Origin of the sequence: Nocardia sp. NPDC046473 (assembly GCF_040645995.1) — a bacterium.
GTDB lineage: Bacteria > Actinomycetota > Actinomycetes > Mycobacteriales > Mycobacteriaceae > Nocardia.
In genome coordinates this window covers 196,967-254,462 of sequence record NZ_JBEYZJ010000015.1, presented here as the reverse complement: position 1 = coordinate 254,462, position 57,496 = coordinate 196,967, and the positions used below count along the sequence as shown (strand labels likewise).

The window sequence follows — 57,496 nt, the reverse complement described above, 5'->3', positions numbered from 1 at the left end:
ATCTCGTTGAGCTGTGGGTCCAGGATCAACTGCTCGGCGGAGGCGTCCATGACGATCTCGTCCAGCAGCGGGTGCCAGCGTTCCGGCAAGCAGTTGCGCACCGCCTGGAAACCGGTCGGGTTCAGTACCAGCCGGTAGCCCTGGAATCGGGCGACGATACCCGGGTCACGCTCGAACACCTCGGCCTCGATCCCGGCGCCACGCAGACCCTGCGCGAGAGCCAGACCTCCCAGACCGGCTCCGACTACGGAAACCCGCATCACATACCTCCACAACATTGATACGAACTTTGATCACATCGAGCTATATGGCCGACATGCCTGCGGAGAAGTTCCCGCTGACTCGACCCCAATCAGTGTTGCATGATTAATATTAACTATGCAAGACATGCTCCCATCGCGGATGGCGAGCTCGAGTCTCGATAGTCACAGCCTTCGTTCCAGTGATCATTTGCGCTTCCCCGTGGCGCCGAAGCCGTTGCGGCTCCAGCTGTTTCGCTGAGCATCCGGGCGGAAACCTGCATCCGTCACCTCTGCGACATCAAACGAACTAAGTTCGTATCGCGTCAAGTTATAGTGACCGGCATGTCAGCCGATCCCCGTCGATGTCGCGTAGCTCGCCACGCCCCTACCTGCGGCGGGAGCGCCTTGTCGCGCCGGGCGCTGCGGCGAGCTGATGATTCCGATATGGCCGTGGTCGGACTTGCTCAACCATGACGACTTCCGGTCGCCCTGAGCACGGCTCAGCTTAATGCAGCTAAACTTGCAAATCTAGTCTAACCTTCGAATATGACCCAGTCGCAGACCGGTCAGGCTCGTCCTGGGGGACGCACCGCGAAGACCCGCCACCTCGGATGGCGACTTCACCGGCCCGTATGTCTACGCGTGATCGACAGGGTTGGCCTGTCGATCGAAACCCGAAAGGTGTTGCGACCGTGACCCATGACAACGAGCAACTGCCGCCGACCGCGGTGATGGCGCAAATGTTGGATGGATTCCTGCCGTGGGCAGCATGCACCTGCACTATCGGGCGGTCGGCGAAGTCGCACACACCCTGCGGACGGGGGAGTCCGCCGCGCGAAAGTATTTCGGCACACCGTATTTCGACTACGTCGCCACCAATCCGGAGCTCGCCGAGCTTTTCGGGCGGGCGATGACGGCCTTCGCCAACACGATGCGGGCCGGCATGTTCGACGGCTACCGGCTGCTGGGTGGCGATGTGATCGCCGACCTCGGCGGTGGCGACGGCACAGTGCTCGTGGAGTTGCTTCGCCAGAACGGTCACCGCGATCGGCGAGGAGTCGTCTTCGACCTGCCGGGCGTCGTCGATGCCGCCCACGTAACGCTGTCCACCGCCGGAATGGCCGAGCGTGTCGAGGTGGTCGCCGGAAACTTCTTCGATGACGTACCGCACGCGGACATCTACCTGCTGAGCTGGATTCTCCACGATTGGAACGACGCCGACGCCGCGAAAATCCTACAGACTATCGCCGCATCGGCCTCGGCGGGTGCGTGACTGCTCGTTGCCGAGCTGGTCGTGCCCGCCACCGACGCTCCGCATCAGTCGAAGGATATGGACCTCGTGATGCTGAGCCTGCTCGGCGGCAAGGGACGCACCGCGCACGAGTACCGAATACTGTTGAACAACAACGGCTTCGACCTCGACCGAGTCGTTCCCACCTCGAGTCCATCGTGATCCTGGAAGCGACCAGGCGATGACAGCAGATAAGTCCGCGTTGATCATCGGCGCATCCCGCCCGACATCACACGAGCACCCACACATCCAGATGATGCAATAAGCGACGCCCGACCGATCGGTTCCACGTACCCCGCACCACCTCGCATCGGCTATTACCGAGCAGTCTCGGGTGACCTTGTCCTCCGATAGTGTCAACCTTCTGACCAGCCAGATCATGCGAAGAGGTTGACGCAGGACACAGGAGGGCGGCTCGCGCCTCGTCGGCGCCGCACCCTCGTGACCGAGTCCTGGTCGACCCCTGACCGGGAGGATCCGCCGCCGGCGGGCAACGTCGTCGACGGGCTCAGTGTCGTCCCAGGTTACGTCCATGTGATTAACATAATCGCGATGTAATCCCTTGTGACACAACCTTTCTCCCGGATTACGTCGCAAGACAAGCACGCACCCTTTTGTTAGCCTCCGAGGGGCCCGACCGGACGGTCGCGGCCCGGACAGCAAGGACGAATCGTCGTCCTGGATCGGGAGATCAGATGCATCTGCGCACCCTTCGCCGCGGCATTGCCGCTGCGGGAATCGCCGGAGCGGCAGCCCTCGCGCTGGCAGCCCCCGCCGTGGCCACCGCCCAGCCGGTATCCCCTATATCGACCGTCGCGCAATCCCTGCACCCCGGTATCGCCCTGATGGACTACCCGCGCGGCAGCGTCGGTAATTCGGGCGACGAGGGCAGCCCGCGCGGCAGCGTCGGTAATTCGGGCGACGAGGGCAGCCCGCGCGGCAGCGTCGGTAATCCGGGCGGCGGGGGCAACCCGGGCGGCGGCGGCCCGGGCGCGGGCCACTAGATTCTGTCTCGAAGTGAGTGGCGGGGTGCACCGCACCAGCGGTGCACCCCACCAGCATGTTCGGCCGAAGTTGTTGTTCTCGTTGGTATGGCCAACTGGTGTGGCTGATCAACACTCTTCAGAGGAGTTCACGCGTGGACATTCGCCCTTTCAGCATCACCGAGTGGCGCACGTTCCTGCGTGACTACGGTTCGAAGTTCCTGGACAATTCGAGTTTGTTGCGTGCGCTCGAGGAAAACGGGGCCGGAGCTTTCGTCAGGAGTCACGTCGAACGTGAGGGATGGATCGGCTACGAGCCGGCCAACGCGGACGCCGTCAAGGCTGCCGAAGAGCGGCTCGGCACTCGACTACCGCCGACGTACCGGAACTTTCTGATGGCCAGCAACGGCTTTGGCTATGTCGACCATGTCGATCTGCTCAACGTAGACGAGATCGGATGGCTTCCCGAACGCGACCCCGAGCTCGTGGAGGCTTGGAGCTCCGCAATCGACGACACTAGTCGCTCGATCCTCGAGCGGAGCTTGTTGATCGCACAAGACGATGGCGGGCCCGGCGTGTGCTGGCTGCTGCACCCCAACGGCGCGGCGGAGGATGGCGAGTGGGCCGCGTACGAGTGGTTTACCGGCGACGGCAGCAGTCCTGACGATGATCGTTACGAGAACTTTGGTGCGCTGCTGTGGGATGCGGCTCGGCGATTGGACACCGATTGACATGAGCCGATCGGAACAGGGTGTCGCGCCCGCGCAGCGACCGGTAACCGGTCGGCCCAGGCGCGGCCAGCTCGGCATCGATATCGACCTCGATCGCACCGAAGAAGTTGCGGATCGTGCCCTCGTGGGTGAGCAGTAGGTCCGGCCGCAGCGCGTGCACGGACTCGCTCTTGTTCGGCTGGCGGCAATTCCCAGCGAGCTCGTTTTTCGGTCTTCGGAACCACCTGGACTCGGGGCGAATCCAGCCGGGTTACCCGGAAGGCAACGTCCTTGGGCGGCAACACTAGGCCGTAGTGCGGCGGGGGGTGGAAGTTCCGCTGCTAAGGCCCGATCTCCAGCGATGTTCTCTGGTGAAGTAGGTGTGCGTAGTGGTTGTGTCCCCCTCCGGACACAGTTTGAGCCGCAATCCCTTGCAGCGCAAGGGATTGCGGCTTTTCTTGTATCGATAGGCGATTTGAACCCCCACGAGACGGATGGTCACCAGGTGATGTCGTCTGAAGGCCCTAATGTGGATAAACGGGCTCAGGGGCGCGAGTGTGCCGTCGATCTCAACTGGCATCCAACTCGAAGGATTAAGCCAGTGGCCGACAAACCTATCGAGGAACAGGCCGATGGGCTCGACGATCTCGATGAACCCGTCGTCGAGGGGCTCGCACCCAAGTCGGCCACAGACTTCGTCGGAGACTCCAAGCCTGCTCCAGGCGTCGGTGTGCGGACCAGGGCGCGCACGACGGGAGAGTTCTCCTCCTGCAACAACCGGCCGACGATTTATGGGCGGTATCTGGGAACCGCCCAGCGGCAAGGTCGATCCGGGCGAGGCTCTTGACGAGACCCTGATTCGTGAGGTGAAAGAAGAGACTGGACTCGATGTCGCGGGCATCCGAAAGTACCTGGGCGAGTTCGACTACCGATCCGGCAGCGACAAGAAGTGCCGGCAGTTCAACTTCACTGTCGATGTCGTCTGCGATTCCCCTCGTACCGTGGAGGTCTGACCATAATGGAAAGGCCAGATGGCGGAGAAGAGACGCAAGTTCGATCGAGAGTTCCGGGAGGGAGCGGTCCGGATCGTTCGTGAGACCGGGCGCCCGGGCGCCCAAGTTGCCCGTGAGCTGGGCGTAAACGAGGGAACACTGACGACGTGGGTGGCCCGTGACCGGCGGCAACGCGCCGGCGGCGGTGATGGCAGGTTGAGCGAGTCCGAGTGTGAGGAACTGCTGCGGCTGCGGCGCGAGAACGCCGAGCTGGCGATGGAGCGTGATGTCCTCAGGCGATCAGTTGTCCTGTGGGTGAAGGAGGCGACCAAATGAGCGTGGCCCGGTTCATCGCCTCCCAGAGGACCGAGCACGGCGTCCCGCATACCCTGACCTGCCGCGCCCTCGAAGTCAGCGAGTCCTGGTTCTACAAGTGGTACGACCGCGACCCGCTGCCACGGCAGCGGCGACGAGAGCGGCTGACCGAAGCGATCGGCAAGGAGTTCGACTATTCCGGCCGCACCTACGACAGTCCACGCATCGGTCTGGAACTGGGGGAGAAGGGCTGGCAGGTGTCCGACAACACCATCGCCGCCACTATGGCCGAAAAAGGTTGGGTAGCAAGGAAAGTGAAGCGGCCATGCTCGACGGCCCGGCAGGGGAAACGAGCGGCGGCACCTGATCTGGTGCGCCGGAAGTTCACCGCCGTCGCCCAGGGCGTGTTAGGGGTCGGCGATGTGACCGAAATCCCGACCCTGGAGGGGAAACTGTAGTTGGCGACGGTGGAAGACCGATTCTCCGGGCGCCTGCTCGGCTACGCCACCAGCGCCCACCATGACGCCGAATTAGATTGTGCGGCACTGAAAATCGCGGCAGCCATCCGGGGCGGGTTCGACGCGATCGACGGGGTGAGCTTCCACTCCGATCGCGGCAGCGAAGTTGCGAGCCCGCGTCCGAATGGTGAATGGTGTTGCCGTCCAACGGATTCCCCTCGCGTGCCCGGACTGCGGCGGCTTGCCGGATCGCCGATTCGACGAACGTGGCCTCCTTGCTGGTCGCACACTCGCAGCCCAAGATCTGCCCGGCATAGGCATCGATCGCGAACGCCGTGTAGACGAAGATTCCGGTAATGCAATGTGGCCCCGCCTGTTCACAGCAAGCAGGGGCCGCGGAAAGCAGATATCCCGCTCCGCGTTTCAGGCTAGTAGGTGACTACTACGGCGCTCACGGTGTCCGCTGCGGAGGGCGCATGATCTCCAGCACCGCGGTCGACCAGGCGAATCCGCCACCGGCGCCGATCAAGACGCAAATGCTGCCCGTGGTGAGGACGCCGGTGTTCACCAGATGTGCCAGTCCGGCGATCTGATCGCCGGCTCCGAGATGGCCGGTCCGCCGCCCGCGTTCCCAGGTCGTCCGCTCTGGGGATATGCCCAGGGGCCGGAAGAACTGCTGGTCCATCTTCGGGCGCCCCAGATTCGGCACGACGAACCACGCCACATCGCCCAGACGGACGCAAGCCTGAGACAACGCGTCATCGAAGGCTTTGCGCTGGCCGGTTTGGAGTCGTTGCAGCAAAGCGCCTAGCCCGTATTCCTGAATCAGCCCGGCACGATGCGCTTGCAGACTGATAGGCCGGCGGGCGGCGAGCGCGGCCCGCGCGAAGGGGTCCTCACCGCGGCCCATGGCTTCCAGTTCTGGGTCAGAAATGGTGACTAGCGCGAGCAGGCGCGCAAAACCGTCGTAGGCGGACAACACGAGTCCGGTTCCCCCATCACCACAAACCGTGCCCGGGTCGGTGTTCCAGCGGTCGAAGCCCGGCGCGCAGAAACGATCTCCCGTGGTCACCAGCGCGGAGTGCCGCCGAGGGTCGGCATGCAGATAGCTGGTCGCCAGCTCCAGCGCCGCCATCCCCCCGTTGGACAGCTGCCCGACGTCCACCGAAAGCCCCGCCTGCCCGACCGACACCCGCCGCACGAACGACGCAGGCGCCCACAGATCGTGTCCCTGAAAGTAGGTACTCGCATGCAGGACCAGATCGATTTGCTCGGGCCGGGTCCCCGCGTGCGCCATCGCGTCGATCGCGGCCGCAGCGGCCATCTCCGGGCCCGACACCTGCGACACGCACACCGCGTCGATACCCATCCGCCGGACAGTCTTGGCGTCGGTGACCCCATCACCGATCGCGGCGGCGGCATCGACCTCGATGCCTAACCGCGCTCCGACTCCTGCGATGTAGAGGGGTGCGGGATCGAACACTTCAGCCTCCATCGTCGGCTCGACCGGACCGGGTAAGCATGTTGGCCGGGGATCGACAGCGGTTGGAGCGCTGATCAAGTCCGCCGTTCGAGCCGCACTCCTATGAGCCTCTAACCGCTGGCCGTATCACTGAGGGCACAGCAGAAAGGGGATCTCCGATGTCGCTGTCGCCGCAGTATCCATGCCGATTCGCTCTCCTGTTCCCCGGTCAAGGAGCACAGCACGCGCGCATGGCAGCCGGTCTCTATGGCCATGACCAGGTATTCACCGACGTGATGGATCGCGCGTTTACGCTGTTGGGCACGGAAGGTCGTGCGGTGCGGTCGGAATGGCTGCGTCCGGTGGCCTCACGATTGTTCGACGACGTCACGGTGGCGCAACCGCTGCTGTACGCGGTCAATGTCGCATTGGGCAGTGTCGTGCTGGGCTGGGGTGGCGCGCCGGTAGCGCTGCTGGGCCACTCGGTCGGCGAATTCGCCGCGGCGACGCTGGGTGGTGTCGTCGATTTCGACGCCGGTATCCGGCTGATGCGCGAGCGGATGACGCACTTCGCCGTCACTCCTGCGGGAGGAATGCTGGCCGTGGCCGCCACGGTGGAGGACATCGAACCGCTTCTGCACGAGGGGGTGTTCCTGGCGGCGGTGAATTCGCCACGCCAGCTGCTGCTGGCTGGGGAACGAAAACCGTTGTCCGACATCGCCACAACCCTTGACCGTCACGGCATCATCAACCGTGCTGTGTCCGCGCGCCAAGCCTTCCACAGTCCGGTCGTCGCCGGAGCGGTCACCGCGTCGCTGCCGGGCTGGCAGAACGTCACCTTGCGCCCGTCGGCGATCACCCTCTACTCCGCCTACACCCAGTCGGTGCTCAGCGACGAGCGTGCCGTCGACCCCGGTTTCTGGGCGGGGCAAGCAGCCTCGACGGTCTACTTCGGCCCCACCTTGAACCGGATGCTGCACGATCACGACTGCGTCGTGGTGGAGGCCGGGCCTGGACGCAGCCTCACCGCGCTCGCCCGCCGCCATGCCGCAGTGCGCAGCGGACGCAGCCGAGCCATCGCGCTGCTGCCCTCGCGTCATGCATCAGACGAGGCCGATCGTGATTCGGTCGCTTCTGCGAAAACCTTGCTGACCAATTTTGGACTCGGATCGGGACGCGACACCGCCCTGGCGCGGTAGCCCACCCGACACCCACAAGCACATCTCGGAGGAACAAGTGTCGGCGCTGCGTGAGGACGAACTGGTCGCGCCATTGACCGCGGCCGGTGATCCGGTGGTCATCGTCGGTATGGCGTGCCGATTTCCCGGCGCCGTGGACCTCGCCGGCTTCTGGAGGCTTCTGCTCGCCGGAGAGAGCGCCATCGAGCACGCACCATCCACAGGGCGCCGTCCTGGCGGCTACCTGAGTGGAGTCGAGCACTTCGATGCCGAGGTCTTCGGAATGTCGGCACGCGAAGCCGCGGTCACCGACCCACAACAACGACTGCTGCTGGAACTGACCTGGCATGCGCTCGAAGATGCCCGGATCGACCCGATGTCGTTGCGCGACAGCTCGACCGCGGTCTTCGTCGGCGCTTGTTCAGATGATTACAGCTCCCTCCTACGAGCCGCCGGCCTCGAGGCGACGGTCCACACCCTGACCGGGGTGGGACGTACCTTCCTCGCCAATCGGATCTCCTACGTATTCGGCTGGCACGGACCCAGCCTCGTCATCGACACCGGCCAGTCCTCCTCATTGGCGGCACTGCATCAGGCGCAGATGGCGATGCTCCACGGTGACTGTTCGATCGCCATCGTCGCCGGTGTCCAGCTGAACCTGTCGACCGAGACCGACACCATGATCGAGGCATTGGGTGTGTTGTCGCCGCAAGGCCGTTGCCATGTCTTCGACGATCGCGCCGACGGTTTCGTCCGCGGCGAAGGCGCCGGGGTCGTGGTGCTGAAGAAACTGAGTCAGGCACTCGATGACGGCGATCGGGCCTATTGCACGATCCTGGCGAGCGCCATGACCAACGACGGGCACGGAGCAGGAATCACCGTGCCGAGTGCGCACGCGCAGCAGAAGGCCTTGACGCTCGCGTGCGCGCGAGCGCACGTGCGCCCCCACGACGTGGATTACGTCGAACTGCACGGCACCGGCACCCGCGTCGGAGATCCCATCGAAGCCACCGCCTTGGGCGGCGTGTACGGGCGCGACAGACCCAGGCACACACCCCTGCTGGTGGGATCGGTCAAAACCAACATCGGCCATCTCGAAGCCGCCGCCGGCGTGGCCGGACTGATCAAGACCGCGTTGAGCGTCTACCACCGCGACCTGCCCGCGAGCCTGAACTACCAATACCCCAACCCCGCCATCGACCTGGAAACACTGCGCTTGCAGGTATGCAGCCGGCGCCAGACCTGGCCGCGCCCTGGCAACCGGGTGATCGCCGGGGTGTCGTCGTTCGGGCTGGGCGGCACAAACTGTCATGTGCTGGTCGCCGCCGCCCCACCATCGCGGCCATCGCGGCTGGCCTTGACAGCCCCGTCGACACCGGCGGCGATCGTACTGTCCGGCACCGACGCCGCGAGCCTGGGCCGGCAGGCGCTGCAGTTGGCCCAGACCCTGGATGAGCACCCGACCATCGACGTCGCCGACCTGGCCGTCTCGCTGGCCACCACCCGCGCTGCCCAGCCCTACCGGGGCGCGATTGTCGCCACCGGCACCGAGGGGGTGCGCCGACAACTGCGCGAGTTGTCCGGCCAGGCGTTGTCCGACGCTGTCGTCGCGGGGGCGACCAGGCCGGGCCGGACGGTGTTCCTGCTGCCAGGGCAAGGCGCGCTGCGTCGCGACCGCAGTGCTCTCGGGCGTGCACTCTACGAGCGCTTCGACGGGTTCGCCCGACCCTTCGACCGGGCCTGCGAGGCGATCATCAACGCAGGCGGGGCCGACCCGAAACAGGTTCTGTGGCATCACCCGACGCTGGTGGAACGAATCGATCATGCCCAGTCGGCGTTGTTCGCGGTGGAAGTCGCAGTCTGCGAGCTGCTGTGCTCGGTGGGCATGGTGCCGGATCTGCTGATCGGGCATTCGCAGGGCGAGATCGCCGCCGCCTACCTCGCTGGTGTCTTGTCACTCGATCACGCCGCAGCGTTGGTCGTGCGCCGCGGGCAGCTGCTGCACAGCCTGCCCGACGGTGTCATGGTCGCGGTCCAGGCGGCCGAGCACGAGATCCACGACCTGGTTGGGCACGAATCCGACACGGTCGGCCTCGCCGCAGTGAACAGCCCCACGTCGTTGGTGGTGTCCGGAGAAGAACAACCGGTCACTGAGCTGGCGCGACACTACGCGGCCAAGGGCCGCAGAACTGTGCGGCTGCGCAGCCCCCGCGCCTGCCACAGCCCGATGACAGCAGCGATCCAGCAGCACTTGCACGAGGTCGCGCAGGGACTGACCCGGCATGGGCCGAGTGGACCCGACATCGTGTCCACCGTGACCGGGCGCCTGGCCGACCCCGCTATCTTTGCGACGCCGCAGTACTGGGCGACGCATCTGCGCACGACGGTCCGGTTCGCCGACGCCGTGACCCAGGCCTACCGTCGCGGTGGGCGGTTGTTCGTCGAGCTCGGACCCGGTGCCGGGCTGTCCACCATGGTCCAGGAATGCCTGGCAGGCAGCGCCTTCACCAGCGTGGCGCCCATGGCCGATGAGGCGGAGACCGCCGGGATGATGCGCGTGTTCGCGCAGGCTTTCGTGTCGGGTTGCTCGCTGAACTGGCCGAGCATCTACCCCGCGGCGAGAACCATCGACCTGCCGCACTATTCGTTCCGGCCGGACTCGTACTGGTTCGACCATGACCTGGGCGATGACCAGACCCGCCGACACCGTGATACCGATGCTCTCACCGCGACACTCGAACCCAGAAATGGTGTCGCCGTTGATTTTCGGGCGTCGGTGATCGACTGCACGCTGCGCGCTCTGGGCCGCACAGCAGGCGACGGCCTGAATCTCGATCTGTCTTTCAACGACATGGGCATCGATTCGCGAATGGCCGTGGAATTCCAAAGCACCCTCTCACAAGCGATCGGGCAACCACTGCCGGCGACGCTGCTCTTCGAATACGCCACCCCGGCCGCGTTGATCGACGCGCTGGACTCAGGCACAGCGCTATAGCCCTGGCTCGACCGCACCGGAAAGGCCCCACTGATGAGCTCTGATCCCGCAGCACCTACGCCCGCCATCGCCATCGTCTCCATGGGCTGCCGATACCCCGGAGGCGCGAGCTCGCCGGAGGAACTGTGGCGTCTGGTTGCCGGCGCACAGGACGCGACCTCGCCCTTCCCCGCCAATCGCGGCTGGAACATCGACCAGCTCTACGCCGAACTGGCGGTCCACGATGAGGTCGACTACCCGCGCAGAGGCGGATTCCTGCCCGACGCCGACCGGTTCGACGCCCGCTTCTTCGGCATTTCCCCGCGCGAGGCCACCGGGATGGACCCCCAACAGCGGATATTGCTCGAGGTCGCCTGGGAAACCTTCGAACGCGCAGGAATCACCCGGGAAGCCCTGGCCGACAGCAACACTGGCGTTTTCGTCGGTGTGATGGCGCAAGAGTACGGTCCACGCCTGCACGAGCCAAGCGCAGCGGCCGGACACGGGCACCGGCTCACCGGAGGCTCGATCAGCGTCGCCTCCGGTCGCATCGCCTACACCTTCGGGTTGCACGGTCCGGCCGTGACCGTCGACACCGCGTGCTCCTCCTCGCTCGTGGCCGTACACCTGGCGAGTTCGGCATTACAGCGCGGTGAATGCGACCTGGTGCTGGCCGGGGGAGTAACGATCATGGCCACACCCGGGATGTTCGTCGACTTCAGCTGGCAGAAAGGGCTCTCCCCCGAGGGCCGGTGCAAAGCCTTCGCCGAAGACGCCGACGGCACCGCATGGGCCGAAGGCGCAGGACTGGTGCTGCTCGAACGCTTGGACGACGCGATCGACCGAGGCCATCACATCCACGCGATCCTGCGCGGCAGCGCGATCAATCAGGACGGTGCCAGCAACGGTCTGACCGCACCGAACCGCCACGCCCAAGAGCAGGTCATCCGAGCCGCCCTCACCCGATCCGGGCTGTCGGCCGCCGAAGTCGATGTCGTGGAGGCACACGGCACCGGCACACCGCTCGGCGATGCCATCGAAGCCCGCGCACTCGCCGCCACATACGGCGCCGGCAGAACCCCCCACAGACCCCTGTGGCTGGGATCGCTGAAATCCAACATCGGCCACGCCCAGGCCGCCGCCGGCATCGGCGGCGTCATCAAAATGGTGCAAGCCATGAAAGCCGGCCAGCTCCCGGCAACATTGCACGCCACCCGGCCCAATGCACACATCGACTGGGAACACAGCGGGCTGGCTCTGCTCACCGAGGCACGCCCATGGCCCTCGACCAGCCGACGACCCCGACGCGCGGGCATCTCATCCTTCGGGATCAGCGGCACCAACGCCCATGTGGTCGTGGAAGGCGTTGCCGCAGCCACCACCACCACGAATCGGCGATCCGGACCGTTTGCCTGGCCGGTTTCAGCGCCCGACGCCGAGTCGCTACACCGGCAGGCCAGATCGCTGGTCGACTACGTGACCGGCCACACCGGCCTGCGTGCCGACGACATCGGTCGCAGCCTGGCCGAACGCACCCAGTTCGCTCACCGCGGTGTCGTCCTCGCCGACAACCGCGACGATCTGATCGCCGGGATGAAACACCTCGCCGCCACGACAGCGATTGCGTCGGTGGCCGGCAGCTACCTCTCACCGACCACGCTGATGGCCCGTGCCGCCAAAGACGCCCTGCCCGTGTTCGTGTTTCCCGGTCAAGGCTCGCAATGGCGAGGCATGGGGCTGGAGCTCCTGGCCACCTCCGACGTGTTCGCCGACAGTATGCAGCGCTGCGCGGCGGCGCTGGCACCGACCTGGGGCCGAGACCTGTTCGATGTTCTCGACCATGACGCGCTGACCCGCGTCGATCTAGTGCAGCCAGCCTTGTTCGCGGTACTCGTCTCGCTTGCGGAGCTGTGGAAACACGCCGGTGTCACACCGGCAGCGGTGATCGGGCATTCGCAAGGAGAGATCGCTGCCGCGCACGTGGCCGGCGCGCTCGACCTCCGCGATGCTTGCGCGGTAGTGACCCTGCGCAGCAAGGCCTTACAGGCCTTGGCCGGCACAGGCGGGATGGTCGCGGTCCCCCTCGGCGTCGACGTCGTGAAAGCCCTGTGCGGCCAGCTCGACGGCCGGGTCGATATCGCGGCGATCAACGGTCCGCGCTCCACGGTGGTCGCCGGAGGCGCAACTGCCCTGCACGAGTTCCGGGTGCTGTGCGAGCGGCAGGGCATCGACGCCAAGACCATCGATGTGGATTACGCCTCCCACACCGCAGCCGTCGAAGACCTGCGGGAAACGATCACTACCAGCCTCGCGGGGATACGCCCGCGCACGTCGGTGATTCCGGTGTACTCCACGCTGAGGGGCTCGGTCATCGACACCACTGCCATGGATTCGACCTACTGGTATGACAATCTGCGCAACACGGTGCTGTTCGCGCCCACCATCCACAAGCTGGTAAGCGAGGGGTTCCAGACCTTCATCGAGATAAGTCCGCACCCCGTGCTGATCCACGGCGTGCAGGAGGTCCTGGACGCGGAGGCTATCGACGGCACCGTCATCGGCACCCTGCGCCGGGACAACGCTGGCACGGCACAATTCGCCTGTTCGCTGGCGACCCTGCACGGTGCAGGAGTGCCAGTCGACTGGTCCGCGCTGATGCCGGACGCCGAGCGGGTGGATCTTGCGAGCTACGCCTTTGCAGACACCCGCTACTGGCTGGCTGGCGACGGGCCCCAGCCGGCGCTGCACGCCGGTTTCCTCGACCACGTCACCGACCTTCCGTCCGGCCAGGTCGTCGCCAGCGGGCGCATCTTCCCCGACCGACACCACTGGGTCACCGATCATGCCGTGCGGGGACGATGCCTGCTGCCCGCGACGGCGTTCCTCGAGGCCGTCGCCGCGCTGGGCGCCGCGATCGGCATGACCACAATCAGCGAGCTCACCCTGACCGAGCCGCTGTATCTGCCGACGGGAACGACGGTCGAGCTTCGTCTGATCGCCGATATCGCCGACCGCGATGGGCTGCGTCCGATCACGGTATATGCACGGACACAAGCGAATTCGCCGTGGATAGGCCACGCGGCCGGCACCCTCACAGCCGACCCGCCGGCGCGCGACTACGCCGCCCTCACCTGGTCCGGCGCTACCGGCGACCAGACCGACATCAACGATGTCTACGCCGAACTGACCTCGCGCGGCTACCACTACGGCCCGGCGTTTCGCGGATTGCGCAGCATGACATCGCGCGAGGACCGTGTGCTCGCCAGGGTGATCCTGCCCGACGCCGCCCACGACGGGATTCGGTACACCACAGTGCATCCCGCGCTGCTCGACGCTGCACTGCATGCGGCGCTGCGGACGATGGGCACCGATCTGATGATCCCGTGGTCGTGGCAAGGCGTGAGCTTTCGGTGCGCCGCCTCGTCCCAGACTCTCGAGATCCGTGCCCGCGTGGCGGCGGGCCGGCTGTCGTTGACAGCCGTTGATGACAACGGCGAGGTCGTGATCCACGTTCGCGAGTTGATCCTGCGGCCCGTGGCCACGGCCGAGGACACTGATGGCGGTGCTTTGCTGGCGCCGCAATGGAGCCCGGCGGTCGGCGCCGGACCCCTCGACTCCACTCGATGGTGGACCCCAGCCCCGGACACCACCTGCCACACGCCGGCACAGCTGCTGGACAAGGTACCCGTGCCGGTACCCGCCGTCGTCGCCATCGTCGCCGGCAACCGCGGCACCGACCTGCCTGGCGACGCTATCGGGGGGGCCGAGAACGTTCTGCAGCTTCTGCAGCGGTGGCTGGCCGAGCAGCGCTTCGAGGACTCGGTACTGGCCGTGATCACCCACCGCACCCAAGCGGTCACCGGTCCCGAACCTGTGACCGGCTTGGCCGGCGCCACCGTGACCGGGTTGGTGCGCTGCGCGCAGGCCGAGAATCCCGGCCGGTTTCGACTCATCGACACCGACGACAGCGCGGCCTCGCAACAGGCGCTGGCGGTGGCTCTCAACATCACAGACCCCGAGGTCGCGATTCGGGCGGGCACGCTGTTCACTCCGCGTCTGGCCGCCCCACCCGCGCCAGCACTCGACCTGCCCGCCACACCGGGGGCCTGGCGCCTGGATGTCACGGCCCGCGGCAGTCTCGACAACCTCGCCCTCATACCGCATCCGCAAGCCGAGACGGCATTGCGTGCCGGGGAGATCCGGATCGCGGTGCGCGCGGCAGGGCTCAACTTCCGTGACATCGCTGTGGCGCTCGATCTGGTCGCCAGCGAGACGACCATGGGCGCCGAAGGATCCGGGGTGATCGTCGAACTCGGCCCCCAGGTCACCGACTTCACCGTCGGTGATCCCGTGTTCGGTGTTTTCGAGCGGGCACTGGGCACACTCGCCGTCGCTGATCAGCGCATGGTGCGAGCACTGCCGCCGCGTTGGATACACGCGCAGGCCGCGGGTGTTCCCATCGTCTACATCACCGCCTACCAGTGTCTGGTCGAGTTGGCCGATCTGCAGCCCGGCGAGACGGTCCTGATCCACGCCGCCACCGGCGGGGTCGGATTGGCGGCGATACAGATTGCGCGTCACCGGGGGGCGGAGGTCTTCGCGACCGCCAGCAGGGAAAAACACGATGTACTGCGCGCGCTGGGCATCCCCGACGACCACATCGCCTCATCACGATCACTGGACTTCGCGGCCGAGTTCCTGGCCGTGACCGGCGGTCGGGGCGTCGATATCGTGCTCAATTCGCTGGCCGGGCACGCGATCGACCACTCCCTGGCTCTGCTCGCCCCCGGCGGGCGATTCATCGAGATGGGCAAGACCGACCTCCGCGACGCCGCACTCACCCAGGCTCAGCATCCGGGCATCACCTACCACACCTATAACCTTCTCGCCGTCAGCCCAGACCGGATCGGCGCTGTGCTCGACGACCTGATCCAGCTGTTCGCGCGGGGCACTCTCACCCATCTACCGCTGACCACCTGGAACATCCGACACGGTGGAGACGCGCTGCAACGGCTGCGACGAGCACGGCACCGAGGAAAATTGGTCCTGACCCTGCCCAGGGCATTCGACCCCGACCGGCCGGTACTGATCACCGGCGGCACGGGCGGGCTGGGTGCCGTGCTGGCCAACCACCTGGTGAGCGACCACGGCGCGCGACGGATTGTGCTGGTCAGCCGTCGAGGAGACCGAGCACCCGGCGCCACCGAACTGACCGCTGCGCTGGCCCGCCAGGGCGGCGAGGTCACGGTCATCGCATGCGATGCCGCCGATCGTGACGGGCTCGCGCGCGTTATCGCCGCCTGCCCACCCGGCAGTGTCTTCCATGCCGCCGGACTCCTCGACGACGGCGTGCTCACCCGGATGACACCCGATCAACTGCGGGTTGTGCTGCGCGCCAAGGTCGATGTCGCCTGGCACCTGCATGAACTGACCCAGGCGTTGGACCTGTCCGCCTTCGTCCTGTTCTCCTCGATCGTGGGCATTCTCGGTGAGCCCGGCCAAGGCAATTACGCCGCCGCGAACACCTTCCTCGACGCTTTGGCGCACTACCGTCGCAGCCGCGGTCTGGAAGCGACGTCGATTGCGTGGGGCTTGTGGGAGCAGCCCACGGGTATGACGCGGCATTTGACTGATCGAGATCGGTTGGCGCTGCGCCGTTCTGGGCTGCTCCCGATGGAAACCGGACCAGCGCTGCGCCTGTTCGATGAGGCTCTACATACCGGCGCCGCCGCATTGGTCGCCGCCCGGCTGACCACCCAGATCGCCGATCGCTCGGCGTGGCCGGTGGATCACCGCCTAGACGGTCGACCACCAGCTGCGACGCCGGCCTCGCAAGCAGGCGCCGACCAATCGGATGCGGTGCTGGCCGCTCGCGCAGCCACGGCGCGAGTCGACGACAGATCGATGGATCTCATGGAGTTGGTGTGCAGCCACGCTGCGGCCGTTCTCGGATACAGCGATGCACACGCCATCCAGCCCTCCGACTCGTTTCAGGAGCTGGGGTTCGACTCCTTGCTCAGCATCGATCTCCGTAACCGGCTGAACGCTGTCACCGGGCTCCGGCTGCCTGCCGAGGTGGTCATCGATCACCCCACACCACACAACCTTGTCGTTTTCATGAAGGCCCGGACGCGCCAAGGAATCAGTTAGCAACCCCGACAACAACATGCACCAGTAGAAGTATCAAACGGACGAGGTGGCAAATAATGAGCAGTCTTACGATCGATACGCTCAGAGGGCTCATGCGCAAGGCGCTGGGCGAAGATGACACAGTGGATCTCAGTGGCGACATCCTGGACGCCGAGATGGGTGAGCTCGGGTTCGATTCCCTGGCCATCATCGACGTCGTGCAGCGACTCGAGCGCGACTACAAGATCGCTATTCCCGAGAGCCTCGCGACCGAGGAAACGACACCGCGGCAGCTGCTCGAGGTCGTCAACACCACGGTGACCGAGCACGCGTAGCCATCTCTGGCGAGAACACCACGCGGCCGACCTCGGTGCAGCCACGGTCGTCGACCGCGGCACCGAGGTTCGGCTGCGGTGCGAACTACTCCGCACGCGTCTCCCGATACCTGCCGGGCGGTGGCCGCTCCCGGGTCCGGGCGCGTACAGGGCTCATGCCCGGTTCAGCGAGGCCTGCGCGGGGTCCCTCCGACCGGTATGCCCAACAGAAATGCGCGGCAACGGTTTTCGGGTAGATCGGTGGCTGGCGCCGTGATCTACCCGAAAACCGTTGCCGCATCGCGTCTCACAGCGTCAGTAGGCATTGAGGGTGCTGGGAGTTAGGAGGGCTTGGTGAGGAGTACCGCCGATGCGAAGCCGCCATGTCCGCGAGCCAGGACCAACGCATTGGTGACACGCTGATGGCGTGGCGCGCCGATCACTAGTTCCAGCGATGAGTCGAGTTGGTCCTCGTCGATGTTGACAGCGGGCGGAATTATGTCGTCGCGCATGGACAACAACGCCCACGCGACATCCAAGGCCGCACCACCGGCCAGCAGGCGTCCGGTCATGGTCTTGGGGACGCTCACGGCCACGCGGCGTTCTCCGAACAGTTTGGTGATTACCGCCGCTTCGGCCTGATCCAACGCGGGGACCCCAGCACCGTCGGCGAACACGACATCCACCTCATCGGGTGCGACGCCGGCATCTGCCAGGGCCTGCTGGGCGGCCCGGAACAACCCGTCGCCGGTCGCGGCCGGCGCGGGATCGAACGCTGAGCCGTAGCCGGCGACGGTGCCGTAGATCGCCGTGCTCCGGACCGTGGCATCGGATCGGGACTCCACGACGAAGATCGCGCCGCCCTCACCGGGGATGAACCCGGGACTGGTGGCGCTGAACGGCTGGAAGGCCGCCGCACAGTCGCCGCTGGTGCTGACTCCGTGCGCGGCGGAGACGACCGACATTCCGTACGGGCAAACGAGCCCGTCGACGCCGCCGACCGTCATCAACGCTGTGCCCTTGCGGATCCGGCGCCGGGAGAAGGCCAGAGTGTCCAGTCCGGCGGCCTGTTCGGAAACCACGACACCGCACGGGCCCCGCATCCCGTTCTTGATCGAGATCTGACCGGTGTTCACCGCGTAGTACCAGGCGAAGGACATGTACGGGCTGACTGCATCCCAGCTGGTACCCCACAGCTTCTGCAGTTCTCGCTGACCGAACTCGAGGCCGCCGGTGGAGGTCGACACGGCCACCCCCATCGAATACGGCGGGCGCGCAGCAGGATCGACGTCGGCGTCTTCCAGCGCTGAAGTCGAGGCCAGCAGCGCCAGTCGCGTCATTCGGTCCGTTTGCGGGAGAAGCCGTTTGCGGATTCCGGCTTCTGCCTCGAACGGCGGGACCGTGCCGGCCAGCGTGACGGGGTATCGGTCGGTGTCGAAGGATTCGACGGGTCGAATACCGCAGACTCCCGCGAGGCTGGCCTGCCAGAATTCCTCCAGACGGGTCCCGATGGGGGAGACAACTCCGATGCCGGTCACTACCATGTCGCGGTTCATGCCAGTTCACCGTTCGTCAACGCTGTCAGCACCATCGCGCTCTGGAATCCGCCGAATCCGCTGCCGACGGTCAGCACAGCGTCGAGCCGCTTCTCCCGAGCATGCAATGGCACGTAGTCGAGGTCGCATCGTGGATCGGGCTCATGCAAGTTCGCCGTCGGCGGGACGACGTTGTGCTGCATGGCGAGCAAGCAGGCGGCGATCTCGATGGATCCGATGGCGCCGAGTGAATGACCGACCATGGATTTGATGCTGCTCATCGGCGTCAGATAGGCGTGCTGGCCGAGACTGCGTTTCACCGCCGCGGTCTCATGCTGATCGTTTTGGACCGTGCCCGAGCCGTGGGCGTTCACATAGTCGATGGCGTCGGGGGCCAGCCTCGCTTCCAGCAGGGCCAGGTCGATGGCCTCCGACATTTCTTTGCCTTCCGCGCTGAGCCCGGTCATGTGATAAGCGTTGGCGCGCGAGGCGTAGCCGGCAACTTCGGCGTAGACGTGCGCGCCGCGCCGGCGGGCATGGTCGTAGTCTTCCAAGACCAGCACCGCGGAACCCTCCCCGAGAACCAGCCCCGTTCGTGAACGATCGAAGGGTCGGCAGGCGGTGCCCGGATCATCGTTGCGGGCGGAGGTGGCGCGGATGACGTCGAAACACGTCAGGGTGATCGGCGAGATCGGGGCGTCCGCCGCGCCGGTGATCATGACATCCACCTCACCGTCGCGGACAAGCTCGGCGGCGTAGCCGACCGCGTCGATACCCGAGGTGCAGCCGGTCGAGATCACCGTGGAATGTCCTCGCGCGCCGGTGATCAATGAGACCTCGGCGGCGATCGAGCTCGGCAGAAAGTACTCGTAGAGGTGCGGGCTGACGAAACCGGGGTCGAGGACCCAGTGCCGGCCGCCGTCCGACAGCACCGAGTACTCCCGATCGGTACTGGTGGTGCCGCCCACGGCACTGCCGAGAGCAACCCCGGTCCGTTCGGCCAGCAGTCCGTCGATCTCGATGCCGCTGTCGCGGACGGCTTCCAGTGCGGTCGCCATGGCGAACTGGGCTGCACGGTCGGCTCGGCGGACCTGCTGGGGTGTCAGCCCGAGCTTGGCCGGGTCGAAGTCGCACTCGGCGGCGATCTGGCTGCGATGCTGGCTCGCGTCGAAATGGGTGATGGTCCGGGTCGCGGTCGTGCCGCTGGCGATCAGATCCCAGAAACGGTCTGTACCGATCCCGCCAGGTGCGGTGACGCCGATCCCGGTAATAACTACCCGGCGATCCATAAATGCTCCTCAAAGTCTCGAATCCGAATGCTCGGTACCAAGTCACCAGCGTGCCGGGCACAGCCGCTGTTCCTAGGCGATGACCTCGGACCTCGGCCAGTGTCATCGGACGGAACTCGCTGTACCGCAATCGATGTCGAGCATTCGGACTGACACCTGTGGTCGTGAGAGTGAACTGCCCGGGCTGGTGGATGTCGACTGCGGGTTCATGCGATCGCCCTCAGTCGAGGAAAGAGTCGATGCGGTCGATAGGGAATCAGCCTATGGCGTGTCGCCACTCAGGCCAGATCGTCGCGGGTGACCACTCGGCTTCTCACCTGTAGCTCCCCGTTGAGACGAACCAGCCGGTCATGGCATACGCAGATCCGGTAGAAACGGGATTCGCCTCCGTGTTTCGTCGCGATCACCATGGCGTAGCAGTGCACGACGATCGTGCCGTCCGCATCGCACTCGACATTGATCATTCCGTGCCAATGGCGGTGCTTTTCACCGGCAGCGGCCAACTCGGCCGCCGTGCGCCGCAGGCCGGCAGCCAACTCCGTCCGGCCCCGGACCGGTGCCGCCAGGGTCGGTGCGGAGAATGTGGCATCTTCGGTGAAAGTCTCCGCCCACTCCTGTGCTTCGGCCATATCGAGAAGCTGCAGGTGCTTCGCGTAGAACTGCTGAACCTCCGCATAGAGCCGTTCGAAGGTGATCTCGCTGGTCGTTGCTTGCATGAACGCCCCAATCCGAATTGGACCTCGTGATGGACCATGTCCGCGCCCATCGTGCATCGAGCCCTTCGTGGCGGGTTAGAGGTCGACCGAAGGGTGGCGTTCTCGAATCACCCTCCAACCGGCTTCGAAACCCCGCCGCGATGTTAGGTGCGACAGCTTCGCCGCGACGTCCAGCACAGGGGGATAACAGGATGCAAACTTCCTTCATCGAGGAGCACGTGGTGGTCGCCGCGCCCGAGCAGGTGCTCTACGACCTGGTACTCGATGTCGTCGGTTGGACACAGTTCCATCCGCCGGCCATCCATGCCGAAGTACGTGACCCGGGCGAGAAGGGCGACCTGGTCGAACAGTGGGCACTGCTCAGCGACCAGAGCGTGCGCAGATGGCGGGCACGGCGAACCTTCGACCAGGCCGAGCACCGGATCGCCTTCGTGAACGACTCGGTATCGCCGTGTACGGTGAGCGGCTCCTGGACCTTCCAGCCCATCGCGGAGAACTCCACCCGGGTGACCATGAGCCACCAACTCGAGTTCACCGAATCCGTCGCCGGCGACCTCGTTCGCCGGCTTAGTGCGGCATCCCAGCGAAACACCCTGGCGTATCTGGCCACACTGAAAGACACCGCCGAACGTGAGGAACAACTCCAACGACTCGTCGTGTCTTTCGAGGATGCGCTGTTCGTCGGCGGATCGATCGAGCACGTCTACGACTATCTCTACCGCGCCGATAGGTGGCCCGAGCGGATCCCGCACGTTCGAGCGCTGACCTTGAACGAGGACACGCCGAACATCCAATTCTTCGACATGCAGACCGCCGGCCCGGACGGGTCGACGCACAACACCCGCTCGGTGCGGGTCTGCCTGCCACCGGACCGGATCGTCTACAAACAACTGCAGCTGCCTCCGCTGCTGGATGCCCACACCGGGCACTGGAAATTCACCGAAACCACTGAAGGTGTGCACGCGGCCGTACGGCACACGGTGACCATCAAACCCACAGCCCTACACCTGCTCGGCGACGGCACGACAATCATCGATGCGCGGAAGTACCTGCGCCGAGAGCTGGCGGCCAACAGCATGACCAACCTGCGGCTGGCCAAGTCGTTCGCTGAGGAGCTGGCCGGTGTCTGAGAACGTGCAGGGCCGCGAACCCCTCGACTACCCCGCGATACCGATCGACGGACTGCTACAACTCAGCGCGCGCCGGGACCCGCACCGCACGGCGATCCGCACCGACGCCGTGCAGCTGAGCTTCGCTGAGCTGGAGGCGATCGTGAGCAGCGTCGCCGGCTCGCTGGCCAACCTCGCGGGCGGCCCAGGGGTGGCGATCGCGGTCGCCACCACACTCGATCCAGCCTTCGCGGTCGCGTTCAACGCGGTCTCCCGCAGCGGCAACGTGATCGTGACGATCAACCCGCTGCTCAGAGACGCCGCGCTCGAGCACATCCTCAACGCCGCGGAGGTCCAGGCCGCGTTCGTGCCGACCGAGCTGTACCGGCGACTGGCTCCCCTGCGCGACCGCTTACCGAAACTCGCCACGCTGATCCTGCTTGATAACGGCGATGAATCCACCACGGGCACAACGCTTCTGGCTGACCTCGCGCGAAACGGGGCCGCTGCCCCGCCCGCCCGGTCGACCGATCTCGGTGCCCTGGCCTGCATCCAGTTCACCAGCGGCACCACCGGCATGCCCAAAGCGGTGATGCTGTCGCACCGGAACCTGGTCGCAAACGCGGTGCAGGTGGCCACCGCGCACGGATTGAGCTCGGCCGCAATCACATTGAACCACCTGCCGGCCTATCACTTGATGCACCTGAACTCGGCCATCTACGCCGGCGCCAGCCAGGTATTGTGCCTGGACCCCGACCCCGTGGCTTCGATCGCCGCGGCGGTCGAGCACCAGGCCACGCACTACTACGGTCTGCCCGTCCGGTTGTCCAGACTCGCGGAGGATCCTCGACTGCCCGATCTGCGGGCGGGCATGGTCCGGGCGATGTATTCCGGCGGGTCGGCGCTCGCCCCCGCGGTCACCACGATCTTGGCCCGCCAGTTCGGAATTCCGGTTGTGCAGGGCTACGGCCTGGCCGAAGCCTCACCACTGACCCACTGCGACCTCCCCGACGCGCCCCGGCTGGGGTCGGTGGGGCCGACGGTACGCGACACCGAATGCCGGATCGTGCACGTCGACACCCGCACCCCTCTGCCCGCCGGCATCAATGGTGAGGTCCTGGTCCGAGGTCCGCAGGTGATGATCGGCTACCTGCACAGCCCCGACTCGACCGCCATCGACGCCGACGGCTGGTGCTCGACCGGCGATATCGGCTACCAAGACGATGACGGGTGGCTTTTCCTGGTCGATCGCCTCAAAGATGTCTTCAAGTGCGACAACGAACTCGTGTCACCGGCCGAGATCGAGTACGAGCTGAACCAGCATCCCGCCGTCCGCGAATGCGTGGTCGTCGACTATCCCGACAAATTCAGCGGCGCCGTCGCCTACGCATTCGTTGTCCTGCATGACCCGTCGGACCCGGTCGACCTCGCCAGAATCATGCAATTCGTCAACGAAAAAATGTCTTACTACCAAAAAATCCATCACTTGGAATGCGTGGACTCGATTCCGCGATCGCCGATCGGGAAGATCCAACGGCGAGTCATCAGAGAACAATTGCACGCACAGCTGCAACAAGCCAATAATTCGTGAGGGAGGCTCGTCATGGTGACCATGGTGAACAAGCTGACGGTAACCGGGAAAATCGCCGACTTCGAACGCGTCGCCGACGGCCTGACGGAATACATGCGGGAACAGCCCGGATATATCCGTTACAGCCTGCTGCGTTCCGTGCGCCGGGACAACGTCTTCGTCGAAATCGCAGAATGGAAAGACGCCGACGCTCATCGGCGGGCGATCCAGAGCGAAGGATTCCGCCGCCGCGTCGAACCGTTAGCCGCGGTCGCGACCGTCGACCCCGACCTCTACGAGGTCGTGCGCGAAGGTGAGGCGAAGGGGTAAGCCAGCCCGCCCCGATTGCAGCGCGATCTCGGCGTCTGCACCACCCATCCCGTCGACAAACAGGGGGGCACGTGAGTATCACTCCGATCGAATCACCCGAAACGCACCCGATCCTCGTCGTGGGCGCCGGCCCGGTCGGGCTCGTTCTGGCACACGAGCTTGTACGACACGGGTTACCCGTGCGATTGATCGACGCCGGCCCGGGGCCGACCACCACCAGCCGAGCGATCGCCACCCACCCGCGCAGCCTGGAGACCTATGACCACATGGGCGTCGTGGACGAGATCGTGGCACGAGGCCAGAAGATTCAGGCCTTCACGATGTTCCGCAAAGGCCGCCGACTGGCGCGGCTGGGCGCCGACTACTCCACGATGCCAACCCGATTCCCCTTCACCCTCGCCATCGACCAGGTTTCCACCGAGTCAGTGCTGCGTGAGGCGATCAACCGCAAAGGCCTCAGCGTGGAATGGGGAGTCAGGCTCGAAACCTTCGAGCAGGACCACCAGCGTGTGCTGGCCACACTGCGACACACGGACGGAAGCGAGGAAACCTTCGCCACCCCCTGGCTCATCGGGTGCGACGGCGGGCACAGCACGGTACGTAAACAGCTCGGTTTCCCGCTGCTCGGAGAGAGCAGCGAAACGTGGATGATCGCGGACGCGCAGGTCCGAACCGAACTGCCCCGCGACAGCATCTACTGGATCGATACTGGCGAACAAACGCTGATGATGGCCCCGATGCGCGAACCCGGACGGTGGCGCATGCTCGACACCCTCGAGATCGATGAGACCACGCAAGCGCAAGAGGTTGCCGACCGGTTCAGCCGCAAATTCACCCAGGGTTTGGGCCGGGAGACGATTGTGGAGACGCCGACCTGGACGTCGGTGTTCACCTTCCAGCAGCGCATGGTCGAACGGATGCGGCAGGGCCGGTGCTTCGTCGCCGGGGATGCCGCGCACGTGCACAGTCCTGCCTCCGGACAGGGCATGAACACCGGAATCCAGGAAGCGTTCAACCTCGCCTGGAAGATCGCCATCGTCGAACACGGCCACTGTCGAGAAGAACTGCTCGACAGCTACAGCGCCGAGCGCGTGCCCGTCGGGCGCACGCTGCTGCACTCGACGAAGCGAGCCACCTTCCTGGTTCAGCTGAAGAACAAGTTCGCCGGTCTGCTGCTGCCGATCGTGTTCGCGGTGGTGCGCAACGTCGCCCCCGTGCGGTTGCGACTGCAGCGCAAGATCCTCGGTGGGGTGTCGGGATTGCAGCTGGCCTATGGCGACAGTCCACTGACGGTCAATGCGGCAGCGGCACGGTTTCAGCCCGGCGCTGGGGAGAGACTGAGTCAGGCCGCCGCCGACGAGAGCGATCCCGGAGCCCGCGAACTCGCCGACGAGCTGCGCGACACCCGATGGACCTTGCTGGTGGTCGCGGAGTCCAGCGCGGGCGCGCGGATCGCCCGGGAGCTGGACACCCTGCACAAGAACTGGCTATCGGTACGCACCATCGGCGCCCGCGCCGCCGACCTCACCACCAACCCGCTACCAGATCCGCATCACCGGCTGCGCGATACCCTCGCCGTCGTCGACGGCGACTGGTTGCTGGTGCGGCCCGACGGCTATCTGTCCGCCCGCGGTCACGCGATCGATCGCGCAAGCCTGTCGGCCGCGTTCGCGCCATTACACCTCACGCGCAGCCTCTTCGCCGAGCAGCCCGCTCTGCAGCACTGAAGGAGAGATCAGCATGGATTTCGGGTTAGCGGATCGGGTGGTCCTGGTGACCGGCGCCACCGGCGGCATCGGGCAAGCGGTCACGCGGGCTTTCGCCGACGAGGGCGCGCGGGTCGTGATCGCCTACCACCGCAACCAGGAGGCAGCCGAGAAACTGGCTGCCGACCTGGGCGGGACACCCACCCGCGCCCTGGTGGTCCGCTACGCGCTGGACGAACCGGACACCCTCGCCGCGGCCGTCACGCACGTCAGTGAACGGTGCGGCGGTCCCGACGTGCTCGTGGCCAACGCGATGCGGTGGGGCACGCGCCGGCCCCGCGACGTGCACTTCGAGCATGTGCCGGTGGCGGAATGGGAGCCCGTGCTGCGCGATAATCTGGTCCCGACCGTGCGGACCGCGCAACTGGTGGTGCCAGGGATGCGTGCTCGGGGCTGGGGCCGGATCGTGTTGGTCTCCTCGCATGTGGCCATGCACGGACATTTCGGCCAGGAGTTCTATGGTGCGACCAAGGCCGGTCTGATCGGCTTCGCGCGCAGCCTGGCCTGGGATGTGGGACCCGACGGTGTCCTGGCGAATGTGGTCTCGCCCGGACTCACCACGACCGAACGAGTCCGCACCGGGCTACCGGCCGAAGTACAGGCTCAGGAGACCGGCCGTACACCGACCGGGCGGCTCAGCACGCCCGAAGACATCGCGGCCGCCATCGTTTTTCTGTGCTCGGCCGCCAATGCCAATATCACCGGACAAGAACTCATTGTCGCCGGCGGCCGCTGATCAAGACGGCTCGCCGCGGTCGGCGGCACTAATCCGGCTCGAATGCGGATGGAGCCACTCGAAGCACAATATTTCCGGAGTTCGGCCGGAGACGCCACCGGAAACATAGCTGATAAACGAAAATGAAGAGGGGGATGAACATGACCGTGAATTCGTATGACGCCTCAACGCTTGTTGCCCGATCGCTGGTTCAGCAGAGCAATGGGTACACCGAATCGGCGGTGCTGAATAGCGCAGTCGAGCTGGGAGTGTTCGAGCATCTGGCATCGGGTCCCGCGACCGAGGCGGAGATCCGCACGGGCCTCGGGCTGCATCCGCGCTTGACCGCCGACTTCCTGGACACGCTGGTCGGGCTGGGGATGCTGCAGCGCGAAGCCGGCCGATACAGCAACAGCGCCGCGGTCGAAGACTTCCTGCTGCCCAGCGCGATCACCTATCTCGGCGGGGTCATGGCTCGCAGCGCCCGCCACCACTACCAGATGTGGGGACGGCTGAGCGAAGCGCTGCGAGACGGGCAGCCCAAATCCGAGGGACTCGGCGGGAAGAACGCCTTCAAGAACACCTATGCCGCCGGCCCCGACATCACTCGACAGTTCCTGTCGCACATGGACTCCTATAACGGATACGCTGGCCCGCAACTGGCCAAGTACCTCGACTGGAGCCGCTACAAGTCCTTCGTCGATGCCGGCGGAGCCCGGGGCAACCTGGCCGCACAGCTCGTTACCGCACACCCGCACCTGACCGGCGTCGTCTTCGACCTGCCCGGTCTCGAACCCTTCTTCAACGAGCACATGGACCACACCGGCACGGCCGAGTCGGTCAGTTTCCAGGGCGGCGACTTCTTCGACGAGCCGCTGCCGCAGACCGACGTGCTGATCTTCGGTCACGTGCTGCACGACTGGCCGCTGGAAACCCGCCAGACACTGCTGCAGCGCGCCTGGCCGGCGGTGCGGCCCGGCGGGGCTGTGGTGATCTACGACCAGATGCTCGACAACGAGCGATCGGATCCGCACAAGTTGTTGGCGAGCCTGAATGTGCGGCTGGTCCGGGAGGGGGGATCGGAATACACCGTCGAAGAGTGCACCGCTTGGGCGGAGAAGGCCGGATTCCGGGTCACCACGGTCGTAGAGCTGGACACGATCGGGCGCGACACGATGGTGGTCGCGGAAAAGGTCAGTGACGAAACCGCGCAGGCATGACAGCGGCCGGAAGCAGCCTCGGTCTCGATGGCAAGGTCGCGGCTGTCACCGGTGCCAGCCGCGGGCTGGGCGCCGCAATCGCCAGCAAACTCTGTGAAAGCGGCTGCCACGTCGTGGTCAACTACGCGCACGACACCGCCGCCGCCGAGAGCCTGGTCGCCGCGCTCGACGGGCGCAAGGGCACCGCAGTCGCTGTCAAGGCCGACATCACCGGTCCCGATGGTGTGGCCACGGTGCTCGAGCAGGCACGGCGGCGGTTCGGCCGGCTGGATGTGTTCGTGCACAATGCCGCCAGCTGGCACCCGATGTCGGCGATCGACAACGAGCCCGACGCGATCCATGCCGACATCGCCGCCGCCATCGATCCGCTGCTGCGTGCCGCGGCGCCGCTGATGGAGTTGATGGCGTCCGGTGGCCGAGTCATCGCCGTGTCTAGCAACGGTGCTCGCGCGGTCCTTCCTCACTATGTCAGCCTCGGCCTGGCGAAATCGGCGCTGGAAACTCTGGTCAGGTACCTCGCGGTCGAGCTGGCTGGCAACGGGATCGCCGTGAACGCGATCACCACCGCCAAACTCGACAAAGGCCCGGAAACCCCTGGCGCAGAGCTGATTCCGATGCTCGCGGCGAGGACCCCCGCCGGCCGGCTCACTGTGCCCGCGGATGTAGCCGACGTTGTGGCACTGCTGTGCGCGCCCGAGGCCGCGTGGATTCACGGCCAGGTGATCACCGTGGACGGCGGCTTCGGTCTGCGGGCCTAGGACAGGGGACGAACATGGATCACACCGAAACCGATTTCTGCGTCGTCGGTGGCGGGCCGGCAGGGCTCACGATGGCGCTGTTGCTGCTGCGCTCCGGGGTCAGGGTGACGGTGATCGAGCGCAGCCGAACCCTCGAGCGCGAATACCGCGGCGAGATCCTCCAGCCCGGAGCGCTTGCTCTGCTCGATCAGTTGGGTGTGCTGGCCGGGGCACGCGAACGGGGCTGCTACGAGCTGGCCCGTTTCCAGCTGATCGAGCGCGGCGACGCGGTATTGGATATCGACTATCGCAAACTGCCGAAGCCGTACAACTATCTGCTGAGCATCCCGCAACAACACCTGCTGGCCGAACTGCTTGTCCAGTGTGGACGCTACGAGCATTTCCGGTACCTGGCCGGTAAGCGCGTGACCGATCTGGTCACCGAGGGCGGTCAGGTCCGCGGTGTCGTCTACGACTCCGACCAGGAGAGCAGTGTGCGAGCGCACTGTGTGATCGGGGCTGACGGCCGCTATTCCAGGGTGCGGCGCCGGGCTGAGATCGACAATCTCCGGCAGGAGGTGTTCGACCTCGACGTCTTATGGTTCAAGTTACCGATCGGCGACACCGCCGTACCGAATGCGCAGATCTTCCGCGGTGGCGGCAATCCCGTGCTGGTGTACAAAGCCTATCCGGGAAAACTGCAGCTCGGCTGGACATTGCCGCACGGAGGGTATCGCGCCATCGCCGACCAGGGCGTGGAGCAGGCTCGTGCACGGATCGGCGCCGCCATCCCGCCTTTCGCGGACCTGATCGACGAGCACATCGTCAGTATGCGTGATTTCACGCTGCTCGATGTCTTCGCGGCCAAAGCCCAACGGTGGGTTCGCGACGGGGTGGTGCTGATCGGCGATAGCGCCCACACCCACAGCCCGCTCGGTGCGCAAGGAATAAACCTCGCCATCCAGGACGCCGTCGTCGCACACCCGGTGCTGATGGAATCCTTGCACCGCAAGGACGCCACGGCAGAATTTCTTGAGAAGTTCGTGCGAATCCGAGAACCGGATATCAATCGGGTGATGAAGACCCAGGTCATGCAGAGCAAAGGAATGCTCTCGCGCGACTCCACCGCCACGGTTGTCCGACACGCAATGATCAAGATCATGCAGCGTACGCCCGTGTTCAAGGCGATCACGCGTCAGATCGCGGTGGGCAACCCGGCGATCACCGTGGCCTCGAACCTGTTCACTGCAGACTGACAAAAGGATTTCACGGTGCGCCTGATCGACCTCTCCTCGCCTGTTGATGCGTCGCTGTTCGAACCGGATCCAGTGAAGCACGAGATTTTGACCCCCGCCGACGGCGCGCGGCACATGAGCGCTGAGGTCCGAAAACATCTCGGCCTTGCTTTCACGCCCGCGTCTTTACCGGACGGCGAATTTCTCTCCCTCGACACCTTGACGCTCACCACGCACACCGGAACGCACGTCGATGCGCCATCGCACTACGGATCGAAGGCCACCTACGGTCCACCTCGGCATATCGACCAAATGCCGTTGGAGTGGTTCTTCGGTGACGCGGTGGTGCTCGACCTCACCACCACACACAGTGCGGTGGTCGGGGTCGGTGGCATCGAGCAGGCACTGGCTGACATCGACTACACGCTCGAGGCGCACGACATCGTGCTGCTGCACACTGGGGCGCAGCGGTGGGCCGGAACCAAGCGCTATTTCACCGACTTCGTCGGAATCGACGGTGCGGCCGTCGAATTTCTGCTCGACCGGGGTGTCCGCGTGATCGGCACTGACGCGTTCAGCCTGGATGCCCCGTTCGGGAAAATCATCGAGCGCTACCAGCAGAGCGCCGATCAGAGCGTGCTCTGGCCGGCGCATTTCGTCGGCAGGGAGCGGGAATACTGCCAGATCGAAAGGCTGACGAACCTCGATGCCCTGCCCAGGCCGTATGGATTCCGCCTGGCGTGTTTCCCGGTGAAGGTCGCCGGCGCGGGCGCCGGGTGGGCGCGAGCTGTGGCAATACTCGACGACTGACCGTGCGTGCAGTGGCCGGGCCCGTGATCGAATCGCTGGTCCGGGGTGGCTATTGTGAGCAGGGGAGCCAGCCGAATTCCGTTGTGCCCCAGAGGGGGCCGACGGCGCCCCTGATAATCGCGGTGACTCGTCGAACGAGCCGGCGGGTCGGCAGCGGCAAATACCCGGGCCCACGATCGTCGACACGGCGAGCGTTCAGCTTCCGTTGGGCCGCAGCCAGACACCGCTGAAGTCGACCTCCAGGTCGTCGTTGAGCCGGACCCGGGGCACGGGATAGTCCTGGAGTGGCATCACTCCGCCGTACATCAACAGCAGCGGAGTCAGCGTCGGGAGAATGGTGGCGACCATCCAGTCCAGCCAGATCGGCCACCGTGCTCTGCACACGTGGAACATGTGTTTCACCGTTTCTCCTCGGGAACGGGCCGCTCGCCACGACCGGGTGGCCTTCGTGTCCGCCATCGACGGCGGATGCGTCCACCTTTGTCCGGTCGGCGCTCGCGACGGCTTTTCTGAAAGCGGGGACGGAAATGCTGCCGCCGGGCCGATCGGAAGACCGCGATCGTGGGTTGTGCTGGACGATTCGCGGCGGTGTGGTCTGGCTGGTGGTGTCGATCTCCAACGGGACCGCGCGGGCGGACGGTGCCGTTTGGAGACGACCTCACGGCCGATCGGCCGTGAAGACGGTGTGCATCGCCTGTTCACCGGTGAACATCTGCGGGCTGGTGAATCCGGCGTTGGTGAGCATTCGCTCGTAGGTCTGCACCGAGTGGGTCTCGCCTTCTTCGGTCATCACCAGCATGATCTCCGAGAACAGGAACGGCGGTGCCAGCTTTTCAGGAGTGTCACCGTCGTTGTAGGTGTGCCCGGACACGGCGATCCGGCCGCCGGACTTGGTCACGTCGAACAGCTGGCGCAGCAGCCCCGTGCAGGTCTGCTCGGAGAAGTGGTGCAGCACATTGGTGATCATGACGATGTCGTACGGGCCGCCGAGGTCGATGGTGAACATGTCACCGGGCAGCTTGGTGAAGCGCTCGGCCATACCGTTGCGCTCGTAGTTTCGTGCGGTGATGGGGAGTACGTTCGCCCAATCGAGCCCCCAGACCCGCGCGCGCGGTTCGGCCTTGGCGAAGTTCAATCCGTAATAGCCGTGGCTGCACGCGACATCCAGAACATCGACCGAGTCCCTTCCCGCGGCCCATCGCACCAGCTCGTCTGCCATCACCTCGGAGGCGCCGTTGTTGAACCAGTTGGTGTTCTCGGCGAAGTCCTCCCAGTAGTCGAACTCGGGAGTCAGGGCGTGGGTGTCCATCACCGCGCCGCCTTTGCGCACGGTCTCGGTGAGCCGCTTCTGCGCGTCCCATTCCCAGTCGCTGGCGCCCAGTTTCAGCGAGGTGCCGAAGTAGTCGTTGCTCGAGCTGAGAAGGTACTTCTCGCTACCAGCAAGCAACGCGTACCCGTCGGGCGCGGAACGCAGCAGACCGATGGCCGCCAGCGAATCCAGAAGGATCCGCAGGCCGCGCGGGTGGGCTCCGACCTGCCGGGAGAGGCTGTCTACGTCGGTATTTCCGCCTGCGAGACCGTCGAAAACGTGTAGTTCGATCGCTGTGCGCAGCATTGCGGTCTGGGCGAAGCCCCGCATGATGCCGTGCAGTTTCTTGGGCGTGATGGCGGTCGAGTCGATGTCGGCCATAGTGTCCCCTCTGGGAAATGGTTGCGTCCTGCCCACGGTGCGCCGGACGCATCGAGCACGTTTCGAGTACGGACCGAGGTCGAAGGTTCTGCGGCATTGACCCGCGGCGGGTGCTGCGCGCCGCGGGCGCGAGAGCGCTATCGTCGGCCGATCGGATCGCTGGTATTCGATCGGGCCGAATCGTCGAGGGAATGCGTCTGCGCTTACGATCCCGTTCCCGCCATGATCACCAGTCACGCTGTGCGGCAGCAGATTTCATGTCGGCTCCAACGCGGCTTGAACCGCTCTGCTGGGAGGCGCTCGTAGCCTGCCCGCATGGGAAATGATTTATCAGCTGGAAAGGTCGCGCTGGTCACCGGCGCGAGCCGAGGAATCGGTGCGGCAATCGCCAAAGAGTTGGCTGCCCGCGGTTGTCAGGTCGCGATCAATTACCACAATTCTGACGGCGATGCTCGGCGTGTCGCCGAGGAGATAACTGCGGCCGGGGGCCGCGCCGCTCCCTTCCAAGGCGATGTCACCGATATCGACCAGGTCAACGCCATGGTGGCGAAGGTGGCAGCCGACCTCGGTGCGCCTGAGATCCTGGTGCTCAACGCGCCCGGTTTCACCGGTGAGGTCCGCGGCTCGACTATGGGCCTGTCGCCCGAGCTTCTTCTGCACGGGATGTCGTCCCAGGTCCGAGCCTCGCTGCTGCCGGTCTACGCGGCAGTCCCGGGGATGGTCGAGTTGGGCCATGGATCAGTGGTGTTCATCTCCGATCCGTTCGCTCGCCATCCGCGAGCCGGCGCTATCGGGCACGCCCTGGCCAGCGCGTCGATCGAGGTCGCAGCGAAAACGCTGGCCCTCGAACTGGGTCCACAGGGCATCCGGGTGAACGCGGTCATCCCCGGTGTCACCCGGACTGAGGCGTCGCTGAGCTGGATGAAGCAGGAGGGCTTGGACGCGATGGCTGCGCGACTGCCGCTTCAGCGAGTGGGTGAGCCCGAGGACGTCGCTCGCGCGGTGGCGCTGCTGGTCTCTCCGGACCTGGACTACGTGACCGGTTGCTTCATCCCGGTGGCAGGAGGTGGCGTCATCTTCTGAAAACCCGGCCGGACCCTGCCCCAGACCCCATCGACCCATTGCATCGAGACAAGTTGCGATATATCGTCATCGTGTCGGTTGATAAGAGGAGGTTAGTGATGAACTGGAACGCTATTCCGGACATCGGAGCAGGCAACCCCGGAGGGTTCGGCTTCGCTCCGTTCGGCCCCGGCGACCCCGCACACGGAGGCACCCCACCCGAAGGACCCGGCTTTCCCGCTGGTCCTCCCGGTGTTGGCTTCCTGCCCTGGGGTGCCTCCGGCGGGGAGATGCCATCGGGTCAACCGCGCGAGGGCTGGTCTTCGCCGGGGGATGTACCGCCTGCAGGGCCACCGCCCGGAGACTTCCCACCGGCGGGGCCTCCGCCGACGGGCTTCCCTGCCTCGCAGCGCGGTTTCGGGTTCACTCCGCCGCCCTTCGGTCGGCCGCCGCGGCGGGGAAAGACCGTCCGGCGCGGTGATGTCCGCACCGCCATCCTGATCGTGCTCGCCGACCAGCCGTTTCACGGCTACCAAATCATCCAGCAGATCGAGGCGCGCAGCGCCGGGATGTGGAAACCGAGCAGCGGATCGGTCTACCCGACCCTGCAACAACTGCAAGACGCCGACCTGGTTCGCGCGACGGAGAAGGAAGAGGGACGAAAAGTGTACGAGCTCACCACAACCGGCCTCGAGCTGGTCGAGGAGAAGTACGACGAGTTCTCAGCCATCTGGGACTCGGTCATCGGTGCCGTCGACGACTCGGCGATGGAGGCCAACGGCCTGATCCAGCAGGTCGTGATCGCCGCCTCCCAGGTGATCCAGATCGGCTCGCACCAGCAAGTGAACGGCGCGACGAAGATCCTCACCGAAGCACGCAAGCAGCTGTATCGACTCCTCGCCGAGGGCGACACAGCCAATGACGACGAGGAATAGTCCCGCTTAGGCGGGCAAGGGGGACTATCCGATGAGCACTGAATCGCCCGAAGCGGCGGTGCACGAGGACAACACCGCACCGCTGATGAGCCGAAGACAGATCTGGCTGGTGTTCGGCGGCCTGATGCTCGGTATGTTGCTGACTTCGCTGGACCAGACCGTCTCCACCGCCATGTGGACGATCGTGGGCCAGCTCGACCCCGCCCACGGGGTCGAGGCCATGCCCTGGCTGGCGACCGCCTACCTGCTCGCGGCGGTCGCGACGCAGCCCCTGTTCGGCAAGCTCGCCGATTCTTACGGTCCCAAGCCGCTGTACCTGGTGGCGATCGGGTTGTTCGTCATCGGCTCGGCATGGGCCGGTATGGCCGGCAACCTGAGCGAGCTCATCGCAGCACGCGCGGTGCAAGGCCTCGGTGCCGGCGGCTCCATGGTGCTGGCGATGGCCGTGACCGCTGTCATGGTTCCCGCAGACGAGCGCGGCAAATACGTCGGATTCGGATTCCCGGTGATGACGGTGGCCAGCGTGGTCGGTCCGCTACTGGGCGGCTTCTTCACCCAGCCCCACGGTTTCCTCGGGCTGACCACCTCCTGGCGCTGGATCTTCTACCTCAACCTGCCCATCGGCCTGCTCTGTATCCTCGTCGTGGCCACGATATTGCGGACTCCGGCCCCGGAACGGGTCTCCCACCGGATCGACTACCTCGGGGCTGGGCTCCTGGTCAGCGGCACGTCCGCGCTGCTCATCGTCGCCCAGTGGGGCGGTACGCGGTACCCGTGGACCTCGGCAACCATCATCGGACTCGCCGCGATCGGGCTTGTGCTGATCGCACTGTTCTTCTGGTGGCAGGGCCGAGCAGCCGAGCCCATCATCCCGTTGCGGCTGTTCAGCAACCGCACCTTCCGCATCGCGGCGCCGATCACCTTCATCGTCGGCTTCGCCAACTTCGGTTCGATCATCTACATCGCCTTGTATCTGCAGGTTGTCGAAGGACAAAGCCCCACGGTCGCCGGCCTGAATATGCTGCCGCTTACCGTCGGGCTGGGAATCGGAGCGTTGGTGACCGGGCAACTGGTCTTCCGACTACACCGCTATCGCGTGTTCGGCATCCTGGGTTCGGCGCTGGCGACGATCACCCTCGGGCTGTTAGGACTGCTCACCTCGGACACTCCCTTGTGGGTGCTGAGCGTGGACATGTTCTTGTTCGGCGTCGGACTCAGCCAGCTCATGCAGATCCCCGTGCTCGCGGTACAGAAAACCGTCCCGATCACCGAGATGGGTGTCGCCACGGCCGGGGTGATGTTTCCCCGGCTGGTCGGCGGGAGTTTCGGCACCGCAGTGCTCGGTGCACTGATGCTCGACCGGCTTTCGGCCAACCTGCCCGCCCAACTCAAATCCCGTGCCAGCGACATCATGACGCCCGGTGGGTTGACCACGCTGCCGGCCGGCACGCAGAAAGAAGTAATGCACGCCTTCGTCGGTGCCATGCACACGGTGTTCATCGCGGCCGCGGCAACGATGCTGTTGGTCTTCGCGCTCACTCTCATGCTGCGCGAACCGTCTGCAGCCACCAGCGACACCGAGCAGGGCGAAGCACCCGTAGCGGTCTGAGCGGCACCCGAAAGCACACTGGACGGCCCCGGCCAGGATCGCGACTCCACCGAGCCACGTGAGCGTCTCAACAGCAACCTATCCAGGCCGAAGACCGCCTCGGGGAAGCGGTCGTTCAGCTCGGCGCCGCTGACAGCGCGCTGTGCTCGCGTGCGAACGACATCACGAGCAATTCACGCCCGCCTTCTCTTTGACGACTCATCCATCGCCACCGCCGTCGACCCCCTCAGGGCGAAGGGTTCGCCGAGGTCGTGCTCCGGGACGGACTCGGCGGGCTCGACCGCCTCGATGGCCGAGCAGCGGTTGCGCTAGTTCTGTGAAAGGACCCTCCAAATGTTCGCACGACTGGGATCTCTGGTTGTTCGTCGCCCGTGGTGGACGATCGGTGCGTGGGTGCTGATCATCGTCGCGGTGGCCGCCACCGCGCCGAAACTGACCTCCACCACCGAGCAATCCTCTTTCCTGCCTTCCCATTACGAGTCGATCCAGGCAACCGACCTGCAGCAGAAGAGCTTTCCCGACACCACCGCCCCTGCCGCGATCGTGGCATTCGAACGCTCCGACGGCCAACCGCTGACCTCCGATGACACGGCATCGGTGGAATCGATTGCCGCACAGTTGAACTCGACGCATCTGCAGAACGTGACGGCGATCGCGGCCAGCCCGCCGTCGACCAATCGGCTGATCCAGATCGCCGAGGTCCAGATGGTTAAGGTGACAAGTTCCAGCGATACCCGCCAGAACGACGCCGTCAAAGCCTTGCGGACGGCGTTGCAGGACAAGGTGCACGACACCGATCTGAAGGCCGGTGTCACCGGCACGGCCGCACAGAATCTGGACGCACAGCAGTCCTCCACTAAGAGCATGGCCATCATCGGCGCCACCACCATCGGCCTGATCCTGGTGCTGCTGCTGTTGGTCTTTCGCAGTCCGGTGATCGCGTTGCTGCCGATCGTGGTCATCGGCGCGATATCCGGGGTCGCCAACGGGTTGATCGCCGCGGTGAGCAAGGCCTTCGACCTGAAGATCGACAGTTCGGTCTCCTCGATCCTGGTCGTGGTGCTGTTCGGGCTCGGCACCGACTACATCCTGTTCCTGATGTTTCGCTACCGCGAGCGGTTGCGCGCGGGCGAGGAACCCAAGACCGCCATGGTCTCCGCGGTCACGCGGGTAGGTGAGGCGATCACCTCCGCCGCGGGCACCGTGATCATCGCCTTCCTGGCGCTGACGCTTTCAACGCTTGGGCTGTTTCGCGCGCTCGGCCCGGCCCTGGCGATCGCGGTAGCGACGACCCTCGCGGCCGGGCTGACCCTGGTGCCGGCGATCGTTTCACTGCTTGGTACCCGCGTGTTCTGGCCCTCGAAGGCCTGGCAGCGCGAACCTCAGGGCGCAACCGCGGCCAGACTGGGCCGTGCGCTCGGCCGGCGCCCGGCGGTATTCGCGGTGGCCGCCGGGGGAGTGCTGATCGTGTTCGGGGTGTTCGCGTTCGGGTTCGACCCGACCTTCGACCTCACCTCCGGGGCGACCTCCAACGCTTCGGAATCCACCGTCTACAGCACGGAGTTGCTCAAGGGCATGCCCGCCGGGGTCACCCAGCCCTCGGACGTACTGCTGCAGGCCCCGAATGCATTGAGCAGCAGCGAGCTGGAGTCCTACCGGAACGCATTGAGCCGAGTGGACGGGGTCGGCCAGGTATCCGAACCCACACTCTCGCAAGACAATTCGGTGGCCGACCTCAAGGTCGCACTGACCTCGTCGCCGGAATCGGACACAGCGTTGGCCACAGTCCGCGGGCCGCTGCGCAGCACCGCGCACGCGGCGGCGCCACCGGGAACCACCGCCGTGGTCGGCGGCATGACCTCGATGTTCGTTGACTTCCAGGCAGCGATGAACCACGACTACACGATCGTGTTCCCGGTAGCCGCGATCCTCATCATGATCGTGCTGGCGCTGCTGCTGCGCAGTCTGGTCGCCCCGTGGTATCTGATGGCCTCGGTGTTCCTCGGATTCGCAGCCACCCTGGGCGCGTCGGTGCTGGTGTTCCAGCACCTGCAGCACGAGTCCGGGCTGATCTTCATGCTGCCGGTGATTATGTACCTGTTCGTGGTCGCGCTCGGCACCGACTACAACATCCTCATGGTCGCCCGACTCCGGGAAGAGGCACGCGAGGGGCACGACCCGCGGCGGGCGGCGGCCATGGCCCTGCACCACACCGGCCCCACCATCGCCTCGGCGGGTGTCATCCTGGCGGGTACCTTCGCCTCGATGATGCTGGCGGGCAACACGGTGCTGTCGCAGATGGGCTTCGCGATCTCGGTAGGTATCGCGATCGCGGCCTTCGTCATGGCGATGTTCTTCACCCCAGCCCTGACAGCGCTGATCGGTCACCGCGTTTGGTGGCCCGGCCACGCCGATACCCCTCGCGAGGCGAAGGCGGACGCTGAGCACGAACCGGTGCGCCTGGGCTGAGCCGGGCAAGCGCCACGCACTGAGCCGGAGACCGATGGTGCGCCCGCGAGACCGCGAGTCGCGGTTCACAACCGGGGCGCGGTGAGGACAGCCGCAACCCATGCTGGTGCGGTGGCTCGGTCGGTGCCGTGCCACCGCTGACCGCGACCGCTGCGGTCACTGTGCCGGCGCACAGTCCACCCCACACGCGGATGTCCTTGCGTTCCTTGATGATCGGGCGGCACTCGCGTGCGCCAGTCGAAAAGGAAAGCGGCACGTGCCTCCTCGCCCGCGTGCCCGCGCCTGACCTGGCGGTGATCGGCAGTCGGTCGCCGCTTGAACCGGTCTTGAAACCCGAATGCCAGGGTCGAGCCACACGGATCCGTGCACAGACTTTCGCAGCGGTGATGGCGCCGCTGTATGACCAGACGGGGGGCTCGATGACGGTCACTACGCTCGGGCAGGGACTTTACGGCCCCGGCTTCCAACTTGACCCGCACCCGGCACTCGCCACAGCCAGGGTGAAAAGCCCGCTGATCCGGATACGGCACCCCCTACTGGATGTCGAGTGCTGGCTGGCGCTGCGCTACTCCGCGGTGCGGGCCTTGCTGGCGGACAACCGAATCGTCAAACCGGTCGAGCCGGGAGAACCCTCATCGCTGAACAGCTCCCCACCCGAGCACACGCGGCTGCGGGGCCTGGTCCAGCTGGCATTCACCCGCCACCGTGTCAAGGCCCTCACGCCCCGAATCCGTGCCCTGACCAACGAACTGCTCGACCCGATCCTCGCCCGGGGCGAAGGCGAGCTGGTGCAGGAGCTGACCAACCCGCTGCCGATGCGGGTGAACTGCGAAATGCTCGGCCTCCCGAGATCGGAATGGGACGAGGTCACCCGATGCACGAAGGGGTTCGTCGACGGGGAAGACACCGACCGCATCCGGGAAGCCTTCCAGCTGACCAACGACTACGTGGTCGACCTCGTTGCCGGCAACCACGCTCGCTCTGGCGACGACCTGATCAGCGCATTGATCGACGCACGGGAGGGCACCGACCGGCTCAGTGAGGACGAACTGGTCCGGATGCTGATGTCGTTGCTGGTCAACGGATACGTCTCGACCGCTCTCGCGCTCGCCAACGCCGTGCACTCCCTGACCACTCATCCCGACCAGTGGGCCTTGCTGCGGAGCAGACCGGAACTGATCGATTCGGCAGTCGACGAACTGCTGCGATTCGAACCGCCGGTCAGCGCAGTGACCTGGACGGCAGCGGAATCCCTTGTCGTCGAAGGCATACCGATCCAGGCCGGTGACCTCGTCATCACCTCCTTCCAGGCAGCCAACCGGGATCCGGACCGATTCACACAACCCGATCGGCTCGACGTCACCCGCAGCCCGAACCCGCACGTGACCTTCTCGCACGGCATCCACCGCTGCCTGGGGGCGTCGCTGGCCCGGCTCGAGACCACGATCGTGCTCGAGACGCTGGTGAACCGCTGCCCCGACCTGCATCTGGCCGGACCAGCACGCCGCCACGACGCCCAGATAGTGCGAGGTCTCGCGGCACTACCGATAACCACCCACCAAGGAACGGGCCGGGCCGCCGGCCGAACGAACGAAGGAGAGCTGTGATGTCTGATGGGGTGTTTGCTGGTCGCTGTGTCGTGGTGACGGGCGGTGGTTCGGGGATCGGGCGTGCCACGGCGCTGGCTTTCGCCCGGCAGGGTGCGGCGAAGGTTGTGGTGACCGGGCGCCGGCTCGAGCCGCTGCAGGAAACAGCGCAGGTGTATGAGGCCATCGTGCCCGTGGTGGCCGACGTGCGGACCGAGGAGGGCGCGGAGATGGTGGCTGAGGCGATCAACGACAGCGCCGCCCTCGACGTTCTGGTGCACAACGCGGGCGTGGTCCGGGGTTCGCCGTTGGAGTCGTTCGAGCTCGCCGATGTGACCGCGGTGTGGGAGACGAACGTGGTTGGGCCGATGGTGCTGACACGACGGTTGCTGCCCCAGATGAAATCCCCGGGCGCGAATATCGTGCTGGTCTCCAGCGTGGTCGGCCAGCGTTACGCGGTGCCCGGTACGTCGATCTACGGTGCCTCGAAGTCCGCGGTGGACAACCTGACCCGGTCATGGGCCGTGGAGTTGGCGGGGCGGGGGATTCGGGTGAATGCGGTGGCACCCGGCGGGATCAAGAGCGCCGCGATGAAGATGCAGCCGTCGGCCGAGCAGCTTCGTCAGATGTTCCTGGTGGGGCGCCGTGGTGAGCCGGAGGAGGTGGCCGGCTGGATCATCCACTTGGCCCAGCCTGATAGCGGGTTCGTTACTGGTCAGATCATCGCCGTCGACGGTGGCATGGGGTTGGCCCAACTCTGAGTGCTGGCCGGCGGTGATCGACGCGCTTCCGAACGTCGACGCAAGGGTTTGATTCCTCGTTTGAGGGAGATCGTCAGCGAGAACAACGTCCGCGCGGTGTGCGAAAAGCCACATCCCTTTACGGCCCAAGCCGTCAGGGTCAGCGGCCGATGGCGAGTGACATGTCGAGCTGGATGAATGCTTCCATCGTCACTGCGGACCGGTGTGCACGCTGTAATGCGTATTTAATGCCGCCTGGTTATGCCCCTCACCGATGACACTGATTGGTCGGCCCGGTGGGAATGGAGTCGGCCGCTGCGTAGTTGCGTCATGCTTGCTGGGGTGTGCGACTGGATCTGATCTCGCCGAATCCGGCGAGGTTGGATCGACCGGTGGATCACCGGCTTGACTATTTCACTGATATCGATCGGGCATCGTTCGCATAGGCCGGAAGCTCTGTATCCGAATCTGTCCTGCAATTGCCCTGACCTGGACATGAAGGATGCCTGCCGGACGGTCGCCGGGCCTGAATTCATCGCACCCGATGATGTGAGGTGCGGAGTATCCACGTGTTGTCGGCATTTTTGCGGATGCCGACTTCCGGAATGTGGAAGACCATGCGGGGCCCGGTCGGTGGTACGCGAATTCCATCGTGCTGTTGTATGTGCAAAAACGTGAGGATCGACGATATATCGCCTAATAAAGGATCGGGCATATGCCGCATACCGGTCGGGCTATTCCGCGATTTGACTGCGCGCCATTCCTGTTTGTGTCGAAAGTGCGCTATATTGCATAGGTTCCTTGCCGAACAGGCTGACCCGGTTCGCTGCATTCGAAAGTGTCAGTCCGGCGGGAGCGCCACATCGACGATGTCGGTCGATGCGAGGGGATCAAACAGCTGGGGGAGGACACCATGCCAGTGGAAACCGACTGGTCAGTTACATTCTCAATGCTTGGCGCGCTGGAAATGTGTCACGAAGGTCGTCGTATCGTCGTGACATCGCCCAGCGTCCGCAAAGTACTTGCACTGTTTCTTTTTCGCGCCAACAGTGCGGTAGCGGTAGAAACGCTGGTCGACGAATTGTGGGACGACAAACCGCCCCGAAGTGCGGTCACCACCGCGCAGACCTACATCTACCAGCTGCGACGGCAGTTCAACCACGAATTCGGCATCAAGCGGCACGACATGATTTCCACCGAGGACCACGGCTATGTGATGCACCTCGTGGGTTGCCAGACCGACGCTCAGCGATTCACCCACCTTACCGAGCAAGGCCGCAAGCACCTGGACGATCATGAGCCCGAGCAGGGTGTCGAGGTACTGCGACGAGCCCTGAACTTATGGACTGGAACGGCTCTGGCCAATGTTCACGTCGGATCGGTTCTCAAGGCGCATGTCGCGCACATGGAGGAACAGCGAATCCTCGCGCTCGAACTCCGCATCGACGCCGAACTCCAGCTCGGGCGCCACCGCGAACTCGTCGCCGAACTCCGCAACCTCGTCGTCACCCATCCCCTGAACGAATGGTTCCACAGCCGGCTCATTCTGGCGCTCAGCCGGTCCGGGCGACGGGGTGAGGCTTTGGCGGCCTATCAGGACGTCCACCGCATCCTCGCCACGGAACTGGGCATCGACCCGTCACGGGAGCTGCGTGATCTGCACTACGAAGTGCTGACCTCGGAAACCAGAGCTTCGGCACTGTGGACAGGAGCACTGGGAGTAGTGGCGCAACCGGCCAGAATCCGGCGCTAATGCGGCGATGCCCCGGGTGTCAAACCCGGGGCATCGCGAAAATTGTTGTGGCTGTTGCTATTTCTTGCCGGACCCGCCGGTGTTGGTCGCGGCTGCGGACTCGCACGCGCGCGCCCAGCCGCTGCCATTCGACGGCGGCGTCGGTGCGGTGCGGCCGGTGAGCCGGTCATCAACCTCGCACCCGATGTCGCCGGTGTGCTCCGCGGCTGGGCCGATCGCAAGCGGATAAGCGCCACCGAAGCGATTCGTCGAGCCCCACGACTTCCGCAGGCTTTTCGCCACCGACCTGGTCAACAACGGCCTGGCGATCCACATCGGCGCAGCATTGCTCGGACACCTCAACCTCGAAACCACCCATGGCTACGTCGCGGTCTTCGAAGAAGACGTCGTCCGCCACTACCAAGCCCACCTGCAACGCCGCCGCGAGATGCGGCCCAAGACCGAATACCGCCCGGTCACCGACACCGAATGGGCCGAGTTCGAAGAACATTTCGACAGGCGCAAGCTCGAACTCGGCAACTGCGCCCGCCCCTACGCCACGCCTTGCTCACATGAGCACGCCTGCTTCTCTGAACTTAAGCAAGTCGGACGGGTGGATTGTGCCGGGAACGGGGCGCAGCGGTCGCCGTGCCTACACTTCGGACATGGCTGAGGACGTAGGACCCGCCGACCCCGTCCGGCTGCGGCACGACGTCCAGGTGCTCGCCGCCGGGCCGCGCAGCCGCCGGCACGCGCCGGAGGCGATGGTCCTGGCAGAGGAGTACGTGGCGAGCGAACTGGCCTCCGCCGGCTGGCAGGTGCAGCGCGAGCCGTTCACCGCCCGCTGGGTGGTCGGCTGCACGGACCGGCACGGGAACCGGGCTCTGCCCCTGAAGGTCCGAGTTCACCCGCGACTGACCGGCGCGAACCTGCGCGCGGAACTGCCGGGCACCGCCCCCGGGCCGACCGTGGTGATCGGTGCCCATCTGGACACGGTTTACGGCTCGCCGGGCGCCGACGACAACGCCTCGGGCGTTGCGGTCGTTCTGGAGGTGGCCCGGCTGCTCGCGGCCCGCCCCGAGCGGCCTGCGGTGACCCTGATGGTCTTCGACCATGAGGAGGTCGGCCTGGTCGGGGCCCGCGCGGCGGCCCGTACGCAGACCCGCTCGCGGCCCGTCGCGGGCATGGTCTGTCTGGAGTCCGTCGGTTACTTCGCGGACGCGCCGGGGACTCAGCGGCTGCCGAAGGGCGCGGGGCTGGCCTTCGGCCCGGCGGTCGCACAGGTACAGGAGTCCGGGCACCGCGGCGACTTCACGCTGGTGGTGCACCGGCGCTCTTCGCAGCGCGCGGCGGAACTCTGGCGCGCGGCGGCGGCGCGGGCCGACCCCGCGCTTCCGGCCGTTCTGTTGCGTGACCCCCGCCCGGACGGACCGCTGGGCGCGGCGATCGGCCTCGCGGTCCCGGCCCTGGGCCACCTGGGCCGCAGCGACCACGCGGCCTACTGGAACCGGCGGATCCCAGCGCTGATGCTCACGGGCACGGCCAACTTCCGCAACGCGCACTACCACCGGGCGTCGGACGTGCCGGAAACGCTGGACTACGGTCGGCTGGCGACGGTGGCGACGGCCACGGCACGCCTCGGGGCGACGGGCGACGCGTTCCCGGGCTGAACACGGGGCCGGGCGTCAGTAGTCGAAGGTAGGGTCGGCCAGTAGCGCGACCGTGAAGAGGACGCCGGCGCGGAAGTCGTTGGTGACCCCGTCCCCGCCTTCGTCTTTGAACCGTTCCAGCAGAACGTCCGCCGAGCGGGATATCCCAACCAGAGGCGGTTCAGCCAGCTAACGTGTGGCGACAGATTGCACGGTCAACCGCAGTTGGTGTTAGTGACTGCCACATCTGTCACCAGCAGCGTCGGTGAGCTGGGACGAGCCGAGGTTCTGATCACGGTAACTGTCATCGCTTTCCATCGTGTGTGTCACCGATCTTGCTGGTTCCCCACGAGCTGACCGGACTAGCGCATGCATAGCAAACATTCGCTCGTTCCGACGAGTGAGCGTTACCGTCGCTGGATCATCGAAACCACCTTCGAGTCGACGACGGCGGGTGGTACAACAGAAACCTCGATCTCTCATAGTGAAGGTGCCCCAGGCGCGAGGCATCGTCGTGGATGTTTCAGAACTTCTCGCTGTTACCGCGGGCCTCGGGTCAGCCTCACCAGGCACTCTCGCAGGCCCCGTTCGAACGGGGCCTGTCCGTGTCGTCGTCTGAACTCTGCTGTTGACGTTCGAATTCCAGTCGCGCCGAGTTCGCTTCGATGAAGCTGGATATCGGGCCGGGCTCGGAGTCGCCGGAGTCATAATACCGCTGTTTAAGTCCTTGGACTTTCTCCTGATGATCCTGGATCAAGAGTGCGGCTGCTTCGGCGACGCCGCTGCCGAACTGGCTTTCAGCTAACTCGCGTACGGTGCCGGGTTCGATGTGAACCGAGAAATTCCGCATGCCTGTCGAGGAGACGGTGATTCGATGATCGCTCGATACGCCGACAGCCTCGACCTGGTCTCGTTCGGCGAAGAATTTTGTATCTGTCGAATCAACGGCACCGACGATCAGGTTGGTGTCCTCGATCGCTCTCAGGTACTGCCGCCGCCATCCTACCCACAGCAGCTTTGCGATACTGGTCAGCGCCTGCTCCAGTATCTGTTCATCGGCGAATGCGTAAGCGTTTTCTCCGAAGAACAATGCAATATCGGTTCGCCCGGACAATTCGGCTTCGATTTCTGTCCCGGGCGCACGCACCCGTACCCGAATGCCGGATAACCGCTCGGCCAAATCTCGCATGGTCTGGCTCCTAGCTCAGGCGGCCCATACCGTTATCGCCCATGAGGTCGCGATCGTTCATCCCGGCCAGTTTCGGAGGATCGGAGACGAATAGTTTCTTGTTTCCGCTTATTGCCGAATTTATATCTACTATTTTCGCAGTCATATCTCCCATCTCCACCCAGTGAATGTGGGCGGTGAGGTCGTCGATGGCCTGGCTCATCGACTTGATGATCGAGTCGCAGGTGGTTCCTGATTCCATTTTAGAACCGGCGACGCTAGCGCTACCGACGGACGCCGCCGAGCCGATCGCGACGATCGGCGCGGTAGCGCCTCCGGTCGCGATGGTGATAATCCCTGCAGTGACCGTGCCTACCGCAGCAAGCACCGAGAACACGAAGGGCAAAGTAGCCGGATCGGAGCTTGCGTCGGCATGGTCCAGCGCATTGAGCGTTGTCTCCGCGATCTTGTCGATGTCGTCGCGCGCATTGCGCCACATCTCCTGATGCGCTTGGAGGACACCTCTCATTGTCGACAACGCCGTGAAGAGGTTTCCGGTCCTCGTTTTGAAGGACCCGAGGACTTCTGTCTTGAATGCCATCGCGCCCCGACCGTCCCAGCCCTGCAAATAGTCACTGTCGGCCTGTATTTTATCCAGGTGCGTCCCGACAAATGCCACGTCCTGGCTTAGTTTAGTGGCCGGAGTCGACTGGGTCATCAACTTTTGCATAGCCATTGTCAGCTCAGTGATCAGCGGGTCGTAACTCGCCGGATCGGGCATCCTGGAAAACGGCTCGAACAATGGCTCGACGAACTGGAGGGCCCACCTGAACTTGTCGATAGTGATCCCGCCGTGCTGCTTGAACGCCAGGGCGGCACCCTTCTCTATGATGTCGTGTGCGTGTTGCATGAGCTGCTCAAAACTCATGGTCTACCGCCCATTTCCGGGTCCTCATGCACGCGGCGGTTCATCTCGTTGGCCGACTGCCTATCGACTCCTGCGTATAATTGCGCTGCCCTGTCCAGCGCAGCAGCTGTGCCGTCCAGATATGTTCTGGTTTCCTTCAGGAATCCCGCCACGACGTCGTGCAGATCGAGGTAGGCCGGATACACCGGACCGAGCGCGTCACCGCCGAAATGCTCAGGACGCCGCATCACTTGCTCCACCGCACTCCGAACCCGGTCACAGTTGCCGATCGCAGCACCGAAGTCACTCGAGATCGTAGGGAAGTCAACCTTCGCCGCTTTCTCCAGCTCGTACAGGTGAACACCCAACCGCCGACCTTGATCGACCACGTCGCATCCTCCCTCTCTTCATTGATCCCCCACGGTATGAACCTCGATTACCCGGCCTGACTGATCGGACTGTCAGGATCGAATCGGAACAGCACTCGGCAGTTCCTGAACACGCGCTGGACTCCTGAAGTTCCGCTATCTGTTGCTCTGCATGTTCGAAGATCTCCTCGAACTGACCGTCGAGCATCTCCCACCCCCTGAATGTTGTGATCGATTCGGTTTCGACCAAGGTTGTTCACTATTTGTCGATACCAATGTGCTCCCCCCTTACCGAGCGCATTGTCATTGCCGGCAGCGTGGCCGAACTCGTCACTTTCTGACCAATTCCGGTACGCCCAGCGAAAATGTCTCAGATGATGCCCCCGTCGTACGGAACCGTGTATTCACGGCGTCGCAGCCGCTATGAACTATCCGAGTTCTGACCTTAGCAACCGGCATGAGCAGCGGCGCGGCTTTCGCAGCGACCGCTGATCCGGTACGCGATGAGTGCGTCTACCTGCGTGAACACCGCGGTCCGGCACTGATCGGGTCGACGAAGAGGCAATTGCACCGGCAATTCTGCCGCTGCTTAGTCCGGGGGCGGCCACGCTGTCGGCCGCGGCCCGGATGCGCACTCCAGCATCGGCGGTATCGACGCAAGACGTGTCAGCACTGCTACCCGTGGCAGGAATCGAGTAGCAGAATATGGACTGAGCACTACAGAGCACGGGAAAGCTGGGACCGGGGAGGAGCGACCGGATGGGGTTGGATCCGGCCGTGCTGTCGGAGCTACTGCGGCAGCGGCGCGGCAAACTGGGCATCACCCAATCCGAGCTGGCGCAGCGGGCCGGAGTCGGCGTGCGCACGCTGCGCGATCTCGAGCACGGCGTCGTCCGCAATCCTCGAATAGCGTCGGTACGTCAGTTGCTCGCCGCACTGGATGAACCGACCCCGCGAACGACTGCCCGGACACTGCGGATCGGTGTACTCGGACCACTCGTCCTCGAACACAACAGTACGCAGGTGGCGATGGGCGACACCCGTGCGGCGACTCTGCTCGGACTATTGGCATTGCACGTGAATCAGCCGGTATCGCTGGCCGACGTCGCCGCGACGGTGTGGGCCGACCGACCGCCGGTGTCCCATGCCGAGCTACTGAGCCGGTACGCACGGCGGCTGCGGCAACGACTCGGCCCAGGCCTGCGGTTGACGGCCGGCCGCGGGTTCTGCCGCCTCGACCTCGACCCGGAACAGCTGGATCTCCTGCAGTTCGGCGAATTGACGATACGGGCGCGCGACGCTGCCGAAGCAGGAGAGTTGGACACCGCGCACGAGACCTACGCGCGTGCCCTGGACTGTTGGCGTGGCCCGGTTTTGTCCGGGCACGAACCGCTGGCGTGGCATCCCGGTGCGGGCGCGCTGTCGAGACAACGGCTCTCGGCGGCGCTCGCCTTCGCCGACATCGGGTGCGTGCTCGGCCGGTACGAGCAAACCGTCACACAGCTCGAGGCGGTTCGCACCGACGAGCCGCTGCACGAGGGCCTGCACTCACGGCTCATGACCGCGCTGGCGGGCAGCGGGCAGCAGGCGGCCGCCTTGGAACTGTTCGATGATCTGACCGAACGACTCTCGACAGAGCTGGGCATCGAACCGGGCCCGGAGATCCGCGCCGCGCAGCTGACGGTGCTGCGGCAGGAAATCTCCGTACCGAGCCGCCGCTCGCTGGGCGGTCCCAACTTCCTGCCTCGCGACATGGACGACTTCGTCGGCCGGACCGCCGAGATGGACCGGGTGACCCAGGCATTGCGGACCGCGAATGTCCCAGGTGTGCACGCGCTGAGCGGGATGGCCGGCATCGGTAAGACGGCGCTGGCTGTCCATGTGGGACACACTCTCGCTGACCGGTTTCCGGACGGACTGCTGTTCGTCGATCTACACACCCACAGCGGCACCCACACGCCACTGACCGCGCAGGCCGCCTTGGACGCACTGTTGCGCCAGCTCGGCGTCGACGGGCACCGGATCCCGGATCAGGTCGACCAGAGCGCGGCGCTGTGGCGATCGCTGCTGGTCGGCCGGGACGCGCTCGTGGTGCTCGATGATGTCGCCGACGCTGCCCAGGCCCGGCCACTGCTGCCGGGCGGCGGCACGAACTGCCAGTTCCTCATCACCAGCAGAACCCGGCTGACCAGCCTGGACGCGGTCAGCACGGTTCCGCTGGAGGTGCTCACCGACGTCGAGGCGGTCGACCTGTTCGCACGGGTAACCGGGGAGCAGCGAATCATCGGACAGGACAGGCAAATTCGTGAAGTCACTCAGCTGTGTGGATTGCTACCGTTGGCGATCCGGATCGCTGCGGCCCGATTCCGGGACCGGCCGTCGTGGACGATAGGGCACCTGTTGTCGCTGTTACGAAACGAGCAGCGGCGCCTGCCCGCCCTGCGCGCCGGAGACCGCAGCGTGAGTGCCGCGCTGACGCTGTCATACCGCCAGCTGACCCCGGCGCAGCAGCGGCTGTTCCGGTTGGTCGGCGACTTCCCTGGCGCGGATATCAGCGCGGCCGTGGCCGCGGCGATCATCGATTCGACGGTTGAGGAAACCACCTCGGGACTTGAGGATCTCGTTGATGTGCACCTGCTGCACGAGGTCACCCTCGACCGGTACCGCTTCCACGACCTGATCCGTGATCATGCCCGGCAGATGGGCCAGACCGAGCCCGCGCGCCAACGGCGCGAAGCCACCGTCCGCACCTACGCCTACTACATCCACGTCGCCGCGATGGCCGCTGACCTGCTGGAACCGACACGCAAGCGGTTCCCGATCCCCGGCGCCGCACCGGCTCACCTGCCCACACTGCACACGGCCGCAGACGCGCTGGCATGGTTCGATGCCGAACGCCTGAACCTGGCCGCCATCGTCGCCGCCGCGGCCGCGCGCGGGCATCACGAACAGAGCTGGCAGCTCACCCAACCGCTGTGGCGCTATTTCTTCATCCGTGGCCATCTGCACCTGCACATCGAAACCCACCACATCGCCCTGGCCAGCACCCGGCAGCTGGGTGACACCGCCGCTGAGGCCGAGATCCGCAAGAGCCTCGGCCTCGGCTACTGGCGGGTCGGGCGCTCGGCCGAGGCGATCGATGAGCACCACCGTGCGCTCGAACTCGACCTTGCGGACAACGACATCTGGGGCCAGGCCAAGACCCACAACCACCTCGGCTTCATCCACGCCCGCCGCGGCGACCACGCCGAAGCGCTGGAGCATCACCGGCGAGCGGCCGAACTGTACGAACGGACCGGTGACCGTTGTGGCATGGCGCGAGCGCTGGTCGGACTCGGGGACCTGCACTTCCACACGGGACACAACAGCGAAGGAGCCACCCAATTCCGACAGGCCGTCGAACTCGCCCGAGAGGTGGGCGACCGCTGGGGCGAAGGACTGGCCGCCATCGGTCTCGGATTCACCAGTCCACCGCCGCACGCCGGCCGATACCTGGAGCAGGCCTTGCGGCTCACCCGCGCGAGCGGGGACCGGTGGGGCGAGTCGATAGCACTGATCGGACTCGGCATGGTCCTGGCCGACGCGCACGCCGTCGACGCGGCCGTCAATCATTACCGCCAGGCCATCAACCTCACCCACGAAGTCGGCGACCAGTGGTGGGAGCAGATAGCCACCACCGCCCTCACCCAGCTACGACAGCACCTCTCCTGACCAGCCGGCAAAAGGCCGGATCACCCCGACCGGCAACTAACCCACACCGAGATCGGATCCGCCGTTAAACCGACAGTCCCCAGCAGGGCGGCCTCGAGCACCGCGGTGTCCGCAGTCGGGTGTGTCATCTCAGATCACCGCCGAGCATCGCGCTGAGGGGAACGAAGAGCAGATCGTCGAATAGATGACGCGGAACGATGACCAAGTGGGAGCGGTTGGTCGGGGCGATGAGCAGGACGTGCTGACCGATCTCGGCTCCGGCGGAGTGTCGCAGCTTCGCAGGTACGGACGGGTCGATGACGGGATGACCGGTGGCAGGAAGCTCTGTGTCACAGGGGCCACCTCCTGCGCGAACTGAACGGTCGCCGGGCGGCGGTGGGACCGGTGTCTGTGCGGTGTTTTATCGCAGAGTCGGGGGTGATCTCGCCCCAAATTTGGGTTGGAATCTGGGTGTCTATAGCATTCCCGCCGCGCGGAACAGCCGGTCATAAATCGCGCGGACGGTCTCCTGCTTGCGCGCGTTGTAGTCCATGACGTGTCCACCTCCTGGGACCGCCGCTCGTTTGGCGTCCTCGTACTGCGTGCGGTCCTCCGGGTGGGCCCGCAGCCAGTCGCGGAACATGCGGTGCCGGATGACCTCCGGGCACTCTGGTCCGAACACATGCAGGTTCACGCGGGGATCGGCCCGCCTCAGACACCGGTGTTCGTGCCAGGATGGCTCCCGAACCGTGAGGATGTAGCCGATTCGCGTGAGCAGAGGGACGTACCGCTCCTCGTCGCGGGGATCGGCCACCGTCAGATCTATGTCGATGACGTCCTTGGCGGCCAGTCCTTCGACGGAGGTAGACCCGACATGCTCGATGTCCATCACCGCCGGGCCGAGCGCCGCGCGGATCTCCGTCGCCGCGGCCTGGTAGCGGCGCGGCCACTCGGGCTGGTAGGCAACGATCGAGACCGTTTCCGGTGGAGGGGGGCCGTCCACCCATGGGCTCTCGGCGGGGTCGGGCTCGTGGTGTCGGGTGATCTCCTCGAAGGTGGGCACCCGTGTCAACGTAGCAGCGGCCCGCCGGGGAGCCGATCTATTTTATTGCCGCGCTGACGCGACTTTGAGGGAGCCATATCGCCGCGCCCGGCGAACACCCGCCACTCGGCTATTACCGCGCGTCGGGAAGCCCTGTCGGCCAACCAATCCGGCCAAGCGACCAACGCCCTCGCAGCGGTGCGGGCGTTCGTGGTCGTCGGCTGCAGCACGGTTGAGCCCGAGCGGATCAGGTGCGGCGCGGCTGGTGGCTAGGTGTACCCGAGTTGTTCCGCGTATGCCGTGTCGCCAGCGCAGACTTCGGCGTTTTTCAGAGGATGCGGAGCTTGAAGTGAAGCTACGATGCGCGCAGCCTGGACCTCGGGCTGTTCTTCGGTTACCTCGAACGCGATGAGTACCTGAACGAACGGGTCGGCGTTATCGCGGGGCACCATCAGAGAGACTCGAACTCGCTGAGGATCCGATTCCCATACAGACGCCCAAAACAGCTCATGGTTCCACTGGACCAAGGGGTTGGGGACGACCAACAGGTTCTCCTGGACCAACCGTGCGATCTTCTCATCTATCACCTGATCAGTATGGCGGGAAAGGCCCCACGGAGACTCGGAAGCGTCCGCACCTCGACAGCTCCGGATGTTCCAGAGGCGTTGGGGGCCAATCGATCAGCGGGCGGCCCGCTGTACGTTCGCGAACGTGCGCCCCGCAGTATGTCAGGACATTGGTTGAGGACTGCCTCGGCGCCACGGGACCCACGACCGCGCGCCAGGCGGCTAGCTCAAAAGCATGATCTGCCGATCCTCCAGGCGTCAACGCTAGCCCCGAAAAGGTCGTCCACGAGCGCGACTACCTGATCAGCCGGGGTATTCCGCCGCACTTCCTCTACCTGGACCCGCAACCGTTGTGGCAGCGATCCGTCACCGCCGACGAGGCCGCGGTGATCCTGGCCCGGGAAGGGTTCGAACCCACCGAGATCCGGCAGGTGATCGGCCAATTCTGCGAGGAGCTCGAGCTACGCCACCGCCTTGACGACGCGCACGACCCCCAAGGCGAGGTCACCGAGGACGATCTCGGGCAGCTGCGGGCTCGCCTCAACCTGTGACCACTTCGACCGGTTCGGCCCGCAGGTAGCTGTAGACGGTTTCGCGGCTGATCCCGAATTCTATGGCCAGCAACGACTTCCGCTCTCCCGCAGCGGCGCGGGCCCGCAGCTGGTCGGCTTCGGCGGGGCTCAGTGCCGGCTTGCGGCCGGTGTACGCGCCGCGAGCCTTGGCCGCGGCGATCCCTTCTCGCTGGCGTTCCAGGATCAGGGCGCGTTCGAACTCGGCGAAGGCGCCCATCACGCTCAACAGCAGGGTCGCCATCGGCGAGTCCTCCCCGGTGAAGGTCAGGTCCTCCTTGACGAACTCCACCCGCACTCCCTTACCGGTCAGCAACCTCACGAGGTGGCGCAGATCGTCGAGGTTGCGGGCGAGCCGGTCCATCGAGTGCACGATCACGGTGTCGCCGTCGCGGACGAACGCGATTAACTCATCGAGCTTGGGTCGCGCGGTGTCCTTGCCCGATGCCTTGTCGACAAAACTGCGTTCGATATCGATCCCGTCGAGTTGGCGCACGGTGTTCTGATCGACCGTGCTGACCCGGATATAGCCGACCCGCATCGCTGCCCTTCCGAACCTGGGATGTCAGGATGAATTCTGAGAACCCACCGGACAAGTGTCAAGAAACTCGGAATATGACCCTAAGCTGACGCGATTCGTTTCGGTCGTTGCCGTGGCGCTGGGGCGTACCTCAACTGGACATTCGCCGGCGCGGGTTCTGCCGGTCACCTTCGCGCGAGGATCGCGGACAGGCCGAATTCGAAGCGCTCGCCGAATGATTCCGCGTCGAGATGACCGAGGACGCGGCGGAGGGCGGGGTAGGCCGTCTCGGAGACCGTGTTCGTCAGGCGGCCGTTCGGGGACTGGTGGGCCGCTGCTTGTTCTTCCTGGGTGAGGCCGAGGGTGAAGTAGATGATCGTCCACGCGGTCCAGGCGGCCGCGCGTTCGTCCAGTCCTCCGTCCAGCAACGCGCCCACCAGGGTGTCGGCGAAACGCAGGGTGTGTGGTTCGGCGGCGTAGGTGCCGACGACGAGCGTGGCGCCGTCGCGGTGGGCGAGTAGGGCGCGGCGGTACCGGTGGGCCAGTTCACGGACGCGCTCGAGCGGGGGGTCCGGAAGGTCATCGAGCGGGGCTTCGCCGACGACGGCGTCGGCCATCAGTTCCAGCATCCGGGCCTTGGTCTTCACATGCCACAGCACGGTGTTCATCCGTACGCCGAGCCGGTCGGCGACCGTACGGGTGGACAGGGCGTCTAAGCCCTTTGCGTCCAGCAGTTCCAGCGCGGTGCGGATCACCGTTGCGGGGTCCAGTCGCGAACCACGGTCCCTGCCATCTTGCTTATTGGTCACTGACCTAGTGTACTGGATATAAGTTTATTGGTCACTGACCTAGGGATGGGTTCATGGAACAGCAAGTTGTCATCGCTGGAGGGGGGCCGGTCGGGCTCTGGCTCGCCGCCGAACTGCGGCTGGGCGGGGTTTCGGTCACTGTCATCGAGGAGCGTACGCACATCGATCAGCGCTCCAAGGCCCTCACCATCCACCCACGCACCATCGAGATCCTGGCCTCGCGCGGGGTGCACGAACCCTTCCTCGCCGAGGGCTCACCGATTCCGGGCGGTCACTTCGCGGGGCTCGACGACCGGCTCGACTTCCGGGCGCTGGAGACCCCGTTCCCGTACACCCTGGCCCTGCCCCAGGCCCGCACCGAGGAACTGCTGCAGGAACACGCGCTTGCGCTCGGCGCCACGATCGCGCGCGGTCAGCGCGTCACCAGGTTCACCGAGCACGCGGAGTCGGTGACCGTGCAGGTGGAGGGGCTGTACGGGCCGTACGAACTGCAGGCGGCGTTCCTCATCGGCTGCGACGGCTCCCGCAGCATCGTGCGCACCGCCGCCGGCATCGACTTCGTCGGTACGCCCTCCACCGTCTTGGGCTGGCTGGGCGATGTCACCCTCGACAGCCCGCCGCGGCCAGGGTTCAGCACCTTCGGGCTCCGGGGTGGGGTGATGGTCGCGCCGCTGCCCGATAAGCGGTATCGCGTCGTCGGCATCAGCCCCGACAGCCTCACGGCGCAATGGCCCGGCGAGCTCACCTTGGAGGAGTTGCGAGCCAAGACCGTCGCCATCACGGGCGGGGACTTCGGGATGCGCGATCCGGTCTGGCTCTCCCGATTCGGCAACGCTACTCGGCTGGCCGCCCAGTACCGGCAGGGTCGGATCCTGCTCGCCGGTGACGCCGCCCACCAGCACTACCCAGCGGGTGGCGTCGGGATGAACGTCGGCATCCAGGACAGCCACAACCTCGGCTGGAAACTCGCCGCCACCCTCCACGGCTGGGCCCCTGACCACCTGCTCGACACCTACCACACCGAGCGCCACCCCATCGGCGCCCAGCTGATGGAACACAGCCGCGCCCAGGTCGCGCTGATGACCGGCTTCACCCCCGAAGGCCTCGACCTGCGCTCGCTGTTCAGCGGGATGATCGCCACCCAACCGGCACTCAACAAGGCCCTGTCCGAACGGCTCTCCGGGCTCGCCACCAGATACTCCACCCCGGACCCGACAGCCCACCCGCTCACCGGCACCCGCGCACCCGATCTGACCTTCACCGGCTCGCAGAACCACCTGTTCTCCCGCCTGCGCCCGGACAGCTATCTGCTGCTCGACCTGACTACGGGCGTCCTGGCGGACCAGACGCGCCCCGGACTCGTGATGCACACCGCAACCCTCGACCAGCCCCCCGCCGCCTGGGCCACCGTTCAAGCCGCCCTCATCCGCCCCGACGGGCACGTCGCCTGGGTCGGCATCGATGAGCACGACACGGCACTGTCCGCCGCCGTGGACCGGGCGGTCGCCACTACCCGCCGCGGCGCTTGAAGCCGCTGTGCAGACTGGCCTGCTCGGCCTGGATCGGCCCAATTCCCGACCAGGCTCACCACGCCCGCCGCCTCCCTGAGCCATCGACGGCGGTTGGGCTATACACCGCCGCGAGGCTTCACCCCATTGCAGTGAACATGACTTCGAACAATCGGTGAAAATGACTTCGAACATCGACAGTGTGATCGGCTACTCAGAGCAGCTGTGGATTGGCGGCACGCATGTGGGCTATCGCGCGGTCGGGGAACAATTCCCGCGGATTGACCGTGGCGCGTCCATCGTGGTTCATGAGCACCGCGTGGCGACAGATGGTCAGCTTGGTGATTCTGTCGTAACGCACGTGGCCGTAAAACTCGGGGGTTTGTATGTCGACCGCGTCGGAGTCGAATCGGGTGGCGAGCAGGCAGCCGTCGGCGGCGTAGCTTGTGAAACTTCGTCGTAGTCGGGCGAAGCCGACCGCCGCCGCGGTCAAGCGAGCGGCCAGTGCGACAAGGATCATCATGCCCGCCCCGACGGCGCAGGCGACCAGCCCTTGCTTGCCCGCGATCGCGACGGCGACCAGTATGAGTATCGCGGCAACGGCTGCATTGGTCCGAGTCAACTGCCGGGCTCTTCGCCAGGTGACCGCCCAGGCCAGCTGTGCGGCGGTGTGGGGTCCCGTGGTAACCGTGGCAGTCGGCTGATCCAGCGACGGGAGCGGGGGTAGCGGCGGCAGAGTCGCGACATCTTCGCGCCCTGCGAGTCGGGCGCGAAGATAGTCGATCGCTGTGTCCGGGAACAATTGCCGCGGAAATGCGACCTCGGTATTTCTCATGCGGAGTGTGATCGAAGTCGGCTCCACCGTTATCGAGCGGAAGCGGTTGTGCGGGAAGCGGGCTCGGTAGTTGGTGTCCTGCAGTTCGAATGCTTCCTGGCCGAAGCGAATGCTCAGTGTCTGCCCGTACGGTGGGATCACGGCCAGGTACGACCGAGCCAACGGTCCCTTCCCCAGCCGCCGCAGAAACACTGAGAAGGCGGCCACCGCGGCCACCGCGATGGCGATTTCGTACTGCCGCAACATCCACATCGCGGTCATCAGGACGATCAAGACCGAATACGTCGAGCGCACCAGCCAGCCATGTATCCGAGCTCGCCGTCGAACGATAGCCTCCAATAGTGCGACGGACTCCGGTGTCCCCACCATCTCGGCGTCCGGTTGCTCCATCACCGGAATCGGCGGCAATGGGCTGAAGTCCTGCGCCTGTACCGAGTTCGCTTGGACTGCGGTTGAATTCTCGCCACTGAACGAATCCTCCGTCGACTCCGATCCGGCCCTGGATTGTGACGGTCCGTTGATCTGATCGCACACGCAACGTGCATCGGAATCCGCTGGCGTAGTGATACATAGGCGCTGAGACGTTCACGCTCGTACGCTCATCGGCTCCGGACGTTCTCCGAGCGTTCGACCGACCTCTTGATCAGGGAGTTTCATTCGACTTGCGACACAGGCAGTTCGCGACCGCGCGGCACCGCGCCGACGGGGTGGGCGTTGCCATCCGCGGGGCAGAGGGCGACGAATACTGATGCAGCAGGCCATTTCGGTGGCGTCACGCGCTTTGCTGAGAAGGGGAATAGCCGATGATGTGTGGAGTGAGGCTTGCTCGTGCGCGATTCGGTGTGGCTGTGTCGGTCCTGGCGATCGCCGGTGGCGGTCTGCTTCCCGCCGCATCAGCCGCCCCGCCGGGGCCTACCGTGACTTCCGCGACCAGCACCATGCAGACCGGGATCGATGACCAGGTCGCGACAGCGACCTGCCCAGCGGGCAGCCGCCTTACCGGTGCCGGCGCCGCAGTGGCGCATCCGAACGCCTACATCAATCGACTCGAACCGCGCTCGACCGCTGATGGCCCCAACTCGGTGGCCATGTTCGCTACCGTCGCAACGGATGAACCCCAAGCCAGTGTCGAAGCCGGCGTATGGGCGTACTGCGTCACCTCAGGGCCCGCCACTCGGATCATCAACCAGACCGCGACCTCCTCCCAGAGTGGCAGGGTGAGCGTGGCGGTTCCTTGTCCCGCAGGCACACACGTTGTGGGCGGCGGCGCCAAGACGCCCTTCGGTGGCATCCCCGCCCAGAACTACCTCGCCAGCAGCTTTCCTGCTTCCGATCTCCGGTCATGGAACGCGACAGCGGTGAACCTCTCGACGGCGGCCTCGGTTACCGGGTACGCGATCTGCGCGGACGCGGGTCCCGCCACTCAGCGCGTGGCCTCCACCTCCACCGCCCACGTCACTGAGAGCGGCTACGGCGCCGATGGGGGTTTGGAGGCCTCGGTTGTCTGCCCAGACGGCACCCACGTTACCGGCGGCGGCACCGACACCCAGGGCAGCTACCTCATGTCGACGCTAGCGACAGCCAACCCTGGTGGGACGCTTAAGCTTAACGGGTGGTCGGCGAGGGCAAAGATCAGGGTGAGCAACATAGCCACGATCGTCACCTACGCAGTTTGTGAATCGGACCAGTGGTGACGGCTGAGATGCGCCGTGACCTCAAACCGGTTTACACCGCAGCGACCGAGGCCGCGGCCCGCGAACGGTTCGGTGAGTTCACCACGAAATGGGGTGTCCGCTACCCGGCGATCGTCAAACTCTGGAACAACGCCTGGGCCGAGTTCACACCGTTCCTCCCAAGTAAGCAGTACCCCGCGGTGGCGGTTGCGGATCCGGGACCGGGCGTGGCGGCGTCGTAGTGCTCGGCGGCGCTTGGGATTCCGGTACCGAGGGGGCGGGGGCCGGT

General features: G+C 65.4%; 47 protein-coding genes and 3 pseudogenes. 34 read left to right on the top strand and 16 right to left on the bottom strand.

The window, feature by feature from the left end; genetic code table 11:
* Positions 1 to 260 (bottom strand): NAD(P)-binding protein (locus ABZ942_RS42520; RefSeq protein ID WP_357386881.1); only part of this gene is annotated, 260 nt, incomplete at its 3' end.
* 751 nt (positions 261 to 1,011) lie between these two features.
* Here ABZ942_RS42520 and ABZ942_RS42515 point away from each other — a divergent pair.
* From ABZ942_RS42515 to ABZ942_RS42485, 7 genes and pseudogenes are all read left to right on the top strand, one after another.
* A pseudogene (locus ABZ942_RS42515) lies at positions 1,012 to 1,695 on the top strand (methyltransferase).
* A 533-nt stretch (positions 1,696 to 2,228) separates the two neighbouring features.
* Complete coding sequence (locus ABZ942_RS42510; protein WP_357391953.1) at positions 2,229 to 2,537, top strand: hypothetical protein; 309 nt, start codon at positions 2,229 to 2,231, stop codon at positions 2,535 to 2,537.
* Between the two features lie 134 nt (positions 2,538 to 2,671).
* Positions 2,672 to 3,247 (top strand): SMI1/KNR4 family protein, encoded by a 576-nt coding sequence (locus ABZ942_RS42505; RefSeq protein ID WP_357391952.1) that lies wholly within the window; start codon positions 2,672 to 2,674, stop codon positions 3,245 to 3,247.
* Between the two features lies 1 nt (position 3,248).
* Positions 3,249 to 3,386 (top strand): hypothetical protein, encoded by a 138-nt coding sequence (locus ABZ942_RS42500; protein WP_357391951.1) that lies wholly within the window; start codon positions 3,249 to 3,251, stop codon positions 3,384 to 3,386.
* Between the two features lie 472 nt (positions 3,387 to 3,858).
* Positions 3,859 to 4,239, top strand: coding sequence for an NUDIX hydrolase (locus ABZ942_RS42495; protein ID WP_357391950.1), 381 nt, complete (start codon positions 3,859 to 3,861; stop codon positions 4,237 to 4,239).
* Positions 4,240 to 4,257: 18 nt separating this feature from the next.
* Positions 4,258 to 4,554 carry a transposase gene (locus tag ABZ942_RS42490; protein WP_357391949.1) on the top strand — a complete coding sequence of 99 codons (297 nt, stop codon included), beginning with the start codon at positions 4,258 to 4,260 and terminating at the stop codon, positions 4,552 to 4,554.
* Entirely contained in the window at positions 4,551 to 4,991 is a 441-nt protein-coding gene (locus ABZ942_RS42485) for an IS3 family transposase (protein ID WP_357391948.1), read from the top strand. The genes ABZ942_RS42490 and ABZ942_RS42485 overlap by 4 nt, the downstream gene beginning before the upstream one ends.
* A gap of 166 nt (positions 4,992 to 5,157) precedes the next feature.
* Here the strand turns inward: ABZ942_RS42485 and ABZ942_RS42480 are convergent.
* Together ABZ942_RS42480 and ABZ942_RS42475 are read right to left on the bottom strand one after the other, a co-directional pair.
* A pseudogene (locus ABZ942_RS42480) lies at positions 5,158 to 5,349 on the bottom strand (IS3 family transposase); the annotation flags it as partial.
* Positions 5,350 to 5,442: 93 nt separating this feature from the next.
* Positions 5,443 to 6,360, bottom strand: a complete 918-nt coding sequence (locus ABZ942_RS42475; RefSeq protein ID WP_357391947.1) for a ketoacyl-ACP synthase III family protein — start codon at positions 6,358 to 6,360, stop codon at positions 5,443 to 5,445.
* A gap of 272 nt (positions 6,361 to 6,632) precedes the next feature.
* Here ABZ942_RS42475 and ABZ942_RS42470 point away from each other — a divergent pair, with 272 nt between their 5' ends.
* The 4 genes from ABZ942_RS42470 to ABZ942_RS42455 are packed head-to-tail and all read left to right on the top strand — an operon-like array spanning position 6,633 to position 17,069.
* On the top strand, positions 6,633 to 7,652 hold the full coding sequence (locus ABZ942_RS42470; protein WP_357391946.1) for an acyltransferase domain-containing protein: 1,020 nt from the start codon (positions 6,633 to 6,635) through the stop codon (positions 7,650 to 7,652).
* Between the two features lie 37 nt (positions 7,653 to 7,689).
* Complete coding sequence (locus ABZ942_RS42465) at positions 7,690 to 10,626, top strand: beta-ketoacyl synthase N-terminal-like domain-containing protein (protein WP_357391945.1); 2,937 nt, start codon at positions 7,690 to 7,692, stop codon at positions 10,624 to 10,626.
* Positions 10,627 to 10,659: 33 nt separating this feature from the next.
* The gene (locus ABZ942_RS42460; protein ID WP_357391944.1) at positions 10,660 to 16,755 is read left to right on the top strand and encodes a type I polyketide synthase; all 6,096 of its coding nucleotides are present in this window, start codon (positions 10,660 to 10,662) and stop codon (positions 16,753 to 16,755) included.
* Between the two features lie 56 nt (positions 16,756 to 16,811).
* Entirely contained in the window at positions 16,812 to 17,069 is a 258-nt protein-coding gene (locus ABZ942_RS42455; RefSeq protein WP_357391943.1) for an acyl carrier protein, read from the top strand.
* Positions 17,070 to 17,389: 320 nt separating this feature from the next.
* Here the strand turns inward: ABZ942_RS42455 and ABZ942_RS42450 are convergent, their stop codons facing one another.
* The 3 genes from ABZ942_RS42450 to ABZ942_RS42440 all read right to left on the bottom strand — a co-directional run bounded on the left by ABZ942_RS42450 (position 17,390) and on the right by ABZ942_RS42440 (position 20,645).
* Positions 17,390 to 18,604 (bottom strand): beta-ketoacyl synthase N-terminal-like domain-containing protein, encoded by a 1,215-nt coding sequence (locus ABZ942_RS42450; RefSeq protein ID WP_357391942.1) that lies wholly within the window; start codon positions 18,602 to 18,604, stop codon positions 17,390 to 17,392.
* Positions 18,601 to 19,872 (bottom strand): beta-ketoacyl-[acyl-carrier-protein] synthase family protein, encoded by a 1,272-nt coding sequence (locus ABZ942_RS42445; protein ID WP_357391941.1) that lies wholly within the window; start codon positions 19,870 to 19,872, stop codon positions 18,601 to 18,603. Before ABZ942_RS42445 ends, ABZ942_RS42450 begins: the two co-directional genes overlap by 4 nt.
* Positions 19,873 to 20,150: 278 nt before the next feature.
* Positions 20,151 to 20,645, bottom strand: a complete 495-nt coding sequence (locus ABZ942_RS42440) for a nuclear transport factor 2 family protein (RefSeq protein ID WP_357391940.1) — start codon at positions 20,643 to 20,645, stop codon at positions 20,151 to 20,153.
* A 134-nt stretch (positions 20,646 to 20,779) separates the two neighbouring features.
* Here ABZ942_RS42440 and ABZ942_RS42435 point away from each other — a divergent pair, with 134 nt between their 5' ends.
* From ABZ942_RS42435 to ABZ942_RS42395, 9 genes are all read left to right on the top strand, one after another.
* Positions 20,780 to 21,718, top strand: a complete 939-nt coding sequence (locus ABZ942_RS42435) for an aromatase/cyclase (protein ID WP_357391939.1) — start codon at positions 20,780 to 20,782, stop codon at positions 21,716 to 21,718.
* On the top strand, positions 21,711 to 23,288 hold the full coding sequence (locus ABZ942_RS42430; RefSeq protein ID WP_357391938.1) for a class I adenylate-forming enzyme family protein: 1,578 nt from the start codon (positions 21,711 to 21,713) through the stop codon (positions 23,286 to 23,288). The genes ABZ942_RS42435 and ABZ942_RS42430 overlap by 8 nt, the downstream gene beginning before the upstream one ends.
* Before the next feature lie 12 nt (positions 23,289 to 23,300).
* Positions 23,301 to 23,597 (top strand): antibiotic biosynthesis monooxygenase family protein, encoded by a 297-nt coding sequence (locus tag ABZ942_RS42425; protein WP_357391937.1) that lies wholly within the window; start codon positions 23,301 to 23,303, stop codon positions 23,595 to 23,597.
* A 71-nt stretch (positions 23,598 to 23,668) separates the two neighbouring features.
* On the top strand, positions 23,669 to 25,324 hold the full coding sequence (locus ABZ942_RS42420; protein ID WP_357391936.1) for an FAD-dependent monooxygenase: 1,656 nt from the start codon (positions 23,669 to 23,671) through the stop codon (positions 25,322 to 25,324).
* Between the two features lie 13 nt (positions 25,325 to 25,337).
* Positions 25,338 to 26,099, top strand: a complete 762-nt coding sequence (locus tag ABZ942_RS42415) for an SDR family NAD(P)-dependent oxidoreductase (protein ID WP_357391935.1) — start codon at positions 25,338 to 25,340, stop codon at positions 26,097 to 26,099.
* A gap of 140 nt (positions 26,100 to 26,239) precedes the next feature.
* On the top strand, positions 26,240 to 27,298 hold the full coding sequence (locus ABZ942_RS42410; protein ID WP_357391934.1) for a methyltransferase: 1,059 nt from the start codon (positions 26,240 to 26,242) through the stop codon (positions 27,296 to 27,298).
* Positions 27,295 to 28,056, top strand: a complete 762-nt coding sequence (locus tag ABZ942_RS42405) for an SDR family oxidoreductase (RefSeq protein ID WP_357391933.1) — start codon at positions 27,295 to 27,297, stop codon at positions 28,054 to 28,056. The genes ABZ942_RS42410 and ABZ942_RS42405 overlap by 4 nt, the downstream gene beginning before the upstream one ends.
* Positions 28,057 to 28,070: 14 nt before the next feature.
* Positions 28,071 to 29,291, top strand: coding sequence for an FAD-dependent monooxygenase (locus ABZ942_RS42400; RefSeq protein ID WP_357391932.1), 1,221 nt, complete (start codon positions 28,071 to 28,073; stop codon positions 29,289 to 29,291).
* Positions 29,292 to 29,306: 15 nt separating this feature from the next.
* Entirely contained in the window at positions 29,307 to 30,080 is a 774-nt protein-coding gene (locus ABZ942_RS42395) for a cyclase family protein (RefSeq protein WP_357391931.1), read from the top strand.
* Positions 30,081 to 30,275: 195 nt separating this feature from the next.
* On the opposite strand, the gene ABZ942_RS42390 is transcribed toward ABZ942_RS42395, so the two are convergent.
* A complete protein-coding gene (locus tag ABZ942_RS42390; RefSeq protein ID WP_357391930.1) occupies positions 30,276 to 30,482 on the bottom strand; it encodes a hypothetical protein in 207 nt (68 codons plus the stop codon).
* A 256-nt stretch (positions 30,483 to 30,738) separates the two neighbouring features.
* Positions 30,739 to 31,770, bottom strand: coding sequence for a class I SAM-dependent methyltransferase (locus ABZ942_RS42385; RefSeq protein WP_357391929.1), 1,032 nt, complete (start codon positions 31,768 to 31,770; stop codon positions 30,739 to 30,741).
* 315 nt (positions 31,771 to 32,085) lie between these two features.
* Between ABZ942_RS42385 and ABZ942_RS42380 the strand changes: the two genes are divergently transcribed.
* The 9 genes from ABZ942_RS42380 (at position 32,086) to ABZ942_RS42340 (ending at position 43,573) form a co-directional block, all read left to right on the top strand.
* Positions 32,086 to 32,853, top strand: coding sequence for an SDR family oxidoreductase (locus tag ABZ942_RS42380; protein WP_357391928.1), 768 nt, complete (start codon positions 32,086 to 32,088; stop codon positions 32,851 to 32,853).
* Between the two features lie 98 nt (positions 32,854 to 32,951).
* Complete coding sequence (locus tag ABZ942_RS42375) at positions 32,952 to 33,767, top strand: PadR family transcriptional regulator (protein WP_357391927.1); 816 nt, start codon at positions 32,952 to 32,954, stop codon at positions 33,765 to 33,767.
* 31 nt (positions 33,768 to 33,798) lie between these two features.
* Positions 33,799 to 35,376, top strand: coding sequence for an MDR family MFS transporter (locus ABZ942_RS42370; protein WP_357391926.1), 1,578 nt, complete (start codon positions 33,799 to 33,801; stop codon positions 35,374 to 35,376).
* 333 nt (positions 35,377 to 35,709) lie between these two features.
* On the top strand, positions 35,710 to 37,845 hold the full coding sequence (locus tag ABZ942_RS42365; protein WP_357391925.1) for an MMPL family transporter: 2,136 nt from the start codon (positions 35,710 to 35,712) through the stop codon (positions 37,843 to 37,845).
* Positions 37,846 to 38,264: 419 nt separating this feature from the next.
* Complete coding sequence (locus tag ABZ942_RS42360; protein WP_357391924.1) at positions 38,265 to 39,452, top strand: cytochrome P450; 1,188 nt, start codon at positions 38,265 to 38,267, stop codon at positions 39,450 to 39,452.
* The gene (locus ABZ942_RS42355) at positions 39,452 to 40,192 is read left to right on the top strand and encodes an SDR family oxidoreductase (protein ID WP_357391923.1); all 741 of its coding nucleotides are present in this window, start codon (positions 39,452 to 39,454) and stop codon (positions 40,190 to 40,192) included. The genes ABZ942_RS42360 and ABZ942_RS42355 overlap by 1 nt, the downstream gene beginning before the upstream one ends.
* 892 nt (positions 40,193 to 41,084) lie before the next feature.
* Positions 41,085 to 41,924, top strand: coding sequence for an AfsR/SARP family transcriptional regulator (locus ABZ942_RS42350; RefSeq protein ID WP_357391922.1), 840 nt, complete (start codon positions 41,085 to 41,087; stop codon positions 41,922 to 41,924).
* A gap of 325 nt (positions 41,925 to 42,249) precedes the next feature.
* Positions 42,250 to 42,576, top strand: a complete 327-nt coding sequence (locus ABZ942_RS42345) for a hypothetical protein (protein WP_357391921.1) — start codon at positions 42,250 to 42,252, stop codon at positions 42,574 to 42,576.
* Entirely contained in the window at positions 42,569 to 43,573 is a 1,005-nt protein-coding gene (locus ABZ942_RS42340; RefSeq protein ID WP_357391920.1) for a M28 family peptidase, read from the top strand. The genes ABZ942_RS42345 and ABZ942_RS42340 overlap by 8 nt, the downstream gene beginning before the upstream one ends.
* Before the next feature lie 541 nt (positions 43,574 to 44,114).
* Here the strand turns inward: ABZ942_RS42340 and ABZ942_RS42335 are convergent.
* The 3 genes from ABZ942_RS42335 to ABZ942_RS42325 are packed head-to-tail and all read right to left on the bottom strand — an operon-like array spanning position 44,115 to position 46,016.
* Positions 44,115 to 44,741, bottom strand: coding sequence for a hypothetical protein (locus ABZ942_RS42335; RefSeq protein WP_357391919.1), 627 nt, complete (start codon positions 44,739 to 44,741; stop codon positions 44,115 to 44,117).
* A gap of 10 nt (positions 44,742 to 44,751) precedes the next feature.
* Positions 44,752 to 45,648, bottom strand: coding sequence for a hypothetical protein (locus ABZ942_RS42330; RefSeq protein ID WP_357391918.1), 897 nt, complete (start codon positions 45,646 to 45,648; stop codon positions 44,752 to 44,754).
* Positions 45,645 to 46,016, bottom strand: a complete 372-nt coding sequence (locus tag ABZ942_RS42325) for a hypothetical protein (protein ID WP_357391917.1) — start codon at positions 46,014 to 46,016, stop codon at positions 45,645 to 45,647. Before ABZ942_RS42325 ends, ABZ942_RS42330 begins: the two co-directional genes overlap by 4 nt.
* 738 nt (positions 46,017 to 46,754) lie before the next feature.
* On the opposite strand from ABZ942_RS42325, the gene ABZ942_RS42320 reads away from it, so the two are divergent.
* On the top strand, positions 46,755 to 49,706 hold the full coding sequence (locus ABZ942_RS42320) for a BTAD domain-containing putative transcriptional regulator (protein WP_357391916.1): 2,952 nt from the start codon (positions 46,755 to 46,757) through the stop codon (positions 49,704 to 49,706).
* Positions 49,707 to 50,160: 454 nt separating this feature from the next.
* On the opposite strand, the gene ABZ942_RS42315 is transcribed toward ABZ942_RS42320, so the two are convergent.
* Both ABZ942_RS42315 and ABZ942_RS42310 read right to left on the bottom strand, forming a co-directional pair.
* The gene (locus ABZ942_RS42315) at positions 50,161 to 50,748 is read right to left on the bottom strand and encodes a GrpB family protein (protein WP_357391915.1); all 588 of its coding nucleotides are present in this window, start codon (positions 50,746 to 50,748) and stop codon (positions 50,161 to 50,163) included.
* A gap of 248 nt (positions 50,749 to 50,996) precedes the next feature.
* The gene (locus tag ABZ942_RS42310; RefSeq protein ID WP_357391914.1) at positions 50,997 to 51,314 is read right to left on the bottom strand and encodes a hypothetical protein; all 318 of its coding nucleotides are present in this window, start codon (positions 51,312 to 51,314) and stop codon (positions 50,997 to 50,999) included.
* Between the two features lie 329 nt (positions 51,315 to 51,643).
* Between ABZ942_RS42310 and ABZ942_RS42305 the strand changes: the two genes are divergently transcribed.
* A complete protein-coding gene (locus ABZ942_RS42305) occupies positions 51,644 to 51,844 on the top strand; it encodes a hypothetical protein (protein ID WP_357391913.1) in 201 nt (66 codons plus the stop codon).
* Here the strand turns inward: ABZ942_RS42305 and ABZ942_RS42300 are convergent.
* Together ABZ942_RS42300 and ABZ942_RS42295 are read right to left on the bottom strand one after the other, a co-directional pair.
* Positions 51,834 to 52,403 carry a recombinase family protein gene (locus ABZ942_RS42300; RefSeq protein WP_357391912.1) on the bottom strand — a complete coding sequence of 190 codons (570 nt, stop codon included), beginning with the start codon at positions 52,401 to 52,403 and terminating at the stop codon, positions 51,834 to 51,836. The genes ABZ942_RS42305 and ABZ942_RS42300 overlap by 11 nt on opposite strands.
* A 164-nt stretch (positions 52,404 to 52,567) precedes the next feature.
* Entirely contained in the window at positions 52,568 to 53,191 is a 624-nt protein-coding gene (locus ABZ942_RS42295) for a TetR/AcrR family transcriptional regulator C-terminal domain-containing protein (RefSeq protein ID WP_357391911.1), read from the bottom strand.
* Between the two features lie 53 nt (positions 53,192 to 53,244).
* Here ABZ942_RS42295 and ABZ942_RS42290 point away from each other — a divergent pair, with 53 nt between their 5' ends.
* Complete coding sequence (locus ABZ942_RS42290) at positions 53,245 to 54,720, top strand: FAD-dependent monooxygenase (RefSeq protein WP_357391910.1); 1,476 nt, start codon at positions 53,245 to 53,247, stop codon at positions 54,718 to 54,720.
* 193 nt (positions 54,721 to 54,913) lie between these two features.
* On the opposite strand, the gene ABZ942_RS42285 is transcribed toward ABZ942_RS42290, so the two are convergent.
* A complete protein-coding gene (locus ABZ942_RS42285; protein WP_357391909.1) occupies positions 54,914 to 55,924 on the bottom strand; it encodes a hypothetical protein in 1,011 nt (336 codons plus the stop codon).
* Between the two features lie 527 nt (positions 55,925 to 56,451).
* Between ABZ942_RS42285 and ABZ942_RS42280 the strand changes: the two genes are divergently transcribed.
* Both ABZ942_RS42280 and ABZ942_RS42275 read left to right on the top strand, forming a co-directional pair.
* Positions 56,452 to 57,228, top strand: a complete 777-nt coding sequence (locus ABZ942_RS42280; protein WP_357391908.1) for a hypothetical protein — start codon at positions 56,452 to 56,454, stop codon at positions 57,226 to 57,228.
* 17 nt (positions 57,229 to 57,245) lie between these two features.
* Positions 57,246 to 57,386: pseudogene (locus tag ABZ942_RS42275) on the top strand (transposase); the annotation flags it as partial.
* Between the last annotated feature and the right edge of the window lie 110 nt (positions 57,387 to 57,496).

What these genes read in the sequence shown, in the direction of transcription:
- ABZ942_RS42510 (WP_357391953.1), top strand. Translation starts at nt 2,229, where the DNA reads ATGCATCTGCGCACCCTTCGCCGCGGCATTGCCGCTGCGGGAATCGCC.
- ABZ942_RS42500 (WP_357391951.1), top strand. Translation starts at nt 3,249, where the DNA reads ATGAGCCGATCGGAACAGGGTGTCGCGCCCGCGCAGCGACCGGTAACC.
- ABZ942_RS42495 (WP_357391950.1), top strand. Translation starts at nt 3,859, where the DNA reads ATGGGCTCGACGATCTCGATGAACCCGTCGTCGAGGGGCTCGCACCCA.
- ABZ942_RS42490 (WP_357391949.1), top strand. Translation starts at nt 4,258, where the DNA reads ATGGCGGAGAAGAGACGCAAGTTCGATCGAGAGTTCCGGGAGGGAGCG.
- ABZ942_RS42485 (WP_357391948.1), top strand. Translation starts at nt 4,551, where the DNA reads ATGAGCGTGGCCCGGTTCATCGCCTCCCAGAGGACCGAGCACGGCGTC.
- ABZ942_RS42475 (WP_357391947.1), bottom strand. Translation starts at nt 6,360, where the DNA reads ATGGGTATCGACGCGGTGTGCGTGTCGCAGGTGTCGGGCCCGGAGATG.
- ABZ942_RS42470 (WP_357391946.1), top strand. Translation starts at nt 6,633, where the DNA reads ATGTCGCTGTCGCCGCAGTATCCATGCCGATTCGCTCTCCTGTTCCCC.
- ABZ942_RS42460 (WP_357391944.1), top strand. Translation starts at nt 10,660, where the DNA reads ATGAGCTCTGATCCCGCAGCACCTACGCCCGCCATCGCCATCGTCTCC.
- ABZ942_RS42455 (WP_357391943.1), top strand. Translation starts at nt 16,812, where the DNA reads ATGAGCAGTCTTACGATCGATACGCTCAGAGGGCTCATGCGCAAGGCG.
- ABZ942_RS42450 (WP_357391942.1), bottom strand. Translation starts at nt 18,604, where the DNA reads ATGAACCGCGACATGGTAGTGACCGGCATCGGAGTTGTCTCCCCCATC.
- ABZ942_RS42445 (WP_357391941.1), bottom strand. Translation starts at nt 19,872, where the DNA reads ATGGATCGCCGGGTAGTTATTACCGGGATCGGCGTCACCGCACCTGGC.
- ABZ942_RS42440 (WP_357391940.1), bottom strand. Translation starts at nt 20,645, where the DNA reads ATGCACGATGGGCGCGGACATGGTCCATCACGAGGTCCAATTCGGATT.
- ABZ942_RS42435 (WP_357391939.1), top strand. Translation starts at nt 20,780, where the DNA reads ATGCAAACTTCCTTCATCGAGGAGCACGTGGTGGTCGCCGCGCCCGAG.
- ABZ942_RS42425 (WP_357391937.1), top strand. Translation starts at nt 23,301, where the DNA reads ATGGTGACCATGGTGAACAAGCTGACGGTAACCGGGAAAATCGCCGAC.
- ABZ942_RS42415 (WP_357391935.1), top strand. Translation starts at nt 25,338, where the DNA reads ATGGATTTCGGGTTAGCGGATCGGGTGGTCCTGGTGACCGGCGCCACC.
- ABZ942_RS42410 (WP_357391934.1), top strand. Translation starts at nt 26,240, where the DNA reads ATGACCGTGAATTCGTATGACGCCTCAACGCTTGTTGCCCGATCGCTG.
- ABZ942_RS42405 (WP_357391933.1), top strand. Translation starts at nt 27,295, where the DNA reads ATGACAGCGGCCGGAAGCAGCCTCGGTCTCGATGGCAAGGTCGCGGCT.
- ABZ942_RS42400 (WP_357391932.1), top strand. Translation starts at nt 28,071, where the DNA reads ATGGATCACACCGAAACCGATTTCTGCGTCGTCGGTGGCGGGCCGGCA.
- ABZ942_RS42385 (WP_357391929.1), bottom strand. Translation starts at nt 31,770, where the DNA reads ATGGCCGACATCGACTCGACCGCCATCACGCCCAAGAAACTGCACGGC.
- ABZ942_RS42380 (WP_357391928.1), top strand. Translation starts at nt 32,086, where the DNA reads ATGGGAAATGATTTATCAGCTGGAAAGGTCGCGCTGGTCACCGGCGCG.
- ABZ942_RS42375 (WP_357391927.1), top strand. Translation starts at nt 32,952, where the DNA reads ATGAACTGGAACGCTATTCCGGACATCGGAGCAGGCAACCCCGGAGGG.
- ABZ942_RS42370 (WP_357391926.1), top strand. Translation starts at nt 33,799, where the DNA reads ATGAGCACTGAATCGCCCGAAGCGGCGGTGCACGAGGACAACACCGCA.
- ABZ942_RS42365 (WP_357391925.1), top strand. Translation starts at nt 35,710, where the DNA reads ATGTTCGCACGACTGGGATCTCTGGTTGTTCGTCGCCCGTGGTGGACG.
- ABZ942_RS42360 (WP_357391924.1), top strand. Translation starts at nt 38,265, where the DNA reads ATGACGGTCACTACGCTCGGGCAGGGACTTTACGGCCCCGGCTTCCAA.
- ABZ942_RS42355 (WP_357391923.1), top strand. Translation starts at nt 39,452, where the DNA reads ATGTCTGATGGGGTGTTTGCTGGTCGCTGTGTCGTGGTGACGGGCGGT.
- ABZ942_RS42350 (WP_357391922.1), top strand. Translation starts at nt 41,085, where the DNA reads ATGCCAGTGGAAACCGACTGGTCAGTTACATTCTCAATGCTTGGCGCG.
- ABZ942_RS42340 (WP_357391920.1), top strand. Translation starts at nt 42,569, where the DNA reads ATGGCTGAGGACGTAGGACCCGCCGACCCCGTCCGGCTGCGGCACGAC.
- ABZ942_RS42335 (WP_357391919.1), bottom strand. Translation starts at nt 44,741, where the DNA reads ATGCGAGATTTGGCCGAGCGGTTATCCGGCATTCGGGTACGGGTGCGT.
- ABZ942_RS42330 (WP_357391918.1), bottom strand. Translation starts at nt 45,648, where the DNA reads ATGAGTTTTGAGCAGCTCATGCAACACGCACACGACATCATAGAGAAG.
- ABZ942_RS42320 (WP_357391916.1), top strand. Translation starts at nt 46,755, where the DNA reads ATGGGGTTGGATCCGGCCGTGCTGTCGGAGCTACTGCGGCAGCGGCGC.
- ABZ942_RS42300 (WP_357391912.1), bottom strand. Translation starts at nt 52,403, where the DNA reads ATGCGGGTCGGCTATATCCGGGTCAGCACGGTCGATCAGAACACCGTG.
- ABZ942_RS42290 (WP_357391910.1), top strand. Translation starts at nt 53,245, where the DNA reads ATGGAACAGCAAGTTGTCATCGCTGGAGGGGGGCCGGTCGGGCTCTGG.
- ABZ942_RS42285 (WP_357391909.1), bottom strand. Translation starts at nt 55,924, where the DNA reads ATGGAGCAACCGGACGCCGAGATGGTGGGGACACCGGAGTCCGTCGCA.